This window comes from Parabacteroides sp. AF14-59 (assembly GCF_003479515.1).
GTDB lineage: Bacteria > Bacteroidota > Bacteroidia > Bacteroidales > Tannerellaceae > Parabacteroides > Parabacteroides faecis.
Genome location: NZ_QUHH01000023.1, coordinates 353 through 58,023, shown reverse-complemented (window position 1 = coordinate 58,023; position 57,671 = coordinate 353). Strand labels below are relative to the sequence as shown.

The following is a 57,671-nucleotide window of genomic DNA, read 5'->3' as shown; positions in this document are numbered from 1 at the left end:
TCATAGCATTGGGCGATACTTTTCAGGAAAGAGTAGATGATTTGGCAGGCAAGCTGAAAAAAGAAAAGAATATCGATATACCGGCCGACAAGCGTTTTGTAGGTCTGGATGCTTATAAACAGGTAATAGACAGTGGGGTAGATGTTGTGATCATTGCAACTCCTCCCGTATTCCGTCCGGTACATTTCCAGTATGCAACAGAAAAAGGAAAGCATTCGTTCCTGGAAAAACCGATCTGTGTAGATCCGGCAGGTTATCGTACGATTATGGCTACAGCTAAACAGGCAGAAGCTAAGAATCTTCGCGTAATCACAGGTACACAACGTCATCATCAGCGTTCTTATGTAGAATCTTACAAAAAGATCATGGAAGGTATGATCGGTGAGATCACTGGCGGTACGGTTTACTGGAACCAGAGTATGTTATGGTTCCGCGAACGTCAGAAAGAATGGAACGATTGCGAATATATGATCAAAGACTGGGTGAACTGGAAATGGTTATCCGGCGACCATATTGTTGAGCAGCATGTACATAATATCGACGTATTTACCTGGTTCAGCGGGCTGAAACCTGTTAAGGCTGTCGGTTTCGGTTCTCGCCAGCGTCGTATTACCGGTGACCAGTATGATAATTTCAGTATCGACTTCACTATGGAGAACGGTATCCATATGCATAGTATGTGTCGTCAGATTGACGGTTGCGTGAGCAATGTAAGCGAATTTGTCCAGGGTACGAAAGGCTCATGGGACAGCTCTACTATGGAGATCAAAGACCTTGCAGGCAATGTGATCTGGAAATACGATTACGAAGCAGAGAAAGCAAACTTCAAGCAGACTGACCCGTATACACTGGAACATGTAAACTGGATTAACAGCATCCGTGGCAACAAACCGCTTCAGCAGGCATCTGAAACAGCTGTTTCAAATATGGCTGCTATTATGGGACGTGAATCGGCTTACTCCGGTGCAGAAACAACATGGGATTCCATGACTGCATCTCCATTGGATTATACTCCGAAAGACCTGAATCTGGGTAAGATGGATATGAGCACATTTACTGTTCCGGTTCCGGGTAAACCTCTCGATCAAAAGAAATAAGTTATGACTCTGAATAGAAGAAACTTTTTAAGAACAACTTTATCCGGTGCTGCGGTAGCAGCCGTTAGCACCGGTGCGTTGGCTTCCTGTGCCGGTAAGGCTGCTTCGGACGAGAAATGTCCGGAGACAAAGTCTTGCTGTAACACGAAGGCTAAACTGAACATCTCTTTCCAGGAAGGCATTGCGCCGGGTGAAAACCTGAACCAGAAGCTGGACTATATGGAGAAGCTGGGTGTTGTCGGTTTCGAGCCGGGCGGACGTGGTTTGAAAGACCGTGTAAGCGAGATCAAGCAAGCTCTGAATGGTCGTGATATCAAAGTCAGTGCCATTTGTGCAGGTTTCGACGGTTTTATTCTTTCTACCGATCCGGCTATCCGCAAGCAATGTATGGATACGATGAAGGAAATCATCACGGCTGCCGGCGAACTGGGGTCGACTGGTGTTATTATCGTTCCTGCTTTCAACGGCCAGGTTCCTGCGCTTCCTCATAACCAGGAAACCCGCGACTTTCTGTGCGAACAGTTCACGGAGATGGGTAACCATGCTGCACAGAACGGAACGACAGTAATTTTTGAACCTCTGAACCGCAAAGAATGTTTCTATATGCGCCAGGTGGCCGATGCTGCTTCCGTATGCCGGGATATCAATAATCCGGGTGTGCGTTGCATGGGTGACTTCTGGCACATGACCTGGGAAGAAACTTCCGATATGGGAGCGTTCATTTCGGGTGGCGACTATCTGCAACACGTGCATGTGGCAAGCCGCAAACGTCGTAGCATGCCGGGTGAAGACGGTGACGCAGATAACTATGTAGACGGCTTCAAAGGATTGAAGATGCTGGGTTATGACAAATACGTAAGTTTCGAATGCGGATGCCAGGGCGATCGTAATATCGTTGTTCCTGCCGCAGTGGAACTCTTGCGCAAACAATGGGAAGAAGCATAAATTATGCCTTTAGTATATCCTAATATGCAAATGAGTGAGGTGGTGGAAGAACATCCCTCACTCATTCCTGTAATCAACCGGTTCGGTATCCGCCTCGGATTAGGGGATAAATCGGTGAAAACGATCTGTGACGAATATCAGCTGGATACGGATTTCCTGCTGACGGTGATCAACACCTTTCTGAATGAGGAATATTTCCCGGAGAGGAAGTTGCAGACATTCCATACTTCACAGATTATCGATTACCTGACCAAGACCAACCAGTATTATTTACGTTATCAACTGCCGAACATAGAGCGGCATCTTACTTCTTTTATCTCTATGAGTACCCCGGGAAATAATACGTTGAACCTGATCGGCAAGTTCTTCTCTTCTTTCAAAGAAGAACTGACAGCGCGTATCGAGAAAGACGACAAAGTATGGTTCCCGTATTGCCAGGCATTAAGTGAAAAGATCAACGGTTGCCAGGCTTCCGACGAGACCGGAGTGCTCCAGCTTAGTGGTGAACAGCGGTTGGAGGATCCTATCGAAGCACTGCTTTCCGACTTGAAAGGCATCATGGTCAAACATCTTTCGGGCGATTATAATGAGAATTTATGTTATGCCGTGATCTTCGGTATCAGCAGCCTTGAAAAAGACATCAAACAGCATAACCGTATCCGTTACCGTATTCTGACTCCGATGGTTTCAGCTATGGAGAAATTATGTAAATAGTCCGTATTGATGCATAAAACCAGGCAAATAGCGATCATTTTATCCGATACTTTACAGAGCATTGGCCTTCAGAGCTTGTTAACCGACTATTTCCCTCCGGTGGAAGTGTGTTGGTTCCCAACGTTCGAAGCCTTTAATGTTGCCGGTTGCAACGATACGTTCGATTACTATTTTACCTCTCCCGAAACCCAGGTTATGAATGGCGACTTTTTCCTGCCCCGCCGTAGTAAAACAATCGTCTTGATCGATGGTGCAGAAGGTGACGGAGGTATATCCACTACAAACCATATTACAGTAAAAGCCTCCCAGGAGATCATCATCGAGCAGTTGCAGCTCTTATTAGCCAACGACAATTCCGGCAATCTATCCGGCGACACGAACAAAGACCTCTCCACCCGCGAAACCGACGTTCTCCAGTTGATCGTAAAAGGTATCACTAACAAGGAGATAGCGGACAAACTAAGCATCAGCCTCAACACAGTCCTTACCCACCGTAAGAACATCACTGCTAAATTAGGTATCAAAACCGTTTCCGGTTTAACGTTCTACGCCATCATGAACGGGATTATTTCGGGAGATGATATAGAGTTATAAGTTTTTCCTCCACTACCTTCCACTCTTCTATATTCCGTGTTTTATTACTGAAGTTCACACCTAATCCCCGCTTCGTATTTCCCGTACGAATTTCTGGATCTGAAAAGACGAATCCACTTTGTTCGTATTGGCATAGAAAGGCAGTAAGAACTTCATGAATCCCTCTTCCACTTCGCGGTTGGGAAATCCGAGTCGGTAGATTCCAAATTCGCGGTCATATCCTTTAATGGTCAGGTACCCGCTCTGGTAGATCACGGGGATGGGGTTGGTCGAGGTCGAGTCTATACTGTTTAACACATCCGCATCAGTCTCCGTATGAGCCATATTATACAGGTTGTAGTTTGAACGCTTCAGTAGTGTTATCAGATAGGTTGGCGTGCCTGTTTCAAACCAGTAACTTCCAAATTCTTTTTTGGCAAAAGTATTCAGTAAACTGAATGGGTTATAAAGTCCGATGCTGTTATGAGTAAAATGATATCCGTCGTAATTCTCTTTCAATTCTTTGCAGGCATCCTCGTATGTCATATCCTGAGTGGCGGCTAACTCGCGAACCCCTTCCTCAAGACTGGTGTGTATTTCATTGTCCGTTATCCCACATATTTCTATATATCTTCTGTCCATCGATATATCCATCAGATTGTTCAGGTCGCTGAACACGCTCACTTTCCCGAACTTGGTTACCCCCGTCAGAAAAGCGAACTTAATATATCCGTCCATGCTCTTCATCACGCCGTAGAAAGCCTTCAAAGTCTCACGATATTCCCGCTGGAGCTCTTCGTTATCTAAAGCTTGCAGCATCGGTTTGTCGTATTCGTCTATCAGGATGACAACACGCTGTCCGGTTTTCTCGTAAGCCAGTCGGATCAGGGTGAAAAAGCGGTCATCAATCGTTTGGTCGGCAGGGCTGGAACCATATTTTGCTTCATAGATCAGCAATTGCCGGTCGACCAACCGTATCAGATCTTCTTCTGTATCGAACTTCTTGGCATTCAGGTCAAGATGAATAACCGGATACTGTATCCAGTCCTTCTCCAGCTTTTCGATAGCCAACCCTTCAAATAGCTCTTTCTTTCCTAAGAAATAAGCTTCAAGCGTAGAAATAAGTAAACTTTTACCGAAGCGACGCGGACGACTCAGAAAGTAATAACGTCCGGTTGTTACTAGCTGATAAATCATTTCTGTCTTATCAATATATAAATAATTATCTTGACGTAGACTTTCGAAGTTCTGTATGCCGATGGGATAAAGCTGTGCCATAATTTACCTGATTGAAAATGATACTTTCACAAAGGTAGAGAAATATTCTTAATAATATGTTTCTCTTAATGCAACGATTACCGAATTGGAAATCCAGGTTCAGTGCATGCCATGTTACGTATGTGATTCGGTGCTCATATTATGTATTTCTCAACATATCTTCACCGATTTTCAAAAAGAATCCTTACATTTGCGCACTACCCGCTATTGGGTGGTAATATCCAAAATCCTAATAATTATGGGAAAGTTTATCAATCCCTTTACCGATTTCGGTTTTCACCGTATATTCGGTCAAGAAGTACACAAAGAGTTATTAATTGATTTTTTGAATGAGTTGTTGAAAGGTGAGCGTCATATTATTGACATATCCTTTCTGAATCCGATGCTGCATCCTGAGACAGTGGAAGGTCGTGGAGTCATCTTCGACATTCATTGTAAAGATGAAAAAGGAAACCTTTTTTTGGTTGAGATGCAAAATGGTTCCCAGCCTTACTTTTACGATCGTGGCCTTTATTATTTGGCTCGTTCTATCAGTAACCAGGGTGAAAGAGGGAAAGATTGGAAGTTTAGTCTTTGTCCTGTCTATGGAATATTTCTGTTAAACTATAAAATGGGCATAAACTCCAAGTTCCGTACCGATGTTATATTAGCAGACCGTGAAACAGGTAAAATGTTCAGTAACAAGATCCGCCAGGTTTATCTGGAATTACCGTGGTTCACGAAAGAAGCAGATGATTGTGAAACAGATTTTGAACGTTGGTTATATTTATTAAAGCATATGGATACATTAGACAGAATGCCTTTCAAGGCACAAAAAGCCGTATTCGACAAACTGCTGGCGGTTGCTGACGTGGCTAACCTGAGCAAAGAAGAACGTATCCAGTACGACGAAGCACTGAAACGTTACCGAGACTATAAGAATACGATCGACTATGCCGAAGAGAGAGGAATAAAGAAAGGCTTTGAACAAGGTATAGAGAAAGGTTTGAAACAGGGTATGAAGCAAGGCAAAGAGCAGGGTATGAAACAAGGACTGAAACAAGGTCATAACGAAGGTCTCCGTCAAACCGCCCTCAACATGAAAACAATGCAACTTCCTCTGGAAGTCATCATGCAAGCCACCGGCCTTACCGAATCGGAGATACAGGCACTATAATCACTATACATTTATATATAGCAGGCGATCTATACCAGGTTGCCTGTTTTATTATCACACTAAAACCTTATTCATGAAACAGCCAGTGTATAGCTTGTCTTATGCTCTATTTATAGTTTTCCTTGCAACGTCCCTATTGCTAACACTGTATTTCCAAAAATCATTACTGCATTTTTCAATGGATAGATAGTCGTAATATAAGCTGTTTTAGAACCAGTTGTTTTATAAGCAATAAAATAGCCGGAAGAAGTACGAAACGAATGATGTTCTTTTGTTCTAGTATGATTTTTGACATCCTTTAGAAAGTCTGACTCTTGAATCAATGTTGTAATAGTCGATATTAATGGAGTCTTAGGTTGAAAAAAGGAAATCTGCTGACCATCTGAATACTTATCAAAGCCATCACGACGCATAGCTGTTGCATAATCAATATATTCAAAAGTGTGTCCTGCTGCTATGTGAACAATTCTATCAGGCTCAATGAGCACCTTACAACTTTGATTTGTAAACTCAATCTGGGAAGTAGGAGTAGACAATGTTCCGATAAAATTAGTTAAAAAAATATTGTAATAATCGTATACCTCACTCCAATTAGGACTATAGGACTTACAAGCCATTACCGCCATTTTGACATTTGGCGGTAATAGTGTATAAGTGGCAGTCAGATCAAATATATAAGTCATGTCGTTGGCAGTGGTAGACGTAAGGCACATCTCATTGAATACATTTGCTATATCAGTCAGGGGCCATGTTTCTAGCAGAGTCAGGAAATGAGTACTTGATTTGCATAAGTTAACCAATGCTGCCAACCCTTCCGCTTTTTTGAGCAATGGAATCATCTCCGAGATCCGCTCCAGTTTATTCTTTTCTAATGTTTTTATCAAACAGTCAATAATCTCATACCTGTTTTTGAGCAATGAGAGTTTACACAACTTTAATAAGGTTTCTTCGGATGGGGAAGTCTGCTCGAAACTTTGGACAATTTTAATCAATGCGGTCATATCCCAAGATAGCTTAAGGAGCTCTATTACGGTATCCGGCTTATTCGCCAGGCGTTTGGGAGCTGCTTTCACTAGTTCCACGATAGTCGAATATTCATTGGAGTACATATTGCTCCCGTTCATTAGTTCGATTACATGGTCTATATCCCATTCTGGGGGCATGGCGGCAAAAGAATAGATTGCTTTCTGCCATTTATTCCAGTTCTGTGCGCATTGAGCCACTTTTATGATGTCCTCGAAAGGACGTAGTCGCAGTCTGGGGGGAAAATCATGAGCAAACAACCCGTAATAATTCGGTGTTGTGAAATTAACAAGCAGTGTAAAATCGATTATCTCATCTATTGACAGAAGGAAGTTGGCATTTCTTTTCGATGCCATTGCTGTAATGGCATTGATCTTCTCTTTAGCTCTTTTTTGGAATACTCCATCTATCAGTTTATCTACATCTGCCTCCTCCATCGTTTCGATAGCAGCAAATCTGAGTACCTCATTTGGAAGGTTTAGCAATAGTTGATTTTGTGTTATTCGGAGGATATTTGCGTACCATTGTTCTTGGGACAAAGAGACCGGATTAACAGTCGTATTACTGCTGGTGAGTGATTTCGTGTTCTGTTGTTCTTGGATAGTTACGTTCTGTATCAACTGGATAAGCAACTTAAACTCCCAATCTTTAATACCCTTCAATATCGTAGCAAGCTTTGTCGATAGAGCGTAACAGACCCTTCTTATATCCTTCTTATTGTTTTCTGTCAATATACGAAGCAATTCTTTGTGGTATGCAGGATTACAGTTTTCTAATACTTTTTCCGCTGTAGGGGTATCCCCTTTTTGAAGCTTTGCTTGTGCAGGTTTAAAAAATGTATTTATGTGTTGTGCTATTTCTTCTTGGATAGTTAATTGTTGGGGATTCGGTGCCGGAGATGTTCCCTGTTCCAATATACTGTTAACTTGAGCCTTGCTTTCTGGATTGGGAACGGTGAGATCTGGTATTTCTGGTTGTAATGAGGTGAGAGTCGGTGCTTCTGTTGGCTGTCCCAGCACCTGATGAATACTACGGGTTGATCCGGTTGGCATTGGAGTTCGACTTTCTGTTTTTATTGAAGCTTGTTGATATTTGTGTTTTTTACCCATAATTATACTGCTGATTTTAAGAGATAATAAAATAAGTGTATCCTCCTATTTTTTCAGCCTGTAAGACTTAGGAGATATAACTTCGCAAATCTATATAAAATACTTTGAATTATAAGCGATGTAGGCATATATATGTGTGTAATGTATTGAACTGTAAAGAGATGGGGAATTTGTTTGCAGGCTTAATAGTGTCGTTTACAAACAATATCTGTCGTTTGTAGGGATAAATTGCAAAATCGTTCACAATCTTTTGTATGGCATATAGCTCATCTGTATCTCTGTCTGGTAATATACTATGTGTTCAAAAATAGATGAAGTTAGTGATTGTTTAAATATTCCTATATATGAAGAATTATATTTTAGTAAGAATACTTTAATTATCAAAATGACTAGCTAAAACGATCGTTTTTATTTGTCTGTAAATCTATGCTTTTTATAAATAGCGTCCAAATTTTTATTTGTTTATTATCGCCTAAAAATCAAGAACTTTGGAATTTCCCCTCGAAAAATGCCAGCTTCGCGAAAATGACTAAAAAAAACGATCGTTTTTTTTAGTCATTTTTATTTTTTACAAAACGGTCGTTTATTATTCGGATCAGTTACAATAATCCATAAAAAACACTAGTATGCAAAACAAATTACGCGGATGGCTGGCAGACAACAGCTTAACGGCAGATCCGAAAGACCGGATTCTGGTACTGGACCCCGCAGGTGATGCCGGGCTTGAAGAAATCTACAAAGAGATGCTTGAAGAAGATACAGGGCTCAGGCAAGAGACTATGACTCATGTCGTTACACTCTTTCAACGTATTGTGGCACGCTTCCTGATGAACGGCTTTAACGTCAATACCGGACTCTTCCATGCAGTGCCCCGTTTTACCGGAATTATCGAACAAGGCATCTGGAACCCCGAAAAGAACGGGATTTACGTCTCTTTCATACAAGATAAAATGATACGCGAAGAGATCGCAAAGACAGAAGTTGTCATAAAGGGTGAAAAGGCCGACGTGATGTATATCAGCGGTGTGGAAGACCGCAGCAACAATATGACCGACGGCAGCATGACACCCGGACGCAACTTCGCTATTTTCGGTGCTTACCTCCGTGTGGTGGGCGACAATGAAACGGTGGGGATCACTTTTCGCAATACCGCTACCGATGCCGTTGTCAAACTCGGCAACGACATGTTCAGCACCAACGATCCCGGCAAACTGATCTTTATCGTTCCTTCCGAACTAGGGAACGGAACTTACGAACTCACGATAACTACCCAGTATATGAAAGGGAAGAACGCTTTACGCAAAACTCCCCGTGTCATTTCCACCTCTGTATTTGTGGGCGACGGCAGTGGCGGCGGCGACCGTCCCGAGATCGAATAAGTACGCCCCGTCCTTTCGCCGTACCCGGACCCCCGGCGTTCCCCTTGCAGGAACCGGGGCGTTCCCGATGCAGCGAAAGGATGGTTCCCGGCAGGGGAACCTGTGCGGTTGCACCGAAGGGAACCAATTTTCGGATAAATAAATTCAAAACAATAAAAAGATGAACAAACAAGAACTTATCAGGCAACTGGCTGCCGATACAGGCATCGACACCTGTCAGGTGCGTGCCGTGCTCGACAGTCTGCTCCGGACGACTACTGCCGTATTGCAGCAGGGCGACAAACTGATGTTTCAAGGCTTCGGCGCCTTTTATCCGGTACAACAAACGGAACGCCCCGGACGTAACCCCAAAACGGGCGAGCCGAAAACGGTCCCTTCCCGCCGGACAGCGAAGTTCCGTCCGGGAATTGCTTTTCTAAAAGATTTGAACAAAGATAAAATAGAATAGAAGTGTTTACTAAAAAAATATAGGGAGTATGAATATGGTAGATAAGCAGCAATGCGACAGGCAACGAAGTGGCTTGTTGCTTTTTTTGTTTTATATAGGGTGGTGGTTTCATAAAGTGGAAAAGATAATGGCTACAGGCTCAACCGACCTGTGGCGGAGAACTTCAAAACCGGTAATTGCCTTTTTGATGGTTTCGATGCTGGCTCTTGTCAATATGGCTGCCGTAGAAGCAAGGACGGTTACGATCGATTTGGATCAATTGAAAGATGGGGATAGCTCAGAAGCGGATGGGTGGTCGTTGGGTAGTGGAATTAATCTTTGGTTAGAAGCTCAAGTACCGGATGTTGATACCTATATCATTAAAGGTAATGCAACTAAGTATCGAATGAGGATAAGCGCATTCAATAAAAAATGTATTTTTCAAGGTAATGTATCTCTTACACATATAACTGTAGAATCGTATAATTCAACTTTTACTATCGAGGTTCAGGGTAAGTTGACAGTTAGGAATACAGAAAAAAGACCTGCTATAGCAATATCCAATAAATCTGTGGTATTGATTATTACGGGACCTGGTACATTAGACGCAATAGCAGAGTCTGATTATTGTCCGGGCATAGGTTCTCTTATCAATTATAATACTAGTAGTGGTGTGCCGTATGATAATGGTACTGTAATTATTAAATCCGGTACGGTAAATGCTACAGGAGGAAAGTATGGATGCGGTATCGGTAGCGGAGGTAATTCTTACCGAAATCTCTTTCAACCTGGAAAAATGAATGCCGGATCTGGTGGTACCATTCGGATTGAAGGCGGTACCGTTAATGCTACAGGAAACGGTGGTGCTGCGGGTATTGGCGGAGGATTTAGTCTGTATGGTAAAGGAGGACAAGGTGGTAATATCATAATATCCGGAGGCACTGTCAACGTTACAGTTACCGGTGGTGGAGCCGGTATCGGTGGCGGGAGTACTGGGATAACTTCGAAAACAGATTTACGTGGTGGCCTTGCCGGTAACTACCTCCAGACAGGCGGAAAAGTCACTGTTCATTCGGAAGACGGGGCAGGTATCGGCTCGGCAGCCTATTGCAACGATAAGAGAGGCGACGATAACCGGGTGCAGATAAGTGGCGGCTCCGTAACAGTCACATCTACTGGCAAAGGGGCCGGTATAGGAGGTGGATATGCCGGGTGGATGCCAGATGTTTGGTTGACAAGTAATGATAATGTCAGTGCTGGTACTGCCGTTGTAAAATGTACAGCAGTAGATGGAGCAGGTATCGGCGGAGGAATGGAGATGCACAGCCTTGGTGATCTCAATATTAATGCAAAAAGTGTCGATTGCTTTTCTGAAAATGGGGCCGCCATCGGGGGAGGAAAAGAGGGTGGAAGCTATAACCAGGCTTGTAATTTATTTGGAGGTAATGTGAAAGCCTATTCAATAAATGGATTTGGGGTTGGAGAAGGGGCTAATTCATATAATGGGAACAATGATATTGTTTATTTAGGTCATACTACAGAACTCGGAAAATTGAATGCAGATATCCATTCGGTGAATAATTATGCAATCGACAAGTTCTATAGTTATTATGGAACATCCAGAATTAAATCTGATACGAAAGCGGTCGATATGGACAATACCGGTGGCAATAGTGATATTTCCGATATAAACGGTGGTTCTGTTTATATGTCCAAACCAATGGCAAAAATGCGTGATGATTATGGTGTTGATCTGTATCAGGTCAAAGTTCGTGCCTTCGGTCTCTCGAATGATAGGGATTATCAGTGTTCCTATATAGTAAAAAAAGCGCCTGTACAGTTCCAGACACGTACCTTCTATGCCCGTCCCATCGACGGATATTTTTATTTCTGGATGTGTGAAGATGAGGATGTGGGAGAAATGACGATCAATGGAGAAAAAGTTTACGTAGATGTCGTAAAGAACAACCATAATAATCAGGCTCCAACGATCGTCTATAAAAAAAAGGCTGCAACCGACTATTATTATTTCTCGATCAAAGAAGCACTCGATGCTTCTACGGAAAACGATGTACTTACTCTCAAACACGATTATCCGTTATTGTCTGCTGAAAAAAACATATCGACCAAAAATATCACATTCGACATGAATGGCCATACGGTTACGAGCGACGGTGGAGGAGTGTTGGAGATCAATAGCGGCTTGCTCTCGATCAAGAACGGCGTGTCGAATACACCCACTTCATTTAAGCCGGCTATAGTGATGCAGGGAGGCTACCTGAAGAAAATAGAATCGAGCGCATACGGCGTTTTGAACCTTCCTGAAGTCACATTGAAAGAAAATGGTGGCGATAAAGTGCCTGTTTACTGGACTAAAGTGAGTAATTCTGCTTTGGGAACTGCGAAAAACTTCCGGCAGGGAACGACAGTGTTGACGGATAATCAACGTAGCTTTAGTTCGGCCTCTACCTATCCTTACTATTTCTGGTTGGTAAAGGGTACGACAGACGAGTTTTCGATGGATGCGACACCTCTTGGAGGAGTAACCAAATATTATTATGCAGATGTTCCTGCCGGTACCAAACACGGCGATGAATTGGACTTGCAAACCTACAAGGCCCTGATTGAAAATGCCTCGTCGGGAACATTGAGCCGTTACAAAACGATATCCGGAGCGTTTTCAGGCGCTGCCGACGGGCAGACCGTTAAACTGATCGACAGCTATGCCGCCTCCAACGAGGTGATCACGCTGCCGCAGGGAAATGCAGACATGACGTTCGACCTGCAAACATATACGTTAAGCGGTGATAAAACGATAGATGCCGGCAACCACAGGCTGACTTTGACGAGTAACGGCAGCGGTAAACTGGAAGGTACTACCACCCTCGGCGGCCTGGTCTATACCGAGATCGATGCCAACAACCTGGGTGCGATGAAGATGAACGGCCAGCAAGTCTACCGGACTACCGTAACCAATCTGCCGACTCAAAACAGCGGACGGTTGACCTATCGCATAGGCAACGCCCAGACCGTCTATCAGGCAGGAACGAATACGGCAAAAGGCAACGCTTGCCTCTGGCTGCCGGCCAACCAGCAGACGGTCACCCTTTCGGACGTGCTTCCTACCACGACCGAACAGTTTGCCGAAGCATCGCTTGCGGTAGCTGCCAACCATTCAAACACGGTGGCCGCCTCGCCGCTGCTCAACATCGGCAACGGGACGATCACCATTACACCCAACGGGACAGGGAGTGCCGACGTGACCTACGGATCGAAAAGCTACGTCTCTTCTTTCGCCGGAACCAATGCGTCCAAACGCATCGCCGTTTACGGAACCGTCGACCGCGATAGCGGCAAGGATAACCGGCTGGTGATTGCATCCGGTTCGGAAACTGCTTACCTGAGCCTGAACGGTATCGGCGTACAGACCGCTTCCGACAAACCCGCACTTGAAATAAGTGCCCCTGCCGATATCGAATTGATCGGCGACAACCGGTTGAAAGGCAGCTATAGCGGTTCGGCCACTTCGCCCGCCGTACAGGTGAATGCCGGTGGCAAACTGACCTGGAAGAACTGTGCCGACGGTAGCGGCAGGTTGTATGCCGACGGCGGTACGATCGGAGCGAATGCCAGTCCGGCGGTCCGGGTCGATGCCTCGGCAATGATGTCGGTTTCCGGCGGTACGCTGGTGGCACGCCACGGCAACGGCAAAGCTGCCGATGCCATCGAAGGCGGTACGCAGCAGATACTGGCCGGTAGCGTGGATGCGTTGTACAAAGCCGGTTCGCGTCCGAAGAACAATAGTAATACGGAGGTCTATAAGGTATCGGTCACCACCGGCCTGACACCGGACCAACCCTATACCTGTACCTATAAAGACTGCTCGCCGGGCACCTTTATGGCGATGCCCGACGCGGCAGGAAAAGTCTATTGCTGGCAGCCCGAACAGGAGCTGAGTGCGGAGAAGACGAAGGTCGTACTGACGCATCCCGTCAGTTTCGAGAAGACCGAGATCGAAGTGGTGCAGGTGGAAAAGAACGACGACAATGTGGCGCCGATCGTGCTCCGCATGACGAACGACGAGACGGGAATCCGTCAGGCGTTCGGTAACCTGCAGGATGCTTTCGCTGCGATGGAGGCGGGTTCCGAGAGCAAACCGAACAGCTATTCATTGCAGTTGCTTACCCGCATCGCCAACCTGCGCACCGTGCAGTCCGTTCCTGCCTATACCCGTGTCGCGCTCGATCTGGGTAGTTTTGAGATTGCGGCACAGAACGGTTCCGATGTCTCTTTCGATGCCTCTGCCAACGGCGCGTTCCTCCGGATTTCCGGAAAAGGGAATATCAAGAATACCTTCCGCATCAAAGGCGATGTGTTTATTGCCGGTGTGGTGCCCCTGACCGATGCCGTGGTCGAACTCGACGGCAAGGCGGTGTTCCGTACCCTGGTAAAAGACCTGCCTGCCGGGGCCGGCAACGGCTATGTCTATAGCTACGGCGAACAGCAGAACGTCTCGTTCTACCTGCACGACGGACAAGCTTGTCTTTGGTTGCCCGACTACGGGCGCAGCGAGGAACTGCGTTTCACGGTAAGCGGTGCGGGCGGTTCGAGTACCGAGTACACCGCCGGTAATATCACGACCGTCACCCAACGTACCGAAGCCATCCCGGCAACCCCGGTCGGCGTCGTGGCACGGGTGATCTATCAGGACGGTAATGTCAACCTGGCATCCAACACCTTGCAGGAGGCTTTCAAGGCGGCGGCTACCGCTTCGCAGACGAACGGCGACGTGAAGGTGCAACTGCTCACGGGAGTGACGGTTTCCGGCACGCTCCGTGCAGAAGGCAAGTTCGCGCTCAACCTCAACGGCAAGAATCTCGTGGCTGCTTCCGGTGCCCGTCTACAGGTGGCGGACGCTGCGAATGTGGTGGTGAACGATGAAACGACAGGCGCGAAAGGAAGCATTTCGGTCGATATCGACCTGCTGGGCAAAGGACAGTTGTTTGTCTCCGGTTCCGTCCGGCTGGAAGGGAATGTGACGAAAGGCAGCGTGCCCGACAGCTACTACTGGCGTACGCTGGTCAATATGAGTTACCAGCCGTCTACCGTCGAAAAGGTGACTTTTGAAGGAGCCGACTATCCGGTGATCGACCGTGAGGTTTGCCTCTGGCTTCCCGCCAGCGACGACACCGGGAAAACATATACCTTTACGGTCGGCGTCAAAACGGAGAACGTGACCGGCTACCTTGTTTCCGCCGGTAAGCACGACAACGATATGACCATCGGCGGCAGCAACAACGAAGCCCGTATCGGTACGCAGGAATATGCCACCCTGAAAGCAGCGCTCGACGCAGCACAGAATAACCAGACCGTCGAACTGATGAAGGCCGCTCCGCTGACGGAAGACTACAGCCTGGCGGGGAAAAACATCACTCTCGAACTGGGTAAATACGAACTGACGGGCGACCGCTCGCTGACTGTTGCCGACGGTGCTTCGCTGGTGGTGAAGAGCCGCAGCGGCAGCGGAAAGCTGGCACTTCCGTTGCTGATCGGGGGCGGTAACCTCTATATCGGACAGGATATTCCGGGCGGCGGAATCGGTGCGGTCGGTCAAAGCGGCAACCCGTTGTACCGTTTGCTGGTCACGAACCTGCCGGCCAATATCCCGACAGGTACGCATCAGTTTACCTATGCGGAGATAGGTGGCGACGGTAATCCGACGGGTACGAAACAAACGGGTTCCTTTATGGTGCGCGAAAGTGTGGGATGCCTGTGGCTGGAAGAACAGGTGGCACGCCGGTTGACGATGACGGTGGGAGGCAGCGACTTCCCGACCGAGAACGTTACGGTGAACGACGACCATTTCAATATCGAGACCTACGGGGTGAACGATGTGGCACAGATACGCAACGGCAAGAAATACCGCGACCTGGCGGATGCCTTCAAGGATGCGGCAGGCAAGACGATCGTCTTGCTGAAAAATGCGGCGTTGAAACAGGATGTGGAAGTGGGCGGAACGATCGTGCTCGAAATAGGCGAATATACCATCACCTCGCAGGAGGTGGGCAACGTAAAAGCCCAGGTCAGAGTACCTGCCACGGGGAACCTGCAGATCACCGGAAAAGGGAATATCGGTTCCGATTTCACCATTTCAAAGTCGACTGCCGAAACGACCTGGAGCAACGGTAACCTGCAGGTGGACGGGGCTGTGGTCATGACCGGTTCGGTGAAGCTCGACGGACAGGAAAGCCGCCGTGTCAGCGTGTCGGGACTGCCTGCCGCCACGGTTGCCGACTACGAATATAAGAGCCAGGGCGGCAAGGTGAAGACGGCATCCGACGGCTCGCTCTGTCTCTGGATGAATGTGGAAGATAATACGCCTGCCAACTTCTTTGTCGAAGCGGGCGGCAAGACCTATATGGCAACCTCGGTACTGATCACCGGTACGCATGTCAATCCGGTGAATGTGACACAGGTAACGGCTGTGGCGGCTATCGGTGACAAGACGTACGATACGCTTGCCGATGCTTTTGCCGAACTGACTGCGGGTACGACGGTCAGCCTGCGCAAATCGCAGGACGACCTGACGGGCGAACTGGCGCTTCCGGCGGCTACGACCGGGACGGCTGTCTTCGACCTGGGCGGCAATACGCTGACGGCTACCGGCTTGTCGATGAAGGGAAACAACGGGCAACTGCTGTTGAAGAGCGGTTCGCTGGGCGGTCTGGTCGCTGTCGACGGGAAAGTCTATGCCGACGGCAGTGTGGTGATGAACAACGCGCAGGTCAGCATGAACGGCAAAACGGTCTGGCGCACTTTCCTGACACTGCCCGACGGGACGACGTCGTTCAGTTACCGGTTGGGTGAGGGGACACCTGTTACGTCTGCCAACATCTCTGTGGCGGACGGCCATCCGGTAGCCTGTCTCTGGTTGCCTTCGTCGAATGTGGCAGGTACGCTGACCGTAACGGCCGACAATACCGAATATGCCCTCAATAATGTGATCATCGCTTCCACACACGGGAACGAACTGGATGCGACCTCCGGCAACGATCCGGTAGCGGAAGTGAACGGTAAAACGTATGCTTCGATAGCCTCGGCACTGAGTGCGGCTTCCGACGGCGGGATCGTGGTACTGAAAAAAGGGCTGAATATGGCATCCGTACAGGATATTACGAAAAACCTGACGTTCAACCTCGGCGGCTATAACCTGACATCGGGCAACGGTGGTTTCAACGTGGTTTCTCCGACTCATACACTGACCCTGACGAATGGGATGGTGCTGGGAACTGTCCGCCTGAAAGGAGAGGGTACGGTCTATGCCGGAAGCGATGTGAAAATAGCCGGTATCGTACTCGATAAAAACGACCGGGAGGTGTACCGTACGCTGGTGAAGATGGGACCTTCCGCTCCAACTGCTACGGGGTGCCGCTGGATCGAACGGGCTACGATGGAATATGACCTCCCGGTTACACAGGGCGGTGATACCTATGAAGTGACTGTTCCGGTCAGCCTTGCCGACCATAATACGGTGCTGACGGCTTATAAACGGGTGGAACTGACCGGCAATGTCAACTGGAAAGCGGAGTATGCCAACACCAACCTGCTACTGGCTTCCGGCTCGGAACTTGTACTGGACGGTGCTACCGGTACGTCTGCACTGCATCGCCTCACCCTGTCTGACGGTGCTTCGATAAAGAGTTCCTCCACTGCCGGGCAGGTCGTGGCGGAAGAGGGTATCCGTTATGTACGTGTGTTTGCCAATTCCGACCAATGGGAATCGGTGGCACTTCCGTTTACGACAACTCGTATCACTACCGTACAGACCGATCCGGCAACCGCTACTACGTCGACGATTCAACTGACTCCTGCCACCGGTACGGGTACGGCAGGCAACTTCTGGTTGAAGACGGTGGATGCCAACGGACGTCTGGAAGGGGTAACCAGTCTTGAAATGACGGCCAACGTGGTTTATCTGATGGCGGTGCCGTCGCAGTTGGCGGGTAAGGAGATCACTTTCGTTTCCGGTCCGAACCAGTTGCTTCGCCGAAATAAGGTGGCGGCTGTGAAGCCTGCCGGTGGTTTTGCCGCTTATGCGAACGGGACATTCGACCGGGTGGAGGTGAAAGAAGCCTGTTATCTGCTGAATGCCGACGGGGATGCGTTCGAACTGAAACAGCCGGTAGGCGGCAGTATCACGATCGACCCGTTCCGCGGTTACCTGCTGGCGGATGCCAATACGACGGCGATCCTGCCGACATTGCGTGTAGGGGTGGCGACGGACGTGTTGCCGGTGGTTCAGGGTAAGATGCGTATCTCAGCTTTGCCGGGACGTATCCTGGTGGATACTCCCCGGCCGGAGGAGGTGCTGGTCTATACCTTTATGGGTAGCCTCGTGCGCCGTTTACAGGTGCCTGCCGGACAGACGGAGATACCGCTGGCACGCGGATTCTATATTGTCAACCGGATGAAGATATGGGTAAAAGAGTAATAACATATATAACGTATAGGAAAATGAATAGACTATATATCATAGGGTTGCTGTTGTGCACACTGCTGGTTCCGGCACGTGCGCAGCTGGTCGACCCGGACGACGGTCCCGATCTGAAATGGGAAGTCGCTGAAATGGACGGGACGAAATATACCTCCCTGACGGAAGCCTTTGAGGCGGTGGGTACCGACGGCAAAGAGATCGCTTTGCTGATCGGTGTCATACAGGATGGCACTTCGACGCTTTCCGTGGATTATAATACAACGTTCGACCTGTCGGCTTATTCGCTGACTTGTGCTTCGGGTACGACGTTCGATATCTCTCTTGACAAAACGCTGGAATTGAAGAACGGGACCCTCAGCGGTTCGTTCATCCTGGATGGAGCCGGTAATCTTTTTGCCGGAACAGATGTGAAAATGCCGGGGGTAGGGGTAACGGGCGGTACCCCTGCCCAAAGCCTTTACCGGGTGCTGATCAAGTTGCCGGGCAATGAAGCGGCCGGAAAGGTGACGACGGTATCTTACGGAAAAACACGGGTGAGCCGCCTGGCGCAAAAAGGCGATATGCTTTGCTGCTGGTTGCCTCAGAGTATGGCGGCTGTGGCGGTTACATTTACCTATACGCCTGCCGGGACTGCTACCCCGAAGACCTATACGACCGATCCGTTGACCGTCACGCAGCAGGCGGAGAACCTGGTATTATCCTGGGAAACGGCTGCAACGAACCCGGACGTGGATGTGGCGGAGCTGACCGTCGGGGCGGCGACTACCAGTTATGCCACCCTGAAAGAGGCATTCGATGCCCTTAGCGGTGAGGCGACGGTGAAACTGCTGGCAAACGCTTCGTTGGCGGAAGTGCTGGAGACGGCGTATGATGTGACATTCGATCTGAACAACTGGCAGTTGACGGCTTCCGGCAGTGCGGGTTTCAAGGTGGCGGACGGGAAGCGACTTCGTATGAGATCGGGTAACGTGACCGGTGGTTTTACTGTGGAGGGAGAGGTCGTAGCCGACCGTACGGTGAATCTTCCGGCTGCTGCCGTCTCGCAAAAGAAAGGCGGTACGCAACAACAGGTGTACCGTACCCGTCTGGTATTGCCCGGCGGGACGGCAGACCGTGATCCTGTCGTTTGTAGTTATGGTAGTGAAAAGGGGCTGACTGCTACCGCTCTGATCGAAGCAGCTGCGCCTGTCGCTTATTTGTGGTTGCCGGCACATGCCGCTGCTCCTTTCACGCTGACCATCAGCGGTAATTCCCTGACGAAAGAGGGGGTGCTTATCCAGGCGAACCACGATAATCAGACCGATTTACGTACGGGGGATAGTGAAGCGGTGCTTTATGCTGCCGGGCAAACGCCGGGTACGGATGCCGGAACGCCTTATGCAACCTTCCATACCGGATTGAATGAAGCGGGTACTCAGAGCGGCAGCCAGTTATGGCTGCTGCGCAATGTCTCTTTGAGCGGTGAGAACGTGCATAGCCATCTGATAGGGAACAATGTTCGGACGGAACTGCATCTGGACGGGCATACCCTGACGGGTGAGAACTGTATGCTCGATGCCTCGGCTGCCGGTGCCTGCCTGCGTATCTGCGATGCGGACAGGGGGACGGGACGGATTACCGGGACATTCCGTATCAAAGGGAATATTTATATCGGTAAAGATGTGGCTTCGGCCAATATCGGGCTGGTACTAGATGAAAACGGCGATCAACTGTACAGGGTGCTGGTGACTGTGAATACCGTGGATGCGGTGGATGGTCTTGCTACTTACAGCTTGGGGGCGTTGACCGGGCAGGCTTGCTTTATAAGGGATAAGGTGGCTTGCCTGTGGCTGCCCGCCAGTGTACAGCCGGAAACGTTGACGCTGTCTGTTTCCGGCAATACGTACACGGCGGCGGGGGTGCAGGTCATTGCTTCGCATGCTAATACGGTGATTGTCCGTGAACCGGCAGTGGTGGCGGTGATCGGTTCGGTGCCTTATACTTCATTGGCGGATGCTTTTGCCGCTGCGGCCGGGACGGATAAAATTGTGCTGCAACAAAATACAAAGCTGGATGTGCCGGTGACGGTTGCCGACACGAAGCAACTGAAACTGGACTTGCGGGAATATACGCTCGATATGGCGACCGGGGCGGGATTCAGTACTTCCGGCAGTGGTAGTCTGGATATATACAGCAGTTTGGAGAAAGGGGTGATGCCGGGAAATTTCAGTGTGACGGATGCCGTGTGTGTGGAAAGTTCCGTTTCCTTATCCGGCCTGGTCACGTTGAACGGGAAGACGGTTTACCGTACGGCTTTTTCACTTCCCCGGAGTGCGGATGGCGGAACCTGGAGTTTCCATGACGCACAGAGCGGAACGCTTTTCTTTACCGGTAAGCCGAATGGGATCGGGCAGTCTCTTGCCTATGGCTGGTTGCAGGCGGAAGGCGGAGCATACGATCTGAAAACGATACTTACCGGGACGGTTTCCCGGACCTGCACGTTGGCGGATATCATGATACAGGCGACACATAATAACCGGTTCGATATGGAAGCGGGTAAGAATGTGGCGATGGTCGGTACACAATATTATGCTTCGTTCGCGACAGCGTTGGAGGCGGTTCTTGCTGCTGACGGGGGAACGGTCAAACTGGTGGCGGACCAGACTTTAAGGGGGATGCAGATGATCGGTAAGCATGTGGTGATCGACCTGAACGGAAAGAAATTGTCGCTCGCCAGCGATGCGGCTTTCGACGTATCTGCTACATTGGTGATCATCGACGGAAGCGGGGCCAGTATGAAAGATAAAGGGTATCTCTACGGGACGGTTTGGTTGAATGGATTGGTGTATGTATCGCCCGATGTGAAGATGAGCGGTACGGTGGTTTGCGCCGGAGATGAGGTTTATCGCCTGTCGGTGGAAGGATTGCCAGTTTCTGCTTCTTTACCTGCTTCATCGGAAATTATTTCTTATGACCGGCCGGTCGGAGGAACTTCGGCGGAGGTTCTTACACGTGACGGAAACGCCTGCCTGTGGCTTCCGGTTGTAACTGACGAGGAAGATATACGGTTCAGTATATCCGGCGAGACGTATGAGACGACTTTACAGCCGGGGTTACCGGAACATAATATCCGTAGTAGAGCATACCGGTTGGTCGGAGTGGATGCGGATGCAACCTGGACGGATGGCGCCAATCAGGGTTGTAACGTGGCGATTGCTCCGGGAAAGACACTGACGATCGCTACGTCCGGCCAGTTGAAAACGCTTCACCGGGTGACGATGGGGAATGCTTCGCAGCTGGTTTGCGAGGAGGCGGTACTGGCTACCGGCGGGATCGTTTATCGCCGGACTTTCGCTGAAAGTAATCATTGGGAGGCTTTTTCGCTGCCATATGCCCCGCGTAGTATTACTGCAGTACTCGATGGAAAGCCGGTGGAACTTTCTCCTTATCTGATTTCTGGTACGGGAGGACATTTCTGGTTGCAGACATTGGCGGAGGGTTCGTTCGGCTATGTTGCGGAAGAACGGTTACAGGCGAATACGGGCTATATCATTGCCGTGCCTGAAGGACTGACGACGAAAAGTAATCCGGACATGGCAATCTCTTTCGTCTCGTCTCCTAACCAGTATCTGAACCGCAAACCGTTGGAAGTGGCGAAACCGTCCGACAATGAGTTCCGGCAACAAACGACGGGGGTACTCTATGCTTATCGCTTATCCGTTCCTTTCTACCGGCTGAATGCCGACGGAACGGAGTATATACGGCAACAGGCTTCGGCTGCCAATCCGGTAGAGATACCTCCTTTCAGCAGCTACCTGCTGACCGATGAACGGACACTGGCTACACATGCCTCGCTCCGTATGGCGGGGTTGCCGACGGCTAATGAAACATTACTACCTGTTTCCGGAAAGTTACAGGTGCAGGGGGGCCGGGGTGGCATACGGGTACATGCGACTACTGCGACACCGCTTTATATCTATACGTATAACGGACGGTTATACAGGATGATCCGTGTCCCGGCAGGTGAAACATTCCTGCCCTTAGCGGGCGGCCTGTACCTTGTGAACCGGGAGAAAGTGTTTGTAACAGAATAGAAATCAACCAGAGAAAAAAATGAAACAATATATCCGACAAATATACCTGTGCTGCCTGTTACTCCTGTCTATGGGAGCCGGGGCACAGGAGGTGGTAGGCCCTGACGGTCCTGATAGTCCGTCTACCGGAAATAAAACAATAACTGTGATACAAGCTGCCGGAGGTACGATATCGCCTGCCGGGGATGCCTCCGGGAAAGTATCCGTCAAAGGGGGAACGGACCAGGCATTTACCGTTACGGCAACGAAGGGCTTCGAGATCGGGAGCTTGTCGGTGGACGGCGTCTCCGTAGATGCTGCTCTTGTGGCGGGAAAGTCTGCTTATGTCTATACCTTCGTCGGTCTATCCGCCGATCATACGCTGACGGCAACATTCACGGCGAACCGTTTCGATCTGTCGGCATCTGCCGGAAAAGGAGGAAGCATCGTTCCGGCTGTGGTACAAGTGGTGAAAGGCGGTAGCCAGACATTTACCATAACTCCGGATGCCGGTTATGAGATTGCCGATATAACGGTGGATGATGTGTCGAAAGGAAATACTTCTTCGTTCATCCTTACGGATATAGAGGCACCTCATTCGATATTTGCTACGTTCAAAGGGATCGATTGCCGGGTGACCTGGGGCGATATCGAGAATGGTTCTCTAATCGTGACGGCTGAACCGGATCAGACGGTTGCCAAAGATGATAAAGTACCTTACGGAAGCGTCTTAAAGGTGAAAACCACCCCGGGTAAAGGTTATGCCCTGTCGTCACTGACGGTAGACGGTGTTTCGCTCGACGGTGAGTCGTTTGTGGTGAAAGGTGATGTCTCCCTGAATGCCGTTTTTGAAAAGGCGACCTGTATCGTCACGGTGGAAACGCCGGAAGGCGGCAGGCTGACGGTGAAGAACGGGGAGACAGCTTTGCTGCCGGGAACGCATCGGGTAGGATACGGCACTGAACTGGAACTGGCGAATGAGGCGGCTGCCGGGTATGGTTTTAAGAGTTATAAGGTAGAACCTGCCTCTTTGCTTTCCGGTAGTAAAGTGACGGTAACGGAAAACGTGGCTGTAAATGCCTTGTTCACTGTAAATAAGTACAAGGTAACGATAACGGCTCCGGAAGTATCGGACGGCACCTTGACGGTTAACGGAAACGGGGCTATTTCCGGTGATACGGAATACAATTACGGGACCGTACTGGAATTGGGAAACAGGGCCGGTACGGATAAAGTGTTTGAAGCGTATGATGTAACGCCTGTTTCGGCCTTGTCGGGAAACCGGTTGACGGTACGGGAAGATATCTCCTTGGGTATCCGTTTTAAGGATGCAGGGAGTACGGCGGATGCTCATAAGGTGGTTTATCCTACCCCGCTTATCGTAAGGGACGGGAATACGTCGGTTGCCAGTGGTCGCGAGGTGGCTGGCGGGACAATGTTAACGCTGATGGTAGCCAATACCAATACGGAACGCCTTGTTTCGCTGACTGCCAACGGAAATCCGGTGGAGTTCCTGACAGGAGGGGGAATGAATACGGCTGTCTGGCAGATGACTGGCCCGGTTACCTTTATGGTGGGGATGGAGCGGAATATGTATCCTATAGTGCTGGTATCTCCCCAGGGGGGGACGTTGGAAGCTACGGTCGGCGGAAGTCCGGTTACTTCGGGCGAGCGTTATCCGTATGGGGCTGCCGTTTCCGTCATTGCGACTCCGAACGAGGGATATGCCTTGTCGCGTATTCTTGCCGGTACGAGGGATATAACGGTCAGCCGTAGTGCCAGCCTGACGGAGGATCTGATACTAAGTGCCTCTTTCGATAAAAAGGATGAGATCGGTACGACGCCCGATCCGGGGAATCCTGATCCCGATGCGCCGCTGGGTATCGACCTGTCGCCGCAACAGGTGGTGTATGATCGTGAGATTCGTTCTTTCGCCGTACGTACTTTACCGGGTGGTGTAACCGATCATATAAAGGTTACTTACTATTTGAACGATCAGGTTGCCACGCCGCGTGATGCGGGTTTATACGATGTGAAGTTAAGCCGTCCGGCGGATGAGCATTTTGCCGCTTTCGAGCAGTTGGTGAAAGGGGGACTGGAAATCGGCCGGGCAACGCCGCAGATCACCGGGATAGACTGTTCGGAAGATCAGGTGGCAGGTGCATTAGCCAGTACGACAGCTACCTTGAATGGAGGAACGGCTGCTTACCTGTCGAAACCGGTTCCGGGTGTTTTTGCCTGGAGCAATGCTTCTGCCGCCGGTAATAAACTGACGGTGACTGCTTCCGGTTATCAGGATATCGTTTTTACACCTGCCGACCTTACGAACTACAAACCGGCGACCGGAAAGGTGTATTTGCAGGTGGCAGGGCAGCCCGGTGTCAGCCATCGTGTAACGCTGACTGTCGGGGAAGGAGGAGAAGCTGCTCTCTATAACGGGGATATGCTGTGTCCGGACGGTACAGTCTTTTACGAAGGTATGGGGCTGACATTGAAAGCAAAGCTTCTCAGTGGGTATCGTTTTGAGGGATTCCTGATCAACGGGACGCTTTATAACAGTAATCCGTATATGTTGCCGGTCGTTTCCGATCTGGATGTGGTTGCCCGTTTTGCCAGGAAAGCGGACCCGTCGTCGCCCGGTAGTCTGGAAGTGACGGTGAAGCAGCCGGTGTCGCTTGTTTATGACGGTACATCGAAGCAGGTTGCAGTTTCTTCCGATCCGGTTGTGGGTGGTTGGAATGTGGAGTATCACGATAAGGATCATAAAGCGGTCGTTCCGGTGAATGCCGGTACTTATGAGGTGGTTATCTCCCGTGAAGAGGACGAGATGTGGCAAGCCTGTAAGAAAACGCTGTCGATGACGATAGGCAAGGCAACGCCTGTGATAGAAAAGAAGCCGGTGGCAGCTGTTTTGGCGAAAGGAGCTTTTCTGGAGGATGCCGCGCTGGAAGGTGGAGTGGCAAAAGCGGATGGGTTCGGGATAGTGCCGGGTTCCTTTGTCTGGGATATTCCGCGGACGCAGGTAACCGATGACGGTTCTTTTCCGGTCCGCTTTATTCCGTCGGACGGGGATAACTTTTTCGTGGTGAAAGATAACATCGGGGTGAAGATGGTGGCGATGTCGTTGCCGGTCGTACTGACCTATAGCCGTCCGTCCGGAGGAACATTAGAGGTGAAACAGGCTGACGACGGCAGGGTATTACCGTCGGGAAGCCTTGTCGAATCGGGTACGAAGGTTCGTATCGAGACAAAAGCCGATCCTTATTTCCGGTTTGAAAAGTTATTGATAGGAGGGGCGGATTATACCGTGGATGCACTGGATAATCAGGGCGTAGTTGTCAGGGATATGTATATTTCCGCCTCGATAGAGGCCCGGTTTATCAGGACTTCTTATCCGCCTGATCCCGATGATCCGGATGACCCTGTGGAACCGGACGATCCGGACGATCCGGATCCTGATAGACCCGACATTCCTGATATACCGGATGTTCCTGATCCGAAGCCGACTGAGTTTACTGTTTGGGTCCGTAGTACGGGGCTGGGGACGGTTACACCCGGTACGACTGTCGTGGAGCAGGGAGCCGGCCTGGATATTGCGGTGACTCCCGGATATAGCCAGCAGTTGGTGGATCTCCGTTTAAATGGCAATAGTGTAGGGGCTGTGACGGAATATCGTTTGCAGAATATACAAAGTAATATGACGATCGAGGCTGTGTTCTGTAATATGGGTATTCCCGTTTATACATTGACTTCACGGACTGTGGGTAAAGGTGGCTTCGTGACTCCCGGCTGTGTACGGGTGGCGGAAGGAAGTAATCACCAGTTTATTATTCATGTCGGGAAAAACGGGGTATTGGATAAGGTCGAAACCGGTACGGAGAAGCAGTTGAAACCGGTTGGAAAACCCGGCAGTTATTTGTTCCGTGGGGTGAAAGCGGATTCGTTGCTGGTGGCGACATTCGGTGTCCCGACCGGAACGGAGGTGCTGTCTCCGGGTGGAAAAGCAGAAATGTATAGTGCCGGGAGTTGCCTGTATGTTCATCCTTTTGCCACTCATTCCGTCTTGTATATTTACCGGATGAACGGACAGTTGGTCCGGAAACAGAAATTATCGGGCAGCACAGTTGTTACTTCCCTGGAAGAAGGTATTTATATTGCTTCTTTAGAGGAAAACGGAACTGTTTATCGGTTGAAGATAAGGATTGACCGGTAGGGGTGACCGGCATCTGGAGAGGGTATGTAAAAGTCTGTAACAGACTTTTTACATCCCCTCTTTTTATTTGTTAAAATCACTACATCTAGTGATTGATTGTCTTCTATCTTTCCTATTCCTTTGCAATCGTAAAATACTAATAGTTCGAACACGATGAAACAACGCTACCTGTATGTCCTGGCTGCCGGCTCTCTTCTTGGTTTACAAACGTTGAAGGCTGACGAAGTGAAAGTGAATATCAACGAGAATGATACGATCAAAACGTATAACATCGATGAGGTCATTGTGACTTCGTCTACGAAAGAGACGAACGATTTACGTTTGTTGCCCGGTTCTGTTTCCATCCTTTCCCCGCAGGCTATTTCAGGACGTCAGATCGATGCGTTGAAAGATATCAGTTCGTTCGTTCCCAACCTGTATATGCCGGACTATGGTTCCAAGATGACTTCGGCTATTTATATCCGGGGTATCGGTGCACGGAGCAGCGGACAGTCGATCGGACTGTATGTGGATAACGTGCCGTATCTGGATAAGAGCACATTCGATTTTGAACTCAATGATATCCAGCGTATGGAAGTGTTGCGTGGTCCGCAGGGAACTTTGTACGGACGTAATGCGATGGGAGGGATCGTGAATATTTATACACTTTCGCCATTAAATTATCAGGGAACCAAAATCTCCTTATCCGGTGGAAATTATGGGGCATTCAAGGCGAAGGCTTCGCATTACAATAAATTGAGCGACCATGTCGGTATTTCTCTTAGCGGTTATTACGACCGGAATGACGGATTCTTTGTCAACGAATATAATAATACCCGGGCTGATAAAGAAGAGTCGGCAGGTGGTCGTTTCAAACTGGACTGGCTTATCAAGCCGAACCTGAAAGCGCAATATACATTCAACTACGACTATGTCAATCAACGGGCTTTTCCTTACGGACTGTTTGATAAGGCAACAGGGACGGTCGCTCCGATCCGCATCAACGATCCCAGTTCCTATGAACGGAATATGCTGAATAATAGCCTTTATCTGGAATGGAAAACGGATAAGATACTGCTTTCTTCCACTACTGCCTACCAGTATCTGAAGGATGATATGAAGATGGACCAGGATTATACGGAGAAGTCTATTTTCACACTGAACCAGAAACAAAAGCAATATGCCTGGAGTGAAGAGGTGGCGATCCGGTCGAATCACCAGAAGAATTATCAATGGAGCTTCGGTGCATACGGCTTTTATAATAGCCTGAAAACAGATGGTCCGGTGATGTTTAAGGAGGATGGTCTGAAAGATGTCCTGCAGAAAGCCTTTGATGAGATCGTGGCCGGTAACCCCAAGGCTCCGCAATTGACCGTATACGGTGATGATAAGAATCAGATTTATTTCCCCGGATATTTTGAAACGCCGACATTCGGTTTTGCAGTCTTCCACCAGTCCACTTATAACAACTTATTTACGGACGGACTGTCTGTAACGGCAGGTATCCGGCTGGATTATGAAAAGGCAAAGCTGAATTACGACTCTTCGGTAGATAGTATGAAGATAGGTGTGTCGATGGGAGGACGTCCTATGGGTGTTCTGCCTGTCGAGACAAGATTGGAAGGTAAAACATCGCAGGACTTTTTGCAGGTGTTGCCTAAGGTGTCTGTGAGGTATCAGTGTTCGCCGGGTACGTTTACGTATGTATCGGTTGCCAAAGGGTATAAGACGGGAGGCTACAATGTGCAGATGTTTGGTGATCTGGTGCAGGAATATGCCCGGTATGACCTGATGTCGAAGTTCATGCCCAACCAGGCAAAGAAGCCGGCAGAGGTGGAAGAGGTAGCTGCCTATAAACCGGAGCATAGCTGGAATTATGAAATGGGCATCCGTAGCGAATTGATCAAGGACCGTCTGCATGCCGAACTGACACTTTTTTATATGGATATTCAGGATATTCAGTTGACGACATTTGCCAAAGGGGGAAGCGGACGCATGATCACCAATGGAGGCAAGGCTGACAGTTATGGTGTGGAGGTAAGCCTTCGCAGCCGTATTGCCGAGGGGCTGACGGCTGATTTGAATTATGGTTTCACTCGTGCTACTTTCCGTGATTATAAGACGTTGGATAAAAACGAAACGGAGATAAATTATAAAGATAACTTCATCCCATACACTCCGCGCCACACCGTCAGTCTGGGATTGAACTATACCAAATTGTTGCGGAGCAGTTGGTTCGACCAGTTTACCGTCTCAGCACAATGTTCCGGAGCAGGGAAGATCTTCTGGACGGAAAAGAATGATATCAGCCAGGATTTTTATGCCGTATTGAATGCGAAGGCCGGTGTGCGCAAAGGTGCTGTCAGCCTGAATGTATGGAGCCGCAATATAACGAATACGGATTATCAGGCTTTTTATTTCGAATCATTTGATAATTCATTTATACAAAAAGGCAAACCGTTCCAGATCGGGGCAGAGGTTGCGGTAACTTTCTAAATAGATCCGGTTGGAATGATTCGAAATTTGTCAAATGTGGGCTATCCCCTTATCAAAGAGACTTCTTCATTACAGGTCTATTTGCCGTCAGTTTTAACTGACGGTTTACAAGTTTTCTCTCTTTTTTGGCTTCAGCCACATTTGTCTTCAATAGAGAGACTGCTTAAATGGGACTAAAGTCCAAAGAGAGAGATCATTTACTAATCCGTTGGTTAAAACCAACGGCAAATGAACCTGTAACTAAGCATGTTTTATTTATGACTGATGGCTTGTTCGGATAGTTCAATTATTTCTAAAAATAATTTATATGAAGATATTACTTTTGTCCTGCTGTTTGTTTCTTTCTGCTTTACCTGCACGAGCAGACGACCAGGATACCACGAAAGTCCGTCAGATTGATTTGAACGAGGTTGTAGTCCAGTCATTCAAACAAAACAGGGATCTGCGCCTGGAGCCGCTGTCGGCATCGTCTGTTACCGGTACAGCCATACAGAATAAGAACATTACAAGTATCAAGGAATTCAGTTCATTCATTCCGAACCTCTTTATGCCTGATTACGGCTCGAAACTGACCTCTCCGGTCTATATCCGCGGGGTCGGTTCAAAGATCAACGCTCCTTCCGTCGGGCTTTATGTGGATGGTATCCCTTACTTTGAAAAGTCGGCATTCGATTTTGACTTTGCTGAAATAGACCGTGTCGAAGTATTGCGCGGGCCGCAGGGAACCTTATACGGACGTAATACGATGGGAGGGATCATCAACGTATATACCAAATCCCCCCTGAAGTTTCAGGGAATGAACGCCTCGATCTCCAACGGAACGTACGGTGTCCGCGATTATGCCCTTTCCCGCTATGCGAAGATAGGGGAGAAATTCGGCTATTCCCTTTCTGCCGATTATAACAGGAGCGACGGCTATTTCACCAATACCTTTACCGACAAGAAGGCCGATGACCAGAAAAGTGGCTCCGGGCGTATTCGTCTGGAATGGCAGCCGACGCAGCAATGGTCGCTGGGTTTGATGAGTTCCTATGATTATTCCAAACAGGGAGGATACCCTTATGCAGTCTGCGATTCGCTGACCCATAAGCCCGGTGAGGTAAACTATAACGACTATAGTTTTTATAAACGCGTTCTGTCGACAACCGGCCTTACAGCAGAGTATAAAGGAACCGGATATAGCCTGAGCAGTAAAACAGCCTTTCAATATTTGTCGGACCATCAGGGTATCGACCAGGATTTTTCTCCGGCAAGCGTTTATTTTGCCCGGCAAGACCAGAAGCAGAAGATGTTTTCGGAAGAGCTGAATCTGAAATCGACAACGGCCAACCGGTATAAATGGCTGTTCGGTGCTTTCGGATTCTGGCAGGGGATCGATAATACGGTGATACTTGATTATCTGGCACAAAAATACACAACCCGCAAATTCTATGATACGCCGACTTATGGCTTTGCCTTGTATCACCAGTCCACTTTCGATGATCTGTTGTTCGACGGCCTCTCCGCTACTGTCGGTATACGGTATGATTACGAACGTGCCTCTACCGATTTTGTCGGTTTTAAAGATACGGAAGAGAAAACGGAACAATCGGATGCTTTCTACAGTAAACTGAAATTCAGCCAGGTGACGCCTAAGTTTGCCTTACAGTATCTATTCCCGTCTTCCGGTATCCTTTATGCGACTGTGACCAAAGGATATAAGACCGGCGGATTCAATACCTCTTTTGAACGTGAAGAGGATCGCTCTTTCCGCCCGGAAACAAGCTGGAACTACGAGATAGGCGGTAAGCATCCATTTCTGGATAACCGCTTGCGTGCCGATATCGCTTTCTTCTGGATCGACTGGAAGAATCAGCAGATCAGCCAGACCCTTCCCTCCGGACGTGGTTCGATGTTGACCAATGCCGGACGGAGCGAGAGTAAAGGGGTAGAGGTTAGCTTGCAGGGGAATCCGGTGAACGGGCTGATGGTGCAGGTGAATTATGGTTTCACCCATGCTACGTTTAAGGAGTATGTCGATGAGAAGAAAAAGATCGATTATTCGGGCAATTATCTCCCGATGGTGCCTTCGCATACCTTTGCCGTCGGTGCCGATTATACGATTCCGACACCTTGTTCCCATATCGACCGTATCATGATCAGTACGAATTTTACCGGAGTGGGACGGATCCACTGGAAAGAGGATAACAAAGTTTCCCAACCTTTTTACGGACAATTGAACGGAAAAGTGTCAATAACCAAAGGATTCGCTACCTTTGCAATCTGGGCTAAGAATATCACCGATACACAATATACCGCTTTTTATTTCGAATCGGCAGGAAAAGGTCTGGCACAGTCGGGCCGGCCGTTTACGATTGGCGGAAGTGTGGCGATAGCACTTTGATATGGCTTACATCTGATAAGATATGATACAAAAAAATAAAGCGTTTAATCTCGGAACTTTCTTCTGTCTGTACATTGCGCAGACCATTCCGATGAGTTTTTTCTCTACCGTGATCCCGGTGATGATGAGGCAGGAGAATTTCTCTTTGTCAGCCATCGGACTGCTGCAACTGATCAAGCTGCCCTGGATCCTGAAGTTCCTGTGGTCGCCGATGGTGGACCGTCATGCCCGGACAACGGGCGATTACAAGCGGTGGATCTTCTCTTCCGAGCTGATCTATGCCATCCTGATCTTTGCCGTTGCTTTCCTCGATTTTAAAACGGACTTTTATACCATCATCGCTTTGATCATCGTATCTTTTATCGCTTCAGCCACACAGGACATTGCGACCGATGCACTGGCTGTCCTTTCCTTTAACCGGAAGGATAAAAGTCTGGTGAACAGTATGCAGTCGATGGGCAGCTTCGGCGGTTCTATGATCGGCGGCGGGGTGTTGCTGCTGTTGTTTAAGCAATTGGGTTGGAACAGCCTGCTGCCGTGTGTGGCTCTGTTCGTGATCGTGGCTTTGCTTCCGTTGCTGTTCAACCGCGGCCTGGAGATTGCTCCGAAAGATACGCATGAAAGGGCGAAGAAAGCAGATGTCTTTTATTTCTTTACCCAAAAGAATATATGGAAACAGATCGGTTTCCTGTTCCTCTATTATTCCGGACTGATCGGTACATTGGCGATGTTGAAGCCATATCTGGTCGACCTGGGATATTCTATGAAAGAGATTGGGGTGATGAGTGGCGTGGTCGGAACTTCCTTCGGTTTTGTTTTTTCTTTTATCGGAGGGTTTGTCGTACGGCGGATCGGGCGGCATTGGGCGCGTATCCTGTTTTCCGTCTTTGTATTGCTTGCCACGCTTTACTTCCTGGGGCTTTCATATGTTACCCCGACGCTCGGCATGTTGTATGCCGGTATTGCCTTGCTTTGGGGGAGTTACGGCATGGCGACGATCGTTGTTTATACTACGGCGATGGATTGCGTACGCCCCGGACGGGAAGGTACCGACTTTACGATACAGACAGTCATTACCCATTTGAGCGGGATGCTGATGGCGATATTGAGCGGAAAGATTGCCGACCATACCGGCTATCACGGATTGTTTTTCTTTGAAGTCAGCCTGGCTGTCTTGTCGTTTGTTTATATATTGATCGTGTTCAGAAAAGAGAAAGAAACAGCATAGTTATGATACAGGACTTATTACAGAAATATAATGTGCCGGTTCCGAGATATACCAGTTATCCCCCGGCCAATTATTTTACGGATACATTTACAAATACGGATTATGAATCTGCCATAGAAGCCTCTAACACCGCCAGTCCGGGACACATCTCATTTTATGTGCATATTCCTTTTTGCCGTCATCTTTGCCATTATTGCGGATGTAATTCGTTTGCGATGATGAACCGGGATGTGGTAGAACGTTATATAGAAGCCGTACATGAGGAGATCGACCGGGTGAAAGAGCGTCTGGCTCCCGGACGGAAAATCTCCCAGATCCATTATGGCGGAGGAAGCCCTACCGCAATGCCGGTCTATGTTTTGAAGGAACTGAACGAGCATCTGCTATCCGGTTTTGAGACGATCGATCAGCCGGAAATAGCAGTGGAATGCCACCCCGGATATCTGGACGAAGAATACTGGCAATGCCTGGCAGAAGCAGGTTTTAACCGCTTTAGCCTGGGGGTCCAGGATTTCGATGAGAAAGTATTGAAGACGGTAAACCGCCGTCCGGCCTTGCTTCCGGTTGAAATGATCTTCCGGATACTACGCAGTAAAGGTGCACGTATCAATATGGATTTTATTTACGGACTGCCTTTCCAGACAGCCGAAAGCTTCTCCGAAACCATCACCCGGGCGGCTGTTTTACAACCCGACCGTCTGGTCACTTTCTCTTATGCACACGTTCCCTGGGTCAACCGGCAACAGTTGATCCTGGAAAAAGCCGGGCTTCCGGCCAGTGAGGAAAAGAGCCGCATGTTTGAAGCTGCCAAAGAAATATTAGGTGGCAACGGTTATAAAACGATCGGACTGGATCATTTTGTCCGCAAAGACGACGAACTCTACACAGCCCGGCAAAACGGACAGTTACATCGTAACTTTCAGGGCTATTGTACCCGCCGTACGACAGGACAGGTGTATGCTTTCGGAGTGACGGGTATAAGCCAGTTGAGTTCCGCCTATACACAAAACAGCAAAGACATCAATCGATATATCGAACAGATCGGGAGCGGTTCGTTTGCTATAACGAAAGGATACACACTGAATCGTGACGAACAGATTACCCGTGAAGTGATCGAAACGCTGATGTGTAATTATACATTGAACTGGCAGGAAGTGGCAACCCGTCTGTCTTGTCCGGTAGATGAGGTAAAGGCGGCAACGGCCTATGATGAGAATCGCATACGGGAGTTTGCCGAAGATGGTCTGATCGAATATGACGATGATCATATCCGCATGACTTCCGAAGGTGCCCTTTTTGTTCGTAATGTGGCTGCATCGCTGGATAAACTGATGCTTCACTCAAATAAATCATTTTCAAAACCAGTCTGATATGGAACAGCATACTACGGATATTCTGATAATCGGAGCCGGATTGACCGGTTTGACCACCGCTTTTCATCTCGTGCGGGGAGGAAAACAAGTACATATTCTGGAATGTAACGACCGGGTAGGAGGACAGATACATACTTTCCGGGAAGATGGTTTCATCTTTGAAAGCGGTCCTAATACAGGAGTCGTTTCTTATCCGGAAGTGGCAGAATTGTTTTCGGCTCTATCTCCGGCATGTCAATTGGAGACGGCCCATGACGAGGCGAAGTGCCGCCTCATCTGGAAAGGAAATTCATTCCGTGCGTTGCCTTCCGGCCTGTTCAGTGCCGTGACAACCCCCTTATTCACGTTGAGTGATAAATTCCGTATCCTGGGAGAACCCTTCCGTGCCAAAGGTACGAATCCGGATGAATCGGTAGGAGAACTGGCCGCCCGGCGTTTAGGAAAGTCTTTCCTGAATTATGCAGTCGATCCGTTTTTATCCGGCGTCTATGCGGGCGATCCGCTGAAGCTGGTTACTCGTTATGCTTTACCTAAATTATACAATCTGGAACAGCAATACGGTGGATTTATCAAGGGAACGATCGCAAAAGCCCGGTTACCTAAAACGGACCGTGACCGGCTGGCAACCAAGAAGGTATTTTCCGCATCCGGTGGTTTGGAAAATCTGGTGAAGGCTATGGAAGAAACCATCGGCCGCCCGAATATCACGCTATCGGCTTCCGGTATCACGATCCGTCCGTCGGAAAATGGCTGGCAGGCTACTTATAAAACATCGGAAGGGGAGCAAACCCTTCATGCCAATACGGTGGTAACGACCTGCGGCGCTTATGCATTGCCGGCTCTGTTACCGTTTATCCCCGCAGTAGATATGGATAAGATCAGCAACCTGCAATATGCCCCGGTAGTACAAGTCAGCGTCGGTATCCGTAATACAGGGAATTTACATTTTAATGCTTTCGGGGGGCTGGTCCCTTCCTGTGAAAAGAAAGATGTGTTGGGAATCCTTTTTCCGGCAGCCTGTTTCGATAACCGGGCACCGAAAGGAGGGGCGCTCTTCTCTTTCTTTATCGGTGGTGTCAAACGGTCGGAACTGACCCGTTTGACGGATGACGAGTTGAAGGCCTTGGTGATACATGAGTTCCATGCGATGTTGAAATTCCCGATCGGGATACAGCCGGATATGATCCGTATTTTCCGCCATGCCCATGCTATCCCTCAATATGAATTAAGCAGCGGTGAACGTTTTGCTACGATCGATAAATTACAAACACGCTATCCCGGTCTGATACTGGCTGGTAATATCAAAGGCGGTATCGGTATGGCCGACCGGATCCGACAGGCAACAGGTATTGCTGAAAACTTGCTCATGTAAGTCAAAATTACTTTCTTTGTAAAAAAGACAAGTTCATGGATGATATGGATAAGATGGTCGAGATTGCACGGTTTCAATACCCGGCCGAGGCACAAACGTTGATAGCGTTGCTCAAATCGGAAGGGATCGAGTGTTATCTGCGAAACGAATACACGAGTCAGTTATATGCCAGCTATGTGGATGTCGGTGGTGCCCGTGTGGAGATCCTGGAAAGTGATGTGCCTGAAGCTTTGGAGATTATGAAAGCCGGTGGATATGATATACCGGAGGAAGACGAAGAAGCAGAGCAGATACAGGTCGTAGCCGGTTGGGCACGTCATATCCCTTTTCTACGTAATTATACGTTGGAAAAGCAAATTGTCATCTTATTCGTGATTATTGCTGTACTTTTGGTATTATTGATCTTTTTTGGATCACAAATCTCATCTAACTAAACAAATGTAACCAATGGCCCGTAGAAAGATTACAAATAGTCAGGCGGTATGTCTCACCCTTTTGTGGGGTGTTTTAGCCTACATGCTGCTTGTTTACAGCGAAGAGATCACATTTGATGTGATTTTTGCCCTGGTAGCATCAGCTATCATTGTGTTCGTTCCTGTCTATAAAAATATAAAACGTAGAAATGAGTGACATTTAGTTATTATTGCCCCTTTAAAATGTCTAAATGATATTTTTTTATCATTTTTTCTTTCAAATATTTGCTAGTTTGAAAAAATGGCTTACCTTTGCGACGTTCTTGAATGAAGGACGTTAAATGGCAAATTGGTATAACATTCTAAATAAACAGTTCTTATGAAGGCAAATGAAGTTTTAGACAACTTAAAAAGAAGATTTCCTAACGAACCCGAGTATCATCAGGCAGTTGCAGAAGTTTTAGGCACAATTGAAGAAGCCTATAACGAACATCCTGAATTTGAAAAAAGCAACCTGATCGAGCGTCTCTGTATTCCTGATCGTATTTTCTCATTCCGTGTAACCTGGGTGGACGATAAAGGACAAGTACAGACAAACATGGGTTATCGTATCCAGCATAACAACGTGATCGGCCCGTACAAAGGCGGTATTCGTTTCCATGCTTCGGTAAATCAGTCTATCCTTAAGTTTCTGGCTTTCGAACAGACTTTCAAGAACTCATTGACTACACTGCCGATGGGTGGTGGTAAAGGTGGTGCCGACTTCAGCCCGCGTGGTAAATCAAATGCTGAAATCATGCGTTTCTGCCAGGCATTCGTAATGGAATTGTGGCGTCACATTGGTCCGGATACAGACGTTCCTGCAGGTGATATCGGTGTCGGTGGACGTGAAGTGGCTTATATGTATGGTATGTACAAAAAACTGGCTCGCGAAAACACAGGTACATTCACTGGTAAAGGTATTGAATTCGGTGGTTCGCTGATCCGTCCGGAAGCAACAGGTTACGGTAATGTTTACTTCCTGTTGGAAATGTTGAAGACTCGTAACATCGATATCAAAGGCAAGGTGGTTGCTGTTTCCGGTTCAGGTAACGTAGCTCAGTACACAGTTGAAAAACTGATCGAACTGGGAGCTAAACCGGTTACTATGTCAGATTCTGACGGTTATATCTATGATCCGGACGGTATCGACCGTGAAAAACTGGATTATATCATGGAATTGAAGAACCTGTATCGTGGACGTATCCGCGAATATGCAGAAAAATATGGTTGCAAATATGTTCAGGGTGCACGCCCCTGGGGTGAAAAATGCGATATCGCTATGCCGAGTGCCACTCAGAACGAATTGAATGGCGACGATGCCAAGGCATTGTTGGCAAACGGATGTTTCGCTGTATCTGAAGGTGCTAACATGCCTTCTACTCCGGAAGCGATCGATGCATTCCTGGAAGCTAAGATCCTGTACGCTCCGGGTAAGGCTGCTAACGCTGGTGGTGTTTCTGTATCAGGTCTGGAAATGACTCAGAACGCAATGAAGCTGAGCTGGACAAGAGAAGAAGTAGACGAAAAACTGAAAGGTATCATGAAGTCTATCCACGAACAGTGTGTAAAATACGGAACACAGGCTGACGGAACTGTAAACTATGTGAAGGGTGCAAACGTTGCCGGCTTCATGAAGGTTGCAAAAGCAATGATGGCGCAAGGTATCTTATAATTGACAGAAATGCCGGTTACAATATAGATTTTTGGTCATGGAAAAAGGGAGTCGAAACGGCTCCCTTTTTTATTTTATTTCTTACAGTTTTTTTATTCTACGTATAAAACCAGTCCTTTCAGATATTCTCCTTCCGGATGGTAAATATTCACCGGGTGATCGGCAGGTTGTGTCAATTGATGCAGGATGCGGACGCTGCGTCCCGATTGTGCAGCGGCACTGAATACCGCTAACCGGAAATTCTCTTTACTCACAACTTGCGAGCAGGAGAATGTGAACAGGATACCTCCCGGTTTGATCTTTTCGAAAGCGATCGCATTTAATTTACGATATCCCTGCAACGCATTGCGAAGTACATTTTTATGTTTGGCAAAGGCTGGAGGGTCCAGAATGATCAGGTCGTAATTACTTCCCATCTTTTCCAGGTATTTAAAAGCATCTTCCGCAAAAGCCTTATGACGGGGATCGCCCGGGAAATTCAACTCCACATTCTTATTGGTCAGCGAGATCGCTTTGGCAGAACTGTCTACCGAATGAACGATTTCTGCACCGCCGCGCATCGCATAGAAAGAGAAACCGCCTGTGTAGCAGAACATATTCAATACCGAATGACCTTTCGCATACTTTTCCAGTAACGAACGGTTCTCACGCTGGTCGACGAAGAATCCTGTCTTTTGGCCTTTCTGCCAGTCCACGCAGAATTTCAATCCGTTCTCGATGGCAATATCTTCAACCTCTCCGCCATACAAATAACCGTCTTCGCTTCCGAGATTCGCTTTGTAAGGAAGGGTTGCTTCCGATTTGTAGTAAATATTCTGTAGTGAATCTCCCAATACCGTTTTTAAAGCTTCGGCAATATTGTGACGGGCATAATGCATACCGACCGAATGCGCCTGCATAACAGCAGTATGGGCATACATGTCGATGACGAGTCCCGGAAGATTATCACCTTCCCCATGAATCAGACGATACGTATTATTGTTTTCCACACCGGCTAGTCCCAGTTCACGCCGTAGATCATAAGCAATACGGATACGATTCGTCCAGAAATCCGCATCGATCGCGGCTTGCTTGAACGACAAAATACGTACGGCAATACTACCGATCTGATAGTGGCCGATAGCCAGGAAACGCTGGTTTGCACCGTACACTTCTACCACATCGCCCTCTTCCGGGTTACCTTCAATGCTCTGGATCGCTCCGGAGAATACCCAGGGATGGAAGCGCAGTAACGATTCTTCCTTTTTCGGTTTGAGAAAGATTTTACAATAATTCATTCTGTATTATTTATCTTGATTCAATTGGTTGTATATTCTCAGGCAAGCCCAGGCGTCGAGGGCTGCATATTTCTTCTGTTGTTCGGTCAGTATATCTGCCTCCCAGTTACTCAGGCGTTGTCCTTTCGATATCTTTTTATCGAAAAGGATCGCATATATCTTTTGCAGGCTGGCATCCTCGATACCGAACTGTCCGACGTAATTCTGCAGATCCAGGAAGTTTGCCGGTTTGATATCCGTCCGTTTCCGCATGGCGCCGAAGTCATCACGCAGGGAAAGACCTATTTTCAGTATCTTTTCATTCACCAGAAAATCTTCCAGTGACTGCGGAATGCCGATCCGGTTCAGCCGGAAAAGGAAGCAGGCCTCATCCGTCGAGATCTGCATCAGCGAAATTTTATAACGTGTCCCTTTTTTAAAACTGGGGCGCGTTTCCGTATCGAAACCCACGGCCTCGAATCCGGATAAATAGCTAACGGCTTTATCACTGTCTTTTTCTGTATCGATCACGATAATCCGTCCTAAAAATTCTTCTATCTCAAGAAGCGATATTTCTTCCTTTGTTATTGTGTGTGTATATTGTGTCATCATTCCTCGTTCGTTTCAATAATTTCATCATCGCTGTAACGGGCAGCGTGAAGTGCTTTCAGTGCGTTTAAGAGTTGCTGTCCCCAGAACTCCTGGAAATTGGTACGGCATAAGGCAATAGACTGAAGCATGACTTCTTCGTTTCCCTGACGGAAAAGTGAAACGAAATTCCCGACATCCTGATAAACATCGGCGAGGTTTTCAGAGATAAATGCAGCGATAGGCGTATCGCTGTATTGCATATCCGGATGGAAGGTTTCCAGATAGGAATCCTTCTCTCCCAGCAGTTCAGCAATCCGGTTACGAACAGATTCATACATGTCTTCCGTAACGGTCAGCTCCGGTTCGTCATCTTCGTCCGGTTCTACTTCCGGTAGAAGTGTTGCTTTCAGATAAAGTAACGGCAATAGTTTGACAGCTTTGTCCATAAAATCGAACAGCTCTCTTTCTCCGGCTGTTTCAACAAATGTACAAAACTCCAGCGCTACAGTTACAAACTCCAGCGTATTACGTTCGTATATAGGGTTGTTCTCCTTTTCCATGTTACTTCTTATGGTGTACCTAAGATTTCTAACTTGCAAAAGTAACAAATATATTGCGATAATCAGAATTATTAATTCTTAATTAAGGTCTAATAAAAAAGATGGTCTCTTGGATTTGTCTGTTTGTCACATTTATAGTCGCTGTTGATTAACCTTGGGAGAAATACGTAAGAAACGATAAAAAACAAGTGATCAGAAGAATAATTATCCCCTTTCTGTTGTATATTTGTAAAGGATGAAATCAGCGGCTGATAATTGTCAGCCGATCGGTCGATGATTATGAGCCAATCGGTCGATAATTATCAGCCATATGGCCGACGGTTATCAACCACTGATTACTCGCCGTACTAATTCGAAAAAGTATGGCATATAGATAGAATTAGTATGTAATCTAAAAATAATGCCATGGCAATAAAATTTAAAGTTTATTCAACGCCAAAGCCAAACGGGCGCGCTGGTGCAAGATTAACACATGCCCGTGCAATCAGCCGGGGAACTTATAACTTGGAGAAAGTATGTAGGCTGATAAGCGAACGTTCTGCCGTATCGTCTGCCGAAGTGAAAAGTGTCCTTGACTCATTTGCCTGGGTGATTGAACTGGCATTGGAAGACGGTTGCCATGTGGAACTGGATGATCTGGGCTATTTCTCACCATCGTTGAAAACTGTTTTGAATAAAAAGAATGAAAACAGGAATATGGTTTATGTAGATGGGATCAATTATCGTTGTTCGACCTCTTTGCGTGAGAAGTTACGTGCGATCGATCTGGAATATGTAAAAGTAAAAAAGAAACCGGGAGATTGGGAGACACGGAGAAATGACTTGGTAAAATATATGGAAGATTGGGAAAGCGTCACTCCCCGTACTTATGCAGAAGCATTTGGCTGTAGCCGTTACCGGGCGACACTCGATCTGCAACGGTTTGTGGAAGAAGGGGTATTGGCAAAAGTTGGTTATCGGAATAAGGTGATGTATTTGCTGGCGAATAACGAATGAAAGGACTGAATTATGAAAAACCATATTTTTGTTTATAGTATAATTGCATTGATGTCACTGCTATCCTGTAATAAGGAAAAAGGAACTATATATACGGTCGATTTCTCTTCCGGAAATTTTCCGCAAAAGAGTGTAGATCTGGATGATTATGTCGGTTCATGGAAAAAAGTGGTTCTGGAGACAGATTCGTTTTGTTTAGTGGATAAGTCTGCTCATTTCTATCCATGTAAAGAGTATATCATTGTTTATTCGCCCAATAGGATCATGATGTTTGATTATGACGGTAAGTTCATAAAGAATATTGCTCAGGGCGGCAACGGACCGGGTGAACTTAACTATTTATCAGACTGTACGATTGATGAAGAAAATCAGATGCTATATTATCTGGATATATTTGATACAGAGAATATACATTCTATCTCATTAAAAGATGGGGGCATTGGAACCATCCCGATTGCTATCGGGAAAATGTTAAAATCATTTGTGTTCCATCATGATGTTATAACCTGTTTCCCGTATGTAGGAAATAGAAGTCAGTCGTGTTATACACAGGATTTGAAAGGCAATATCCTTGATCCGGCTTCTTTAAGGATAGAGGAACCCGATGGCCCCTTTGTTCAGTCACCGATCAATATGTTCTTTTTGAATGACGATATATTCTATCAGGGATTATATGAAGATACAGTTTACAATGTAACAACACATCTGCCCATGCTTGTATTTTCAAAAGGCAATAGGCATGCGGACGATGTCAATACTAAAGATATCCGGGAAAATCAGGTGTTTTTTAATTCCCTGTTCTCTTCCGGAGATAACTGTGTGCTGTCAAGAGTTGAATATGTGTTGAAGGCGACTGATGAGGAGGGGCAACTCCTTGAAATGATTCCGGATGAATATAGATATTACCTTTATGATCATCATTTAAAAGAAGTAAGCGAAATAACCGGATGTACATTCACGCCGATTGATAAGAAATATGTAAAGGATAAGTTGACGGATCTTTTCCCTCTTATCTCTTCGTTTAATCCGCGTAAGATCGTATTGGCATTTCCTGCAGAGGAACTGGGCGGTGAGTTTGATGATAATCCGATTTTATATGTTGGTGATTTAAGAGATCGATGAATGGAAAGTGGAATAGGATAATTGTGCTAAAAGTAAAATATGGATAATATAGGGACGAGGATATATGTATTATCTATTTTATTCATTCAGATCCTTTTGTGTATTTCTTGCGCAAATGGAAGGAATGAAATGATATTATCCGAATCAGAATCTCTTTTGAATACTGATCCTGATAGTGCTTTATTGGTATTGAATTCAATTGCTTATCCTGAAAAATTGAGTGAGAAAGAGTATAACCGTTATATTTTACTGAAAATTCAGGCGGAATATAAATCTTATCAGGATATAACATCTGATTCGGTTATTCTTTCTGTACGTGATTATTATTTGGAAAAGAAGGATAACCCCAACCTGGCTTTGGCATCGTATTATTGTGGTTGTTATTACAAAGAGTGTGGTGATGGAGAGAATGCGATGAGGTATTTTCTGGAAGCTGACAAGTATGCGGGAAAAGGTGATACTTTAAAAGAGCTTAGGGTATTCAGGTGCTTATCCTAGTAATTATAATTTAGGAAATACTATAAAATCAATGTGGCTTTATTAAATTTGTAACTATGCTAAAATCCTTTTATAACTTAAAGAAAACTTTAGTTCAAATATATGAGCTGAAAAATTCTTTTTTTGAAAAAAATATTTCATGTTATTTAGAAATGATAAATAATAGGGAGTATTGTATTTATTTTATTATTGGACCAGGTGATGATAGGTTGATTTTATTTCTGTCTTTCGGATCAATGTCTGTGAAGGGGAGTAGTATTTTTTTGACTGATATAGGAAGTAATTCGACTTTAATTCTGGAAAAAAGAAACAATATTGATCTATTTGTAAAAAAAGGTTTTAAATTAATGCATGGGAAATATTTTATTTATGTAGATGAATCAGACTCTTTTACACATAAATCTATATTGGATATAAACGGTGAATCAGAAAAAAGAAAGAAGAAAGTAGAGGACTATTTAAGTTTAATAAACTCAGATCGTATCCCTTTACAATTAGGAGTGTATGATAATGGATATGTTTATTTAGATATAAATATAAATTTTAATTTTAGAATCTATTATTTGATAGAAAGAAAAGTTTTTTTGTTATCAGAAGGTAAATGGATGAAAGATGGTAATAAATTGCAGTTATATGACTCATGTTTGGACTATTATTTTTTACTCCTAATTGATTCTGGATCATTGATTTCAGTTTATTTTCCAAATGAGATAAATGAGAGTGATCGATATTATTTAGTTAAAAATGGATTGTATGCATTTATTATGCGATGAGTGTTAATATATACCAGAATAATACAACATGATATCTTAATTATTCGTTTACAATGTTGACAAGCGTGGATAAAAAGTTGATTGCGATTGATTTTCCAAATGAACTGAACGAGGAGTGGATGTACTCCTTTGTGGAAGAAGGGAATAAATATAAAAAAATAAATTTGTAGGAATAAAAATTCCTTATCCAAACAATAATATAATAAACGGGATCTATCTTTTTCCTCAAAAAGATCAAATGTATCCTTTTACTATGTGGTAATTCTTTGTATAAGAGTGTGTAAGATAGAAATATAAAAACGAAAAAAATGAAAATAGCAAACTTATTATTGATTTTACTTCTACCTATCTGTTTAGGTAGTTGCGCTCCGAAAGTAATAACCCATATCGAAAGAAGTTACTCTCCTCGTGCTGCGGCAGAGGAGGTTCATTTATATGGAGTGGGACAAACCGTGCCGGAATCGGCAGAGTTGATAGGAACTGTAAAGGTGGTGGATAGTGGAGCTTCAACCAAATGTAATTATGACCAGGTTGTTGCACTGGCAAAACAGACAACCTCCAAAAACGGAGGAAATGCGTTAGCCCTGACCGATCATCGGGAGCCTTCTCTTTTAGGAAGCAGTTGCCACCAAATAGCAGGCAATATGTTGTGGATAGGTGATGCGACCAATCTGGAAACTGAAATTGCTCCGGTAGTTACGACTTCTGGTCGTGATAATAATGCAGGTGTTTCTAAAAGTTCGTTTTATCATAGTACGATCTATGTCAATATCGGTTATGCCTTTATGACGAATAAATTTTATCTTCCCAACGGAGCGTCGGGTCATCCCAAGAAAGGGATGGATTGGCAAGTCGGTTATGATTGGGTGTCAAGGAGTGGTTTTGGCGCTGGTCTGATGTATTCGGGATATAAGTCATCTTACAGTTATTCCCATGTGGATGTGAATGTAGGGCTTGCTTATATTGCTCCTCAGTTCGTGATGAAACAAAAAGTGGGTCGTTGGGGAATAGAAGAAAAGTTCGGCATCGGTTATTTTAAATATCGTGAATCGGCGAAAGGAGTTAGTGAATCGCTATCGGGATTTGGGTATAACTTCCTGATCGGAGCAGAATATTATTTGTCCGATCATATAGGAATCGGAGCGAATTTAGGGTATATTGGCAGTTCTCTTCCTAAACAGGATAACATAGACTATAAGGATGGAGAACATTCGGGAATATTTCGTTTGCATCTGGATGCTGGAATACGTTTTCATTTCTGATAGATTACGAAAAACAATAATAGCGGGATAACCGGATGTACATTCACGCCGGTTGATAAAGAATTATGTAAAGAATGAGTTGCAATGATTAGTTTGGACAGAATATGAAATATGTTTTAAGAATATGTATTGTTTTTATTTTTCTGAGTGCTAAAGCATATGCTCAATCTCCAGTCTCTTTCCGGGTAAAGGCTGGCGCAGGAATTGCGAGCATGTGGGGTAAGAACACGGAGGAAAATGCTAAATTCGCTTATAAGGTGGGCGTTGGAATGGAATATGGTTTTAATAAAACCTGGGCGTTACAACCTTCTTTGAATTTTGTTTCAAAGGGATCTAAAGAAGATGGAAAAGATTTGGGAAAGGCTACGGTGAATATGCTTTATCTTGAATTGCCTGTTATGTTGTCAGCCCGGCTGCATCTTACGAAAACATCTAACCTGGTTATTTCGGGAGGACCTTATATGGCTTATGGAGTAGGAGGCAAAACATCGATCGATGTATGGTTACCGATTCCGGGTACTACAGGATTTCATAACGTTCATAAAGAATATAAACTCAATACCTTTGGTAATATGACCGATGGGAATATGGGATGCAAACGCTTTGATGCCGGAGTTGGACTGGGAATTGCCTATGAGTACCGGAGAATTGTAGTTGGATTGGAAGGACAGTTGGGACTGGTCAAAGTACATGATGGAGTTAGCGGACTTTCCGAGTTGGAGAATATGACTGAACTAAAAGACTATGCTCCTAAAAATCTATTGATGTTAGTCTCGGTAGGATATAATTTTTAATTGTGTTAAGTTCGGATAATATGACATATCCTCAATCGTACTCATTTGGGAATGACAACACATGGCGGGATGCGAAATCGAAATGGAATAACATGCCGATACCAATTTCTTGTAGCTTATATTTGTTACAGGAGAATCGCTATTATATTGATATTAGTATTTGGGAGTCGGATGATATTGTTTTTGGAATGTTTCCGTCTTATGGCACTTTTTACAAAAGAGGAAAGTTTTATTATTTAGAGGATATCTCAAGTGGAGCTGAGCTTGTATTGAAAGAAGTGAAGTATTCCAATTTATTGGTGAAGAAAGGCTTTTGTTTTATGAAAAATGAGTGTTTTTTCAAGGATGAATATACTTATGATTCGGATGAGAATATGATTGATTTTGAGGAAGAAGCCGTGAAAAGACAAAGGAGGGAACTGGATTTATTGAAGAATAAACAAACAGATCCTGTGCCTTTGCAATTGGGTGTCTATAAAAATGGAACTATTTCGTTGTTTTTAGAGCTTGATTTTCATTATAGAATTCTTTTTTTCAGTGAGAGTCCTCTTTGCTTACTTTCAGAAGGGAAATGGGAAAAACACGGAAATGTACTGCATTTGTATGATTCTTCTCTGAATTATACGTTTTTGGCCTTTGTAGATGTGAAGGGAGTAAAAATGATTCGTTTTCCGAATTGTGGCTATCCGGATTGGATGTATGACTTATCTATAGGATATCCGTTTATTATGAGATGAATGAGAAAATCGTTATTCGATGTCAGGTTCGCTTATGTAGAGTTTCATTATTTCTTTGTTAAAGAATAGGAGGTATATTGCATATCCGATGTTTTTGTTTAATTTTGTTTAAAATAAGGAAGTTGTTGTGAGATATTAAGATTGATGGACTTCGAGAACTTTTATATAACATGGTATTCACGTGTCAAACATTTTGCACGCGACTATGTCCTTTCTGATGAGGAAGCGGAAAACATTACACAGGATGTTTTTCTTGATTTCTATCAAAAGAGAGATACTTTGGATTTCCATATAAACGTAATAGCCTATTTGTTTACCTCTGTAAAGAACAGATGTATAGACTATCTGCGGCGTAAATTACTGGAACAGGAAGCAGCCACGAAAATGCAGGAGGATTTTGATCTGTCCTTCCGTATGAAGTTCGATTCTTTGGAAGCGTTCGATGTGGATGGACTTTCGGAGGATAATATAAAGGATATAATAGAAAAAGCACTTAACGCACTTCCCGAACGATGCCGCGAAATATTTATATTAAGCAAGCTGGAAGGGAGAAAACAGAAAGAGATAGCAGAAGAACTGAATGTATCTGTCAAAACTATTGAAACACAGATGACTATAGCCTATAAAAAGTTAAGGGAAGAATTGAAAAAACACTTACCGTTACTCCTGTTCCTTTTATCTTCCTGGGAAAATTGAGATAAATAGAAAAAAGTTTGATTTTATTTAGGGGGATTATTTTTTCCGTTCGTTTACTATATAAAGAAATGTACACGATGGATGGAAGAATAATAAAATATTGTCAGAGAAATTTATCAAAAGAAGAACAGGATCAACTTCTAAAAGAAGCTTACAAAGATCCTGTGCTGAAATCCCGGATAATAGATTATCAACATTTGCATAGCTTGCTGGAATTGACTCCCGAACGGATGGACAAGGAACTGGGCCGGATAAATTATACCTGTTTCAGAAAGCAGATTAATGCTCAAAAAAGAAAAGTAATGCTGATATCTTTCAGCCGGTATGCTGCGATTATTGTAATAGCTTTCGTTTCAGCATGGATGTTGGCCTCTTACTATTTTTCAGGAAATCAGACAGAACAGAAAGAATTGATTGCTTTTCAACAAGAACTGGTTGTTCCGGCCGGGCAACGTGCAGAATTGACGTTGCCTGATGGTACGAAAGTGTGGTTGAATGCCGGTTCTAAATTATCTTATCCTTCTTTTTTTAAGCAAGAACGGAAGGTGTTTTTATCAGGAGAAGGTTTTTTCGATGTTGCTAAAAATAAGGAAGTACCTTTTATCGTTTCTACCGGAACAATAGATATAAAGGCTTTAGGTACTCAGTTCAATGTCTTTTGCTATCCGGGAAGTGACTATACCAGTGTTTATCTCCAACAAGGGTCAGTGAAGGCTTATTTCCCATTTTTAGAGTCGGAAGGAATTGTACTTTCTCCGGAACAGTATCTGGTACAAAAAGGAAAACGGTTGGAATTTTCTACGATGGATCCAGATGATTTGTTATGGCGTGAAGGTATTTATACTTTCAAAAGGCAAAAGTTGGGAAGTATCATCAAGAAGCTCGAGTTATATTATGATGTAAGAATAATAGTGAATGACCCGGAAATATTAAATTATGAATATGTTGGAAAATTCCGTCAAAAGGATGGTGTGCTGGAGATACTTCGATTGATCCAGCGAATACATAAATTTAATATTAAAAAAGATGACGAGTTAAACCAGATTGTTCTGAGTAAGTAAAATGAGTATTAACCTTTAAATGTAATATGTATGAGTCCATGACAGATTAAAAAAAATCGGCAGATATTGGCGTATCTACCGATTTAGCGAAAAGCAAACCCATTTGTGATCAAAAAAATAGTATTTACTTAACAAAACAAAGATATGAAAATAAATCCTTTGTTAGCGCATAAGTTATGCCCTAAATTAATCAAAAAAGCATTTAGGATTATGAAGATAACCTTTTTATGTATGTTTATTTTCGTTTTACAATTGTTTGCTTTCAATGGTGAGGCACAGAATAAAGTTGTAAAACTTCAGTCTGAAAACTTATCAATAGAAGAACTTTTTAAAGAAATCGAGCAGCAGACTGATTATCTGATTCTTTATAGTACGAGTGAAATTAAATCCAACTTTGACATTTCGTTGAATAGAAAAAAAGCGAAAGTTTATGAATTATTGGATGATGCTTTGAAAGGAAAGAATATGAAATACGAACTCTCTGATAACTACATCATCTTGTCACCCTTGACAAAATCTGAAAGAGATCAGCAGGCAGGTCGCATCATTTCCGGAGTCGTAAAAGACCAAGAAGGTGAGCCGGTTATTGGTGCCAATGTTATGGAAAAGGGGACGACGAATGGTGTTGTTACAGATTTAGAGGGAAAGTTTACACTGAAAGTTCCTTCAAATGCTGTTTTGACAATTTCTTTTATCGGGTATATTACTCAGGAGATAAGAGTTGATAATCAATCTCAAATTAAAATAATATTAAAGGAACATACAGAATCATTAAATGAAGTAGTAGTCGTTGGTTATGGAGTACAACGTAAAGGGGATGTAGCCAGTGCAATTTCAAGCATAAAATCAAAGGATTTTACCCACGTACCTTCTCCGGATGCTGCACAACTAATACGTGGACGAGTAGCAGGTTTAGCTGTGGTTCAACCAGATGCGAACCCTTTGTCTACTTCTCAATTATCCTTGCGTGGTATTACAACCTTGACATCTAGTTCTAGTCCGTTAATACTTATCGATGGTATACCTGGTAATCTAACGTCTGTTTCACCGGATGATATTGAACAAATAGATGTATTGAAAGATGGTTCAGCCGCAGCAATTTACGGAACACGCGGAACAAATGGTGTAATCCTTATTACAACAAAAAATGCGAATGGGGAGATGCCTACCACTATAGATGTTAACGCGTATCTGTCCACCCAAAAGATTTCACGTAAGCTCGATATGCTGACAGCGGAACAATATCGTGAAAAAGCGAAAGAAGGAGTTCCCGGAGCTACAGATTATGGAGCTAATACGGACTGGTTGGACGAAATAACCCATACTCCGCTTTCGCAAGTGTATAATATCAGCCTTCGGGGGGGATCAAAGACTACTAACTATGTGGCAAGTTTTGATTATCGTAAATTGGAAGGAATTATTAAACGTTTTGATAATCATATTATATACCCGCGTATAGAAATAACCCATCGAATGTTTAACAATAAATTAAAGCTCAATGCCAGTGTAAGTGGTTACAAACAAAAGCATTTCGATGGATCTGATGGAGGTGGATACAGAGGCGGAATATATGAATCTGCTTTGAAATACAATCCTACAGAACCTGTAAAAGACGAAAATGGCGTATGGACGGAAAAGGCTAATATGGAATATTTCAACCCAGCCAACTTACTGTGGGAAATGGAAGGAGAAAATACAAATACAAATCTTAAAATGTTTGCAAATGTAATATTCTCACCCATAGCAGGTCTGGATATCAAACTCTTGGGGTCAAACAGCACTACAAATCAGACACGTGGCTACTATGAAACAGCCCAGAATACCTTCTCCATCCGGAACGGCCGAACAGGGTATGCTTCAAGAGGAGCAAGTAAGGTTGAAGAACGTTTGTACGAACTGACTGCTCAATATCAAAAGAGATTCAAGGATAAACATAATATAACCTTGTTGGGGGGATATAGTTGGATAGAATATAACGATCAAAATTACTGGATGCAGAATTTTGATTTTCCATCAGATGATTATTCATATAACTCAATAGGTGACGGACAAGGATTGAGAGATGGACGTGCCAATATTTCTTCATATCAAGGTCAAAATAAATTGATTAGTTATTTCGGACGTGTAAACTATAGTTTTGACGGAAGATATCTGGCATCTGTCAGTGTACGTCATGAAGGGTCCTCAAAATTCGGAGCTAATCATAAATGGGGAACGTTTCCTGCTTTCTCCCTTGCATGGAATATAAAAGAAGAGGCTTTTATGCAAGATATACAACCGTTAAGTACGCTAAAAATCAGAGGTGGATTTGGTATTACAGGAACTGAGCCAGGCCGTTCTTATATGTCTCTCAATACTCTGAATTTCGGTACTTATGCATATTGTGACGGTAAATGGATACAATCTATCAGACCGAGTTCGAATCCTAATCCCGACCTGAGATGGGAAAAAAAGGAAGAAATCAATATCGGTCTTGATTTTGGATTTTTTGATGAGCAAATAACTGGTAGCATCGATTTCTATAATAGAGACACAAAAGATCTTTTGTGGAATTACGATGTGCCTTCTCCTCCTTATCTATATGCTAACATGGACGGAAACGGTGGATCTATCAGAAACCGAGGATTTGAATTGAGTATACAGGCAACACCTGTCAGAACAAAAGATTTCCAATGGACAACTAATGCGAATTACTCAACGAATAAGAATAAATTGTTATCGCTTTCTAATGATATGTTTATCTCGACTAGTTATGCTGATGCGGGACAGGCCGGCAATCCTATAATGCACTCAACCCATCGTCTGGAAGAAGGAAAACCTATCGGCAATTTCTATGGATATAAAACAATTGATATTGATGATGACGGGCATTGGGTAATCGAGGGAGAAGACGGAAATCCAAAACCGATAGCATTGGCAGTAGCTTCCGACAAACAAGTAATAGGCAACGGATTGCCTAAGCATTATGTAAACTGGAACAATGCTTTTACATATAAAAATTGGGATCTCGCAATAACGATGCGAGGGGCATTCGGATTTCAAATAATAAACTCTCCAGAAATGTTTTTCGGATTGCCTGTAGTTCTTCAGTCTGGATGGAATGTAATGGAAAAAGCATTCGACAATGTATATGGAAAAAGACCTTTAGCAACGGATCAATCATTGGATTATGTGAGCTATTATATAGAGAATGGAAATTATTGGAAAATAGACAATCTTACTTTCGGTTATACATTCTATCCGAAAACCGAATGGATGGAAAATCTTCGTATTTATGGTTCCATCTCTAACTTGGCAGTCATTACGGGATATAATGGTATCGATCCGGAAGTAAATATTAGCGGATTGGCACCAGGACAGGACGATAGGGCACGATATCCGGCCGCCCGTACATTTACACTTGGCGTTTCACTTAAATTTTAAATCTGAATAATATGAAAAAATATAATATTATCAAATGGTTCATGATGTCGGCAATTAGCCTGTCGGTTATCAGCTGTGACAATAGTTTGGATGAAGTGGTATATTCGTCTGTTACCGAACAAAATTATAATTTTTCGGAAGAAGACTTCGTTCCGACTTTGCTCTCTATTTATCCTCCGTTAAGGGCATTTCCTCAACACTGGGGATTCTGGACCACTCAAGAAAGTACTACAGATGAAATTGTTATGCCTCCTACAGCAACCGGATGGGATGATGGTGGTATTTACAGGGTTATGCATTATCACCTGTGGAATTCTGAACATAAATGTATTGAAGGTATGTGGGGGTGTTTTTATGAAGGCATCTTATTGTGTAATAAAGTTATCGAACAAATTGAAAACGGAAAAATACCGGCTCCTTCTTCTACTCTCAAAGAACAAGGCTTGGCAGAACTCAGAGCAATGAGAGCTTATTATTACTGGATGGTTTGTGATAATTTTGGAGATGCCCCATTGGTGACAACAATGGAACAGGTATTACCAGAAAAAACATCCCGGAAAGAAATATTTGATTTCATTGTGAATGAGTTAAAAATATCTATACCTCAACTCAACGACGTACATAGTGGTGAAATGTATGGCCGTATGAACAAGTGGGCAGGGATAGCATTGTTAGCAAATGTTTATTTGAATGCTGAAATATACACCGGAGACGCTCATTGGGAAGAGTGTATTGCACAATGTGACGAAATTATTAATAGTGGAATATTCGAACTGTCATCCAATTATAAAGATGCGTTTAGAGCTCAAGGGGTGGAATCATCAAAAGAGGTTTTATTTACGATTCCTTTCGACAAAGTTTTAGGAGCAGGTAATATCTTTCACATGGTTTCATGGCAAAGCGAACTACGAAAAAAATTTGATTTGGCAGCAACTCCTTGGGGTAGTGGGACATCTATGGCTATCACACAATTTATCGACACCTATCAGGAAGGAGATTCCAGATTGGATGATACATGGTTGCACGGACAACAATACGACTCTGAAGGTAATATGCTTTATGGAATATATGAATACCCAGGAGAACCTTTGATCATAAATAAAGATATCCCCAATGCAAGTTATGTTACCGAAATGCAAGGATATAGAATGAACAAATATGAGGTAGAGCCTGGTACAACAGATAACTCTAATACGGATATGCCTTTATTCCGTTATGCACAAATATTAATGATGAAAGCAGAATGTTTGCTCCGGACAAACAAATCGGGTGCAGGTGAATTAGTAACTGCCGTAAGAAAAAGAGCTTTTAAAGATAATCCTTCAAAGGCTATTGTAACTGATGATCAACTGAAAGAAAATAGTTCATATAATTATGGTTATGTGGATAATTACATTGTTTCTGATCCTGGGAACCAAGATATTGTACCATATGGAAGAATGTATGATGAGTTAGGATGGGAATTTGTCTGGGAAACCCTGCGCAGACGAGATGCGATCCGATTTGGTGTATTTACTAAAAAAAGTTGGCTTTCACATAAACCACAAGGCGATTATCGTACGGTATTTCCCATTCCGGAAAAAGTATTGATTTCAAATCCAATGCTTTCTCAAAATCCGAATTATACCAAATAAATCAATAAATCAAGAGGCTGTTAATTGGATGATTAACAGCTTCTAAAAACATATACGCATGAAAAAAATAATTATTCTAATAGCCTGTTGGTTGTTACTTATACAGAATCTGTCGTCTCAGTTTGAAGTGAAACCACTTCATTCGCCCCAAATGCAATACTTTCCACTTTCTGATGTTCAATTATTGGATAGCGATTTCAAATATATCCAAGATATGACACATAAATATCTTTTGACATTAGAGCCGGATCGGTTATGTTCATGGTTCCGTCGCGAAGCGGGGCTTACACCGAAAGCTCAACCTTATCCTGGGTGGGAATCAAATGAGGGTTTTATCATTCCGGGTCATATACTCGGGTTTTACCTTTCGTCAATGTCTATGATGTATGAAACAACCGGAGATTCACAAATCCTTAACCGTCTCAGTTACATCCTTGAAGAGCTTAATACTTGTCAGGAAACTTTTGGTGATGGCTATCTTTCGGCTGTTATAAACGGACGTCAAGTTTTCGAAAACGTTATTGAAGGAACATATAATGTTGACAATGGAAAGATTGATGATAAAGGAGAACCAACCTATATCATGAATAAAATAATGCTTGGGTTATATGGTGTATACACCAAATGTCAGTTACCCTTAGCAAAACAGATATTGACAAAAATGGCCGATTGGTTTGGAGAAGCTGTTTTGGAAAAGTTGACAGATGAAGAAGTACAAAGATTGCTTATATGTGAGCATGGTTCGCTAAGTGAATCTTTTATTTGTACTTATGAGCTTAGTGGCAATAAAAAGCATCTTACATGGGCGGAACGATTGAATGACCAAAGAATGTTGGAACCGGCATCAAAAAGTAAAGATATTCTTGGTGGCTGGCATGCTAATTGTCAAATACAGAAATTTACCGGTTTTGAAAATGTGTTCCGTTTCACTAATGACAAAAAATACACAGATGCTGCACAATTTTTCTGGAAAACTGTCGTGTCCGACCATACATGGGCTATGGGAGGGAATAGTACTGGAGAGCATTTTTTTCCTAAATCGGAATATGATGAAAGAGTACTGCGCAACGGTGGTCCTGAAGCATGTAATTCTGTAAATATGCTTCGCCTGACTGAAGCTATATATCAGGATTTTCCAAAACCTGAAATGATAGATTACTACGAACGTGTTTTGATAAATCATCTTTTAGGAGCTTATGAACCGGAAACAGGTATGATTGCCTACATGATAAAACTTCAACCCGGAGGATTCAAAACTCATAGTACGCCTTACAATTCTTTCTGGTGTTGTACAGGAACTGGACTTGAAAGTCCAGCTAAATTTCAGAAAATGATTTATACACATGATCAGACATCCCTTTTCGTGAATCTTTTTATCCCTTCTGAAGTTCAATGGAAAGAAAAGGGTGTTACGATTCGACAATTGACAAAAATACCGGAAGAAGAGCAAACAACTTTAGAGATACAATTAAAGAATGAAAAAGATTTTTCTTTAAAAATCCGCCATCCTTATTGGGTGAAAAAAGGAGAAATGAGTATTACTATAAATGGAGAAAAACAAAAGTTATCTTCCTCTCCATCTGAATTTGTAGAACTCAAACGTCTTTGGAAAAACAACGATAAAATTGTAATACAACTACCTATGCAGTTAAATGTTAATCCATTAACATCATCTAATAAATTTGTATCTTTTTCCTATGGGCCGGTTATTTTAGCTGCAGAGTTAGGGATAAATGGTGTTGAAAAGAAAGATTTTTGGGACAAGCCGGATAACTGGGGATACAGAACGTCGGTTGAACAACGTATACCGCTAGAAGATATTTCGTGGTTAGCCGGTTCCTCTTCGGAAATCCTAAAAAACACACGTCTGATATCCAAGAGTCCTTTAACATTTAAAACAGAAAATGTAGGAATACCATACGATTATATGTTAATACCATTCTATAAAATCCATTTTAGTCGTTATATTGTTTATTTTCCTCGTGGAAATGCTTCGGATATAACTAAACTGCAACAAAGTAAAAAATCATTAGAAGAAAAAACAATCGACTGGGTAAATATAGGAAATGACGATTCTGAAAAAATACATAAAATTGAAGCGATAAACTCATGGGTTGATAATAATTTAAGATCATCTTCCAGACGGGCTGCAAATGGAGGTTACTTTATGTATAATTTAAAATCCATACCGGATAAAAAACTAGCGCTTAATCTGGTTCTTGATAAAAATGACTCGGAAGATCAAATTTTTGATGTTTTAATAGACGGAAAGCAGGTAACAACTTTAGACTATAACCAGATAATCCAAATTTCGTCTTCACCATCTAAAACAACGATTATTCCTATACCCGAAAGTCTTACAAAAGGAAAGACTGACATTACTGTAAAATTCCATGCAAAACGTAAAAAATCTACGGCAATTATTTATGATTTGCGATTAATCCTTGATGATAACAAACTATAGTCTCGGAATTGTTAGGAAACAAGGTGTTTAATGACTGTAAATATCTTGTTTCCTAGCTCTTTAGTAGATCAAAAAAATTGTATTAGTATCAAATGCTACGCATAAAAACTTCTTCATTATTATTCAATTACAATAAAAAACGATCATGAAAGTAATTATTACTATCCTCCGAATGACTATCGGCTGGCATTTTCTTTATGAAGGATTCACTAAATTAATTGCCGAAAACTGGTCTGCCGAAAGTTTTCTCAGCAATACATTTGGTTTTACTTCCAGTTTTTATCAGTGGCTTGCTGCATCACCTATTAGAATGCAAGTTGTCGACCTACTTAATATTTATGGGTTAATATTTATAGGGTTAGCATTATTTATCGGGTTATGTATCCGATGGGCTTCACTAGGTGGTATTATTCTACTTACTCTATACTATTTTGCTTATCCTCCGTTTGGCATGTCACTTTTAGCGGCACAAGATGACAGTGTATTTATCGTCAATAAGATATTTATAGAGGCGGGAATGCTTACTTTCATTTTTTTCTATAAAGAAAAAGGATATGGTATTGATGAATTAATCTGCTATTTCAAAGAATGTAAAGCCACAGAAAAAATAGTAGACAAGCCTACAAACCAACTTGTTAATAACCGAAGGGAAGCTATCAAGAATCTTGTATCGCTCCCTATCTTGGGTGTTCTTGGTAGTACAGCTTGGTGGAATAATCAGAAATACAAAATGGATGGCTCAACAGGAGCTACGATTCAGGTTAACCGGGTAGAATTAAGTGAACTGAAAGGAGAACTTCCGAAAGGTAAACTGGGAGGTTTTGAACTTAGTCGTTTGATTATGGGGGGAAATCTGATAGGAGGTTGGGCACATGCCAGAGACTTACTTTATGCCGAAAGTCTTTTCAAAGCATATAACTCGGAAAAGAAAATAATGGAAACGCTTATGCTTTGCGAACAAGCAGGAATCAATTGCATCAATATCGGTTATCCTACTATACCGATGATGGTAAAGTATAAAAAACTGACTGGTAGCAAAATAAAGGTGATAGCACAAGTGGGCATTGATGAAAAAAATAAAGATATTTATGATAATGTTACACGAGCTATCGATAATGGAATGGATATTATTCAGTTGCAAGGTAACTGGTGCGATTGGCTGGTAAGAGATAATAAATTGGATGTTATAGCAGGTATGATGGAACGAATAAAAGGTGAAGGGTATACTGCGGGGCTAGCTGCTCATACAATTGATTCATTTATTCTTTGTGAAGAAAACGGTATCATCCCTGATTATTATATGAAGACAATGCATCATGATAACTACTGGTCGGCTCATCCCCGTGAAAACAGACGACCTTTTGAAGTAGACGGTACACGATATTTAGAACACGATATGTTCCACGACAATTGTTTCTGCCCGTTCCCTGATCGTACAGTAGAATTTGTTAATCGAACGAAGATACCGGTAATGGGTTTTAAGGTACTTGCTGCAGGAGCAATATCTCCACAAGACGGCTTCAATTGGGCTTTTGAAAATGGAGCAGATTTTATTTGTGTAGGAATGTTTGATTTTCAGGTGGTTAATGACGTGAATGTTTGTATTGATACTCTCAAAAAACTTAAGAATAGGAAACGGGAGTGGTATTCTTAAGGTTAATCCGATAGTATATCTGAGCAAACCAAGAGATGAATAGGATTATTGATATTCAATATATCGTTATCGTGATGGGGAGCCCCTATCATGATAACGATATTTTCAGATAAACGAACTGTGATATTTTTTTTACCCGAACAGTAACACGTTTTTATTATTTAGTGTTACCATAATTGATATTATACAAGAATAGATTATGAATAAAAAATTTTTACTTATTTCAGGATTGTTGGCAGGAGCGACAGCTTATGCAACCGAACCTGTCGAACCAATGGAAATAGATAGTCTGATTAATCTGCAGGGTGTTGTCGTATCTGCGAATAAGATACAGGTGAACCGTAACAGTGTCCCGCTGACTGTCTCGGTGATAGACCGGGATCAGATAGAAGCAAGTAGCGAATCGGCTTTACTGCCGGTTCTATCGGAGCGGGTTCCCGGGTTGTTTGTGACCGAGAAGGGTGTGACTGGCTTCGGAGTTTCTACCGGATCGGCGGGAACCGTGAACATCCGCGGGGTAGGGCAAGGGAGTAAGGTACTAATGCTGTTTGACGGCCAGCCGCAGTGGGCAGGCGTTTTCGGACATTCCCTGCCGGATACTTATGTGGCTTCTGATATTGAAAGGGTGGAGGTGATCCGCGGGCCGGGTTCGTTGTTGTATGGATCGAATGCGATGGGGGGCGTGGTCAACATTATAACCCGGCAGCATAAACAGCAAGGCCGCCGTACGCA

General features: G+C 44.7%; 36 protein-coding genes and 1 pseudogene (1 of these 37 cut by a window edge). 32 read left to right on the top strand and 5 right to left on the bottom strand.

What is annotated here, in order from left to right:
- The 4 genes in view from DWW23_RS20385 to DWW23_RS20370 are tightly spaced (at most 24 nt apart) and all read left to right on the top strand, a layout consistent with a single transcriptional unit that may run on beyond the window.
- Positions 1–1,097 carry the 3' portion of a Gfo/Idh/MocA family oxidoreductase gene (locus DWW23_RS20385; RefSeq protein ID WP_122355624.1) on the top strand. The gene continues 292 nt to the left of window position 1, outside the view, so the window shows 1,097 of its 1,389 coding nt (coding positions 293–1,389); its start codon lies beyond the left edge, outside the window; its stop codon occupies positions 1,095–1,097.
- 3 nt (positions 1,098–1,100) lie between these two features.
- Positions 1,101–2,042, top strand: coding sequence for a sugar phosphate isomerase/epimerase (locus DWW23_RS20380; protein ID WP_122355622.1), 942 nt, complete (start codon positions 1,101–1,103; stop codon positions 2,040–2,042).
- Positions 2,043–2,066: 24 nt separating this feature from the next.
- Positions 2,067–2,756 (top strand): helix-turn-helix transcriptional regulator, encoded by a 690-nt coding sequence (locus DWW23_RS20375; protein WP_183669128.1) that lies wholly within the window; start codon positions 2,067–2,069, stop codon positions 2,754–2,756.
- A gap of 9 nt (positions 2,757–2,765) precedes the next feature.
- On the top strand, positions 2,766–3,350 hold the full coding sequence (locus tag DWW23_RS20370) for a LuxR C-terminal-related transcriptional regulator (RefSeq protein WP_122355618.1): 585 nt from the start codon (positions 2,766–2,768) through the stop codon (positions 3,348–3,350).
- A 63-nt stretch (positions 3,351–3,413) separates the two neighbouring features.
- Here the strand turns inward: DWW23_RS20370 and DWW23_RS20365 are convergent.
- Positions 3,414–4,607, bottom strand: a pseudogene (locus DWW23_RS20365) (AAA family ATPase); the annotation flags it as partial.
- Positions 4,608–4,845: 238 nt separating this feature from the next.
- On the opposite strand from DWW23_RS20365, the gene DWW23_RS20360 reads away from it, so the two are divergent.
- A complete protein-coding gene (locus DWW23_RS20360; protein ID WP_122355614.1) occupies positions 4,846–5,763 on the top strand; it encodes an Rpn family recombination-promoting nuclease/putative transposase in 918 nt (305 codons plus the stop codon).
- A 110-nt stretch (positions 5,764–5,873) separates the two neighbouring features.
- Here DWW23_RS20360 and DWW23_RS20355 read toward each other — a convergent pair whose 3' ends face one another.
- On the bottom strand, positions 5,874–7,895 hold the full coding sequence (locus DWW23_RS20355; protein WP_122355612.1) for a hypothetical protein: 2,022 nt from the start codon (positions 7,893–7,895) through the stop codon (positions 5,874–5,876).
- A 626-nt stretch (positions 7,896–8,521) separates the two neighbouring features.
- Here DWW23_RS20355 and DWW23_RS20350 point away from each other — a divergent pair.
- The 13 genes from DWW23_RS20350 to DWW23_RS20290 all read left to right on the top strand — a co-directional run bounded on the left by DWW23_RS20350 (position 8,522) and on the right by DWW23_RS20290 (position 37,418).
- On the top strand, positions 8,522–9,274 hold the full coding sequence (locus DWW23_RS20350; protein WP_122355610.1) for a DNA-binding domain-containing protein: 753 nt from the start codon (positions 8,522–8,524) through the stop codon (positions 9,272–9,274).
- 142 nt (positions 9,275–9,416) lie between these two features.
- Positions 9,417–9,722: an HU family DNA-binding protein gene (locus tag DWW23_RS20345; RefSeq protein WP_305037003.1), complete on the top strand. Its 306-nt coding sequence runs from the start codon at positions 9,417–9,419 to the stop codon at positions 9,720–9,722.
- Between the two features lie 28 nt (positions 9,723–9,750).
- Positions 9,751–18,192, top strand: a complete 8,442-nt coding sequence (locus tag DWW23_RS20340; protein ID WP_122355606.1) for a hypothetical protein — start codon at positions 9,751–9,753, stop codon at positions 18,190–18,192.
- 23 nt (positions 18,193–18,215) lie between these two features.
- Positions 18,216–22,268 carry a hypothetical protein gene (locus DWW23_RS20335; RefSeq protein ID WP_122355604.1) on the top strand — a complete coding sequence of 1,351 codons (4,053 nt, stop codon included), beginning with the start codon at positions 18,216–18,218 and terminating at the stop codon, positions 22,266–22,268.
- A gap of 19 nt (positions 22,269–22,287) precedes the next feature.
- A complete protein-coding gene (locus DWW23_RS20330; RefSeq protein ID WP_122355602.1) occupies positions 22,288–26,460 on the top strand; it encodes an MBG domain-containing protein in 4,173 nt (1,390 codons plus the stop codon).
- A 153-nt stretch (positions 26,461–26,613) separates the two neighbouring features.
- A complete protein-coding gene (locus DWW23_RS20325; protein ID WP_122355600.1) occupies positions 26,614–28,935 on the top strand; it encodes a TonB-dependent receptor in 2,322 nt (773 codons plus the stop codon).
- A 307-nt stretch (positions 28,936–29,242) separates the two neighbouring features.
- On the top strand, positions 29,243–31,318 hold the full coding sequence (locus tag DWW23_RS20320; protein ID WP_122355598.1) for a TonB-dependent receptor: 2,076 nt from the start codon (positions 29,243–29,245) through the stop codon (positions 31,316–31,318).
- A gap of 22 nt (positions 31,319–31,340) precedes the next feature.
- Positions 31,341–32,546: an MFS transporter gene (locus DWW23_RS20315; protein WP_122355596.1), complete on the top strand. Its 1,206-nt coding sequence runs from the start codon at positions 31,341–31,343 to the stop codon at positions 32,544–32,546.
- Between the two features lie 2 nt (positions 32,547–32,548).
- The gene (hemN, locus tag DWW23_RS20310) at positions 32,549–33,916 is read left to right on the top strand and encodes an oxygen-independent coproporphyrinogen III oxidase (RefSeq protein ID WP_122355594.1); all 1,368 of its coding nucleotides are present in this window, start codon (positions 32,549–32,551) and stop codon (positions 33,914–33,916) included.
- 1 nt (position 33,917) lies between these two features.
- Positions 33,918–35,291, top strand: coding sequence for a protoporphyrinogen oxidase (hemG, locus tag DWW23_RS20305; RefSeq protein WP_122355592.1), 1,374 nt, complete (start codon positions 33,918–33,920; stop codon positions 35,289–35,291).
- A 44-nt stretch (positions 35,292–35,335) separates the two neighbouring features.
- Positions 35,336–35,725 carry a DUF2007 domain-containing protein gene (locus tag DWW23_RS20300; protein ID WP_122355705.1) on the top strand — a complete coding sequence of 130 codons (390 nt, stop codon included), beginning with the start codon at positions 35,336–35,338 and terminating at the stop codon, positions 35,723–35,725.
- A 13-nt stretch (positions 35,726–35,738) separates the two neighbouring features.
- Positions 35,739–35,921, top strand: a complete 183-nt coding sequence (locus tag DWW23_RS20295) for a hypothetical protein (protein ID WP_122355590.1) — start codon at positions 35,739–35,741, stop codon at positions 35,919–35,921.
- Positions 35,922–36,083: 162 nt separating this feature from the next.
- Positions 36,084–37,418, top strand: coding sequence for an NADP-specific glutamate dehydrogenase (locus tag DWW23_RS20290; protein ID WP_122355588.1), 1,335 nt, complete (start codon positions 36,084–36,086; stop codon positions 37,416–37,418).
- Positions 37,419–37,510: 92 nt separating this feature from the next.
- Here the strand turns inward: DWW23_RS20290 and DWW23_RS20285 are convergent, their stop codons facing one another.
- Genes DWW23_RS20285 through DWW23_RS20275 form a run of 3 tightly spaced genes read right to left on the bottom strand, consistent with a single transcriptional unit; the run spans position 37,511 to position 39,825 of the window.
- Entirely contained in the window at positions 37,511–38,695 is a 1,185-nt protein-coding gene (locus DWW23_RS20285; RefSeq protein ID WP_122355586.1) for a class I SAM-dependent rRNA methyltransferase, read from the bottom strand.
- A 6-nt stretch (positions 38,696–38,701) separates the two neighbouring features.
- On the bottom strand, positions 38,702–39,286 hold the full coding sequence (locus DWW23_RS20280) for a 3'-5' exonuclease (protein ID WP_122355584.1): 585 nt from the start codon (positions 39,284–39,286) through the stop codon (positions 38,702–38,704).
- The gene (locus DWW23_RS20275) at positions 39,283–39,825 is read right to left on the bottom strand and encodes a DUF5063 domain-containing protein (RefSeq protein WP_122355582.1); all 543 of its coding nucleotides are present in this window, start codon (positions 39,823–39,825) and stop codon (positions 39,283–39,285) included. Before DWW23_RS20275 ends, DWW23_RS20280 begins: the two co-directional genes overlap by 4 nt.
- 405 nt (positions 39,826–40,230) lie before the next feature.
- Here DWW23_RS20275 and DWW23_RS20270 point away from each other — a divergent pair, with 405 nt between their 5' ends.
- The 14 genes from DWW23_RS20270 to DWW23_RS26810 form a co-directional block, all read left to right on the top strand.
- Positions 40,231–40,821 carry an HU family DNA-binding protein gene (locus tag DWW23_RS20270; RefSeq protein WP_122355580.1) on the top strand — a complete coding sequence of 197 codons (591 nt, stop codon included), beginning with the start codon at positions 40,231–40,233 and terminating at the stop codon, positions 40,819–40,821.
- A 12-nt stretch (positions 40,822–40,833) separates the two neighbouring features.
- On the top strand, positions 40,834–41,943 hold the full coding sequence (locus DWW23_RS20265; RefSeq protein WP_122355578.1) for a 6-bladed beta-propeller: 1,110 nt from the start codon (positions 40,834–40,836) through the stop codon (positions 41,941–41,943).
- Positions 41,944–42,072: 129 nt separating this feature from the next.
- Positions 42,073–42,441 (top strand): hypothetical protein, encoded by a 369-nt coding sequence (locus DWW23_RS20260; RefSeq protein WP_147382635.1) that lies wholly within the window; start codon positions 42,073–42,075, stop codon positions 42,439–42,441.
- A 56-nt stretch (positions 42,442–42,497) separates the two neighbouring features.
- The gene (locus DWW23_RS20255) at positions 42,498–43,214 is read left to right on the top strand and encodes a hypothetical protein (RefSeq protein WP_122355574.1); all 717 of its coding nucleotides are present in this window, start codon (positions 42,498–42,500) and stop codon (positions 43,212–43,214) included.
- A gap of 308 nt (positions 43,215–43,522) precedes the next feature.
- Positions 43,523–44,476 (top strand): outer membrane beta-barrel protein, encoded by a 954-nt coding sequence (locus tag DWW23_RS20250; RefSeq protein WP_122355572.1) that lies wholly within the window; start codon positions 43,523–43,525, stop codon positions 44,474–44,476.
- Positions 44,477–44,580: 104 nt separating this feature from the next.
- The gene (locus DWW23_RS20245) at positions 44,581–45,270 is read left to right on the top strand and encodes a porin family protein (RefSeq protein WP_122355570.1); all 690 of its coding nucleotides are present in this window, start codon (positions 44,581–44,583) and stop codon (positions 45,268–45,270) included.
- 92 nt (positions 45,271–45,362) lie between these two features.
- On the top strand, positions 45,363–46,007 hold the full coding sequence (locus tag DWW23_RS20240; protein ID WP_147382634.1) for a hypothetical protein: 645 nt from the start codon (positions 45,363–45,365) through the stop codon (positions 46,005–46,007).
- A gap of 144 nt (positions 46,008–46,151) precedes the next feature.
- Entirely contained in the window at positions 46,152–46,703 is a 552-nt protein-coding gene (locus DWW23_RS20235) for an RNA polymerase sigma-70 factor (protein ID WP_122355566.1), read from the top strand.
- Positions 46,704–46,780: 77 nt separating this feature from the next.
- On the top strand, positions 46,781–47,764 hold the full coding sequence (locus DWW23_RS20230; RefSeq protein ID WP_122355564.1) for a FecR family protein: 984 nt from the start codon (positions 46,781–46,783) through the stop codon (positions 47,762–47,764).
- Between the two features lie 210 nt (positions 47,765–47,974).
- Positions 47,975–51,187 carry a TonB-dependent receptor gene (locus DWW23_RS20225; protein WP_122355562.1) on the top strand — a complete coding sequence of 1,071 codons (3,213 nt, stop codon included), beginning with the start codon at positions 47,975–47,977 and terminating at the stop codon, positions 51,185–51,187.
- Between the two features lie 11 nt (positions 51,188–51,198).
- Positions 51,199–52,821, top strand: a complete 1,623-nt coding sequence (locus tag DWW23_RS20220; RefSeq protein WP_122355560.1) for a RagB/SusD family nutrient uptake outer membrane protein — start codon at positions 51,199–51,201, stop codon at positions 52,819–52,821.
- 58 nt (positions 52,822–52,879) lie between these two features.
- Positions 52,880–55,285 carry a beta-L-arabinofuranosidase domain-containing protein gene (locus DWW23_RS20215; RefSeq protein WP_122355558.1) on the top strand — a complete coding sequence of 802 codons (2,406 nt, stop codon included), beginning with the start codon at positions 52,880–52,882 and terminating at the stop codon, positions 55,283–55,285.
- A gap of 145 nt (positions 55,286–55,430) precedes the next feature.
- Positions 55,431–56,939, top strand: a complete 1,509-nt coding sequence (locus tag DWW23_RS20210; protein WP_122355556.1) for a DoxX family protein — start codon at positions 55,431–55,433, stop codon at positions 56,937–56,939.
- 199 nt (positions 56,940–57,138) lie between these two features.
- Positions 57,139–57,671 (top strand): TonB-dependent siderophore receptor (locus tag DWW23_RS26810; protein WP_233564402.1); only part of this gene is annotated, 533 nt, incomplete at its 3' end.

What these genes read in the sequence shown, in the direction of transcription:
- DWW23_RS20295 (WP_122355590.1), top strand. Translation starts at nt 35,739, where the DNA reads ATGGCCCGTAGAAAGATTACAAATAGTCAGGCGGTATGTCTCACCCTT.
- DWW23_RS20340 (WP_122355606.1), top strand. Translation starts at nt 9,751, where the DNA reads ATGAATATGGTAGATAAGCAGCAATGCGACAGGCAACGAAGTGGCTTG.
- DWW23_RS20360 (WP_122355614.1), top strand. Translation starts at nt 4,846, where the DNA reads ATGGGAAAGTTTATCAATCCCTTTACCGATTTCGGTTTTCACCGTATA.
- DWW23_RS20380 (WP_122355622.1), top strand. Translation starts at nt 1,101, where the DNA reads ATGACTCTGAATAGAAGAAACTTTTTAAGAACAACTTTATCCGGTGCT.
- DWW23_RS20275 (WP_122355582.1), bottom strand. Translation starts at nt 39,825, where the DNA reads ATGGAAAAGGAGAACAACCCTATATACGAACGTAATACGCTGGAGTTT.
- DWW23_RS20325 (WP_122355600.1), top strand. Translation starts at nt 26,614, where the DNA reads ATGAAACAACGCTACCTGTATGTCCTGGCTGCCGGCTCTCTTCTTGGT.
- DWW23_RS20250 (WP_122355572.1), top strand. Translation starts at nt 43,523, where the DNA reads ATGAAAATAGCAAACTTATTATTGATTTTACTTCTACCTATCTGTTTA.
- DWW23_RS20290 (WP_122355588.1), top strand. Translation starts at nt 36,084, where the DNA reads ATGAAGGCAAATGAAGTTTTAGACAACTTAAAAAGAAGATTTCCTAAC.
- DWW23_RS20370 (WP_122355618.1), top strand. Translation starts at nt 2,766, where the DNA reads ATGCATAAAACCAGGCAAATAGCGATCATTTTATCCGATACTTTACAG.
- DWW23_RS20285 (WP_122355586.1), bottom strand. Translation starts at nt 38,695, where the DNA reads ATGAATTATTGTAAAATCTTTCTCAAACCGAAAAAGGAAGAATCGTTA.
- hemN (WP_122355594.1), top strand. Translation starts at nt 32,549, where the DNA reads ATGATACAGGACTTATTACAGAAATATAATGTGCCGGTTCCGAGATAT.
- DWW23_RS20375 (WP_183669128.1), top strand. Translation starts at nt 2,067, where the DNA reads ATGCAAATGAGTGAGGTGGTGGAAGAACATCCCTCACTCATTCCTGTA.
- DWW23_RS20330 (WP_122355602.1), top strand. Translation starts at nt 22,288, where the DNA reads ATGAAACAATATATCCGACAAATATACCTGTGCTGCCTGTTACTCCTG.
- DWW23_RS20350 (WP_122355610.1), top strand. Translation starts at nt 8,522, where the DNA reads ATGCAAAACAAATTACGCGGATGGCTGGCAGACAACAGCTTAACGGCA.
- DWW23_RS20265 (WP_122355578.1), top strand. Translation starts at nt 40,834, where the DNA reads ATGAAAAACCATATTTTTGTTTATAGTATAATTGCATTGATGTCACTG.
- DWW23_RS20230 (WP_122355564.1), top strand. Translation starts at nt 46,781, where the DNA reads ATGGATGGAAGAATAATAAAATATTGTCAGAGAAATTTATCAAAAGAA.
- DWW23_RS20320 (WP_122355598.1), top strand. Translation starts at nt 29,243, where the DNA reads ATGAAGATATTACTTTTGTCCTGCTGTTTGTTTCTTTCTGCTTTACCT.
- DWW23_RS20225 (WP_122355562.1), top strand. Translation starts at nt 47,975, where the DNA reads ATGAAGATAACCTTTTTATGTATGTTTATTTTCGTTTTACAATTGTTT.
- DWW23_RS20210 (WP_122355556.1), top strand. Translation starts at nt 55,431, where the DNA reads ATGAAAGTAATTATTACTATCCTCCGAATGACTATCGGCTGGCATTTT.
- DWW23_RS20270 (WP_122355580.1), top strand. Translation starts at nt 40,231, where the DNA reads ATGGCAATAAAATTTAAAGTTTATTCAACGCCAAAGCCAAACGGGCGC.
- DWW23_RS20245 (WP_122355570.1), top strand. Translation starts at nt 44,581, where the DNA reads ATGAAATATGTTTTAAGAATATGTATTGTTTTTATTTTTCTGAGTGCT.
- hemG (WP_122355592.1), top strand. Translation starts at nt 33,918, where the DNA reads ATGGAACAGCATACTACGGATATTCTGATAATCGGAGCCGGATTGACC.
- DWW23_RS20315 (WP_122355596.1), top strand. Translation starts at nt 31,341, where the DNA reads ATGATACAAAAAAATAAAGCGTTTAATCTCGGAACTTTCTTCTGTCTG.
- DWW23_RS20280 (WP_122355584.1), bottom strand. Translation starts at nt 39,286, where the DNA reads ATGATGACACAATATACACACACAATAACAAAGGAAGAAATATCGCTT.
- DWW23_RS20335 (WP_122355604.1), top strand. Translation starts at nt 18,216, where the DNA reads ATGAATAGACTATATATCATAGGGTTGCTGTTGTGCACACTGCTGGTT.
- DWW23_RS20220 (WP_122355560.1), top strand. Translation starts at nt 51,199, where the DNA reads ATGAAAAAATATAATATTATCAAATGGTTCATGATGTCGGCAATTAGC.
- DWW23_RS20300 (WP_122355705.1), top strand. Translation starts at nt 35,336, where the DNA reads ATGGATAAGATGGTCGAGATTGCACGGTTTCAATACCCGGCCGAGGCA.
- DWW23_RS20215 (WP_122355558.1), top strand. Translation starts at nt 52,880, where the DNA reads ATGAAAAAAATAATTATTCTAATAGCCTGTTGGTTGTTACTTATACAG.
- DWW23_RS20260 (WP_147382635.1), top strand. Translation starts at nt 42,073, where the DNA reads ATGATATTATCCGAATCAGAATCTCTTTTGAATACTGATCCTGATAGT.
- DWW23_RS20355 (WP_122355612.1), bottom strand. Translation starts at nt 7,895, where the DNA reads ATGGGTAAAAAACACAAATATCAACAAGCTTCAATAAAAACAGAAAGT.
- DWW23_RS20255 (WP_122355574.1), top strand. Translation starts at nt 42,498, where the DNA reads ATGCTAAAATCCTTTTATAACTTAAAGAAAACTTTAGTTCAAATATAT.
- DWW23_RS20235 (WP_122355566.1), top strand. Translation starts at nt 46,152, where the DNA reads ATGGACTTCGAGAACTTTTATATAACATGGTATTCACGTGTCAAACAT.
- DWW23_RS20240 (WP_147382634.1), top strand. Translation starts at nt 45,363, where the DNA reads ATGCCGATACCAATTTCTTGTAGCTTATATTTGTTACAGGAGAATCGC.